Origin of the sequence: Marinobacter sp. X15-166B (assembly GCF_001752365.1) — a bacterium.
In the GTDB taxonomy this organism is placed as follows: Bacteria; Pseudomonadota; Gammaproteobacteria; order Pseudomonadales; family Oleiphilaceae; genus Marinobacter.
In genome coordinates this window covers 2792098-2847495 of the sequence record NZ_MEIY01000001.1, presented here as the reverse complement: position 1 = coordinate 2847495, position 55398 = coordinate 2792098, and the positions used below count along the sequence as shown (strand labels likewise).

General features: G+C 58.2%; 56 protein-coding genes and 3 pseudogenes. 33 read left to right on the top strand and 26 right to left on the bottom strand.

Going from position 1 to position 55398, the window contains the following annotated elements:
- Positions 1 to 176 (bottom strand): annotated as a pseudogene (locus BG841_RS17455) (transposase); the annotation flags it as partial.
- An 82-nt stretch (positions 177 to 258) separates the two neighbouring features.
- Between BG841_RS17455 and BG841_RS17735 the strand changes: the two are divergent.
- From BG841_RS17735 to BG841_RS13360, 7 genes are all read left to right on the top strand, one after another.
- Positions 259 to 402 carry an RDD family protein gene (locus tag BG841_RS17735; protein ID WP_141737159.1) on the top strand — a complete coding sequence of 48 codons (144 nt, stop codon included), beginning with the start codon at positions 259 to 261 and terminating at the stop codon, positions 400 to 402.
- Positions 403 to 507: 105 nt separating this feature from the next.
- Positions 508 to 714 (top strand): GDCCVxC domain-containing (seleno)protein, encoded by a 207-nt coding sequence (locus BG841_RS17450; protein ID WP_074454353.1) that lies wholly within the window; start codon positions 508 to 510, stop codon positions 712 to 714.
- Positions 641 to 934 (top strand): mercury resistance system transport protein MerF, encoded by a 294-nt coding sequence (gene merF / locus BG841_RS17730; RefSeq protein WP_416202618.1) that lies wholly within the window; start codon positions 641 to 643, stop codon positions 932 to 934. The genes BG841_RS17450 and merF overlap by 74 nt, the downstream gene beginning before the upstream one ends.
- 102 nt (positions 935 to 1036) lie before the next feature.
- Positions 1037 to 1177, top strand: a complete 141-nt coding sequence (locus tag BG841_RS17095; RefSeq protein ID WP_158007615.1) for a hypothetical protein — start codon at positions 1037 to 1039, stop codon at positions 1175 to 1177.
- Positions 1174 to 1662 carry a hypothetical protein gene (locus BG841_RS13370; protein ID WP_070058105.1) on the top strand — a complete coding sequence of 163 codons (489 nt, stop codon included), beginning with the start codon at positions 1174 to 1176 and terminating at the stop codon, positions 1660 to 1662. Before BG841_RS17095 ends, BG841_RS13370 begins: the two co-directional genes overlap by 4 nt.
- 174 nt (positions 1663 to 1836) lie before the next feature.
- Entirely contained in the window at positions 1837 to 2424 is a 588-nt protein-coding gene (locus tag BG841_RS13365; protein WP_070058104.1) for an SMI1/KNR4 family protein, read from the top strand.
- Between the two features lie 135 nt (positions 2425 to 2559).
- Positions 2560 to 4026: an MFS transporter gene (locus BG841_RS13360; RefSeq protein ID WP_070058103.1), complete on the top strand. Its 1467-nt coding sequence runs from the start codon at positions 2560 to 2562 to the stop codon at positions 4024 to 4026.
- A gap of 1 nt (position 4027) precedes the next feature.
- Here the strand turns inward: BG841_RS13360 and BG841_RS13355 are convergent, their stop codons facing one another.
- Both BG841_RS13355 and BG841_RS13350 read right to left on the bottom strand, forming a co-directional pair.
- The gene (locus tag BG841_RS13355; RefSeq protein ID WP_070058102.1) at positions 4028 to 5614 is read right to left on the bottom strand and encodes a cation:proton antiporter family protein; all 1587 of its coding nucleotides are present in this window, start codon (positions 5612 to 5614) and stop codon (positions 4028 to 4030) included.
- A 109-nt stretch (positions 5615 to 5723) separates the two neighbouring features.
- Positions 5724 to 7271 carry an SLC13 family permease gene (locus BG841_RS13350; protein ID WP_083260265.1) on the bottom strand — a complete coding sequence of 516 codons (1548 nt, stop codon included), beginning with the start codon at positions 7269 to 7271 and terminating at the stop codon, positions 5724 to 5726.
- Between the two features lie 285 nt (positions 7272 to 7556).
- On the opposite strand from BG841_RS13350, the gene BG841_RS13345 reads away from it, so the two are divergent.
- The 8 genes from BG841_RS13345 (at position 7557) to BG841_RS13310 (ending at position 13908) form a co-directional block, all read left to right on the top strand.
- Positions 7557 to 8249, top strand: a complete 693-nt coding sequence (locus BG841_RS13345; RefSeq protein WP_070058101.1) for a DUF899 family protein — start codon at positions 7557 to 7559, stop codon at positions 8247 to 8249.
- 70 nt (positions 8250 to 8319) lie between these two features.
- On the top strand, positions 8320 to 8568 hold the full coding sequence (locus tag BG841_RS13340) for a DUF3297 family protein (RefSeq protein WP_070058100.1): 249 nt from the start codon (positions 8320 to 8322) through the stop codon (positions 8566 to 8568).
- A gap of 307 nt (positions 8569 to 8875) precedes the next feature.
- Positions 8876 to 9679, top strand: coding sequence for a methyltransferase domain-containing protein (locus BG841_RS13335; protein WP_070058099.1), 804 nt, complete (start codon positions 8876 to 8878; stop codon positions 9677 to 9679).
- 203 nt (positions 9680 to 9882) lie between these two features.
- Positions 9883 to 10656, top strand: a complete 774-nt coding sequence (locus BG841_RS13330; protein WP_070058098.1) for a sulfite exporter TauE/SafE family protein — start codon at positions 9883 to 9885, stop codon at positions 10654 to 10656.
- 89 nt (positions 10657 to 10745) lie between these two features.
- Positions 10746 to 11306 carry a GNAT family N-acetyltransferase gene (locus tag BG841_RS13325; RefSeq protein WP_070058097.1) on the top strand — a complete coding sequence of 187 codons (561 nt, stop codon included), beginning with the start codon at positions 10746 to 10748 and terminating at the stop codon, positions 11304 to 11306.
- A 233-nt stretch (positions 11307 to 11539) separates the two neighbouring features.
- Entirely contained in the window at positions 11540 to 12763 is a 1224-nt protein-coding gene (gene sstT / locus BG841_RS13320; protein WP_070058837.1) for a serine/threonine transporter SstT, read from the top strand.
- Between the two features lie 244 nt (positions 12764 to 13007).
- Positions 13008 to 13532 carry a 2,4'-dihydroxyacetophenone dioxygenase family protein gene (locus BG841_RS13315; RefSeq protein WP_070058096.1) on the top strand — a complete coding sequence of 175 codons (525 nt, stop codon included), beginning with the start codon at positions 13008 to 13010 and terminating at the stop codon, positions 13530 to 13532.
- A gap of 43 nt (positions 13533 to 13575) precedes the next feature.
- A complete protein-coding gene (locus tag BG841_RS13310) occupies positions 13576 to 13908 on the top strand; it encodes a YnfA family protein (protein WP_070058095.1) in 333 nt (110 codons plus the stop codon).
- A gap of 78 nt (positions 13909 to 13986) precedes the next feature.
- On the opposite strand, the gene wrbA is transcribed toward BG841_RS13310, so the two are convergent.
- From wrbA to BG841_RS13295, 3 genes are read right to left on the bottom strand one after another with little or no spacing between them, the layout of a single operon-like run.
- Positions 13987 to 14586: an NAD(P)H:quinone oxidoreductase gene (gene wrbA / locus BG841_RS13305; RefSeq protein WP_070058094.1), complete on the bottom strand. Its 600-nt coding sequence runs from the start codon at positions 14584 to 14586 to the stop codon at positions 13987 to 13989.
- Positions 14587 to 14636: 50 nt separating this feature from the next.
- Positions 14637 to 15335, bottom strand: a complete 699-nt coding sequence (locus BG841_RS13300; RefSeq protein WP_070058093.1) for a pirin family protein — start codon at positions 15333 to 15335, stop codon at positions 14637 to 14639.
- Positions 15336 to 15359: 24 nt separating this feature from the next.
- The gene (locus BG841_RS13295; RefSeq protein ID WP_070058092.1) at positions 15360 to 16364 is read right to left on the bottom strand and encodes a glutathione S-transferase family protein; all 1005 of its coding nucleotides are present in this window, start codon (positions 16362 to 16364) and stop codon (positions 15360 to 15362) included.
- Between the two features lie 174 nt (positions 16365 to 16538).
- On the opposite strand from BG841_RS13295, the gene BG841_RS13290 reads away from it, so the two are divergent.
- The 8 genes and pseudogenes from BG841_RS13290 (at position 16539) to BG841_RS13250 (ending at position 23862) form a co-directional block, all read left to right on the top strand.
- The gene (locus BG841_RS13290; protein ID WP_070058091.1) at positions 16539 to 17474 is read left to right on the top strand and encodes a LysR family transcriptional regulator; all 936 of its coding nucleotides are present in this window, start codon (positions 16539 to 16541) and stop codon (positions 17472 to 17474) included.
- 113 nt (positions 17475 to 17587) lie between these two features.
- Positions 17588 to 18790: a M24 family metallopeptidase gene (locus BG841_RS13285; protein ID WP_070058090.1), complete on the top strand. Its 1203-nt coding sequence runs from the start codon at positions 17588 to 17590 to the stop codon at positions 18788 to 18790.
- A gap of 44 nt (positions 18791 to 18834) precedes the next feature.
- Complete coding sequence (locus tag BG841_RS13280) at positions 18835 to 19140, top strand: monooxygenase (RefSeq protein WP_070058089.1); 306 nt, start codon at positions 18835 to 18837, stop codon at positions 19138 to 19140.
- A 211-nt stretch (positions 19141 to 19351) separates the two neighbouring features.
- A complete protein-coding gene (locus tag BG841_RS13275) occupies positions 19352 to 19741 on the top strand; it encodes a hypothetical protein (protein WP_070058088.1) in 390 nt (129 codons plus the stop codon).
- 276 nt (positions 19742 to 20017) lie between these two features.
- Positions 20018 to 20104, top strand: a pseudogene (locus BG841_RS17725) (PEP-CTERM sorting domain-containing protein); the annotation flags it as partial.
- Between the two features lie 382 nt (positions 20105 to 20486).
- Positions 20487 to 21371: a LysR family transcriptional regulator gene (locus BG841_RS13265; protein WP_070058086.1), complete on the top strand. Its 885-nt coding sequence runs from the start codon at positions 20487 to 20489 to the stop codon at positions 21369 to 21371.
- A gap of 435 nt (positions 21372 to 21806) precedes the next feature.
- Positions 21807 to 22787: a DUF1852 domain-containing protein gene (locus tag BG841_RS13255; RefSeq protein ID WP_070058084.1), complete on the top strand. Its 981-nt coding sequence runs from the start codon at positions 21807 to 21809 to the stop codon at positions 22785 to 22787.
- A gap of 31 nt (positions 22788 to 22818) precedes the next feature.
- Complete coding sequence (locus BG841_RS13250; RefSeq protein ID WP_070058083.1) at positions 22819 to 23862, top strand: methionine synthase; 1044 nt, start codon at positions 22819 to 22821, stop codon at positions 23860 to 23862.
- Between the two features lie 46 nt (positions 23863 to 23908).
- Here the strand turns inward: BG841_RS13250 and BG841_RS13245 are convergent, their stop codons facing one another.
- From BG841_RS13245 to htpG, 3 genes and pseudogenes are all read right to left on the bottom strand, one after another.
- Positions 23909 to 24892, bottom strand: coding sequence for a tRNA dihydrouridine synthase (locus tag BG841_RS13245; protein ID WP_070058082.1), 984 nt, complete (start codon positions 24890 to 24892; stop codon positions 23909 to 23911).
- 54 nt (positions 24893 to 24946) lie between these two features.
- Positions 24947 to 25168: a DUF2835 domain-containing protein gene (locus BG841_RS13240; protein WP_070058081.1), complete on the bottom strand. Its 222-nt coding sequence runs from the start codon at positions 25166 to 25168 to the stop codon at positions 24947 to 24949.
- Between the two features lie 15 nt (positions 25169 to 25183).
- Positions 25184 to 27075, bottom strand: a pseudogene (htpG, locus tag BG841_RS13235) (molecular chaperone HtpG).
- A gap of 217 nt (positions 27076 to 27292) precedes the next feature.
- On the opposite strand from htpG, the gene BG841_RS13230 reads away from it, so the two are divergent.
- Complete coding sequence (locus BG841_RS13230; RefSeq protein WP_070058079.1) at positions 27293 to 28576, top strand: M48 family metalloprotease; 1284 nt, start codon at positions 27293 to 27295, stop codon at positions 28574 to 28576.
- Here the strand turns inward: BG841_RS13230 and BG841_RS13225 are convergent.
- Positions 28573 to 29514, bottom strand: a complete 942-nt coding sequence (locus tag BG841_RS13225; RefSeq protein ID WP_198929192.1) for an alpha/beta fold hydrolase — start codon at positions 29512 to 29514, stop codon at positions 28573 to 28575. The genes BG841_RS13230 and BG841_RS13225 overlap by 4 nt on opposite strands.
- A 145-nt stretch (positions 29515 to 29659) precedes the next feature.
- Here BG841_RS13225 and BG841_RS13220 point away from each other — a divergent pair, with 145 nt between their 5' ends.
- The 3 genes from BG841_RS13220 to BG841_RS13210 all read left to right on the top strand — a co-directional run bounded on the left by BG841_RS13220 (position 29660) and on the right by BG841_RS13210 (position 32345).
- Positions 29660 to 30205 carry a hypothetical protein gene (locus tag BG841_RS13220; protein ID WP_070058078.1) on the top strand — a complete coding sequence of 182 codons (546 nt, stop codon included), beginning with the start codon at positions 29660 to 29662 and terminating at the stop codon, positions 30203 to 30205.
- The gene (locus BG841_RS13215; protein WP_070058077.1) at positions 30205 to 31407 is read left to right on the top strand and encodes an iron-containing alcohol dehydrogenase; all 1203 of its coding nucleotides are present in this window, start codon (positions 30205 to 30207) and stop codon (positions 31405 to 31407) included. Before BG841_RS13220 ends, BG841_RS13215 begins: the two co-directional genes overlap by 1 nt.
- Before the next feature lie 143 nt (positions 31408 to 31550).
- Complete coding sequence (locus tag BG841_RS13210) at positions 31551 to 32345, top strand: substrate-binding periplasmic protein (RefSeq protein WP_074454351.1); 795 nt, start codon at positions 31551 to 31553, stop codon at positions 32343 to 32345.
- Positions 32346 to 32358: 13 nt separating this feature from the next.
- Here the strand turns inward: BG841_RS13210 and BG841_RS13205 are convergent, their stop codons facing one another.
- On the bottom strand, positions 32359 to 34845 hold the full coding sequence (locus BG841_RS13205; protein WP_070058075.1) for an ABC transporter permease: 2487 nt from the start codon (positions 34843 to 34845) through the stop codon (positions 32359 to 32361).
- Complete coding sequence (locus BG841_RS13200) at positions 34845 to 35519, bottom strand: ABC transporter ATP-binding protein (protein WP_070058835.1); 675 nt, start codon at positions 35517 to 35519, stop codon at positions 34845 to 34847. The genes BG841_RS13205 and BG841_RS13200 overlap by 1 nt, the downstream gene beginning before the upstream one ends.
- Before the next feature lie 90 nt (positions 35520 to 35609).
- On the opposite strand from BG841_RS13200, the gene BG841_RS13195 reads away from it, so the two are divergent.
- Positions 35610 to 36251, top strand: a complete 642-nt coding sequence (locus tag BG841_RS13195; protein WP_070058074.1) for an arylesterase — start codon at positions 35610 to 35612, stop codon at positions 36249 to 36251.
- Positions 36252 to 36265: 14 nt separating this feature from the next.
- Here the strand turns inward: BG841_RS13195 and BG841_RS13190 are convergent, their stop codons facing one another.
- From BG841_RS13190 to BG841_RS13145, 10 genes are all read right to left on the bottom strand, one after another.
- Positions 36266 to 36850, bottom strand: coding sequence for an undecaprenyl-diphosphatase (locus tag BG841_RS13190; protein ID WP_070058073.1), 585 nt, complete (start codon positions 36848 to 36850; stop codon positions 36266 to 36268).
- A gap of 206 nt (positions 36851 to 37056) precedes the next feature.
- Positions 37057 to 37566, bottom strand: coding sequence for a RidA family protein (locus tag BG841_RS13185; RefSeq protein WP_070058072.1), 510 nt, complete (start codon positions 37564 to 37566; stop codon positions 37057 to 37059).
- Between the two features lie 53 nt (positions 37567 to 37619).
- Positions 37620 to 38021, bottom strand: coding sequence for a c-type cytochrome (locus tag BG841_RS13180; protein WP_070058071.1), 402 nt, complete (start codon positions 38019 to 38021; stop codon positions 37620 to 37622).
- A 12-nt stretch (positions 38022 to 38033) separates the two neighbouring features.
- A complete protein-coding gene (locus tag BG841_RS13175; RefSeq protein ID WP_198929191.1) occupies positions 38034 to 39641 on the bottom strand; it encodes a flavin monoamine oxidase family protein in 1608 nt (535 codons plus the stop codon).
- Positions 39642 to 39832: 191 nt separating this feature from the next.
- A complete protein-coding gene (gene zapE / locus BG841_RS13170; protein WP_070058069.1) occupies positions 39833 to 40963 on the bottom strand; it encodes a cell division protein ZapE in 1131 nt (376 codons plus the stop codon).
- Between the two features lie 49 nt (positions 40964 to 41012).
- Entirely contained in the window at positions 41013 to 41354 is a 342-nt protein-coding gene (locus BG841_RS13165) for a DMT family transporter (protein WP_198929190.1), read from the bottom strand.
- Between the two features lie 47 nt (positions 41355 to 41401).
- Complete coding sequence (locus BG841_RS13160; protein WP_070058068.1) at positions 41402 to 42946, bottom strand: esterase/lipase family protein; 1545 nt, start codon at positions 42944 to 42946, stop codon at positions 41402 to 41404.
- A 113-nt stretch (positions 42947 to 43059) separates the two neighbouring features.
- Positions 43060 to 44769 carry a sulfate adenylyltransferase gene (locus BG841_RS13155; protein ID WP_198929189.1) on the bottom strand — a complete coding sequence of 570 codons (1710 nt, stop codon included), beginning with the start codon at positions 44767 to 44769 and terminating at the stop codon, positions 43060 to 43062.
- Positions 44770 to 44866: 97 nt separating this feature from the next.
- Complete coding sequence (locus tag BG841_RS13150) at positions 44867 to 46447, bottom strand: methyl-accepting chemotaxis protein (RefSeq protein WP_158007614.1); 1581 nt, start codon at positions 46445 to 46447, stop codon at positions 44867 to 44869.
- 281 nt (positions 46448 to 46728) lie between these two features.
- Positions 46729 to 47661 carry a LysR family transcriptional regulator gene (locus BG841_RS13145; RefSeq protein ID WP_083260263.1) on the bottom strand — a complete coding sequence of 311 codons (933 nt, stop codon included), beginning with the start codon at positions 47659 to 47661 and terminating at the stop codon, positions 46729 to 46731.
- A gap of 221 nt (positions 47662 to 47882) precedes the next feature.
- Between BG841_RS13145 and BG841_RS17090 the strand changes: the two genes are divergently transcribed.
- The 4 genes from BG841_RS17090 (at position 47883) to BG841_RS13130 (ending at position 51288) form a co-directional block, all read left to right on the top strand.
- Positions 47883 to 48047: a hypothetical protein gene (locus BG841_RS17090; RefSeq protein ID WP_158007613.1), complete on the top strand. Its 165-nt coding sequence runs from the start codon at positions 47883 to 47885 to the stop codon at positions 48045 to 48047.
- 617 nt (positions 48048 to 48664) lie between these two features.
- Positions 48665 to 48943: a DUF4212 domain-containing protein gene (locus tag BG841_RS13140; protein ID WP_228141662.1), complete on the top strand. Its 279-nt coding sequence runs from the start codon at positions 48665 to 48667 to the stop codon at positions 48941 to 48943.
- 2 nt (positions 48944 to 48945) lie between these two features.
- The gene (locus tag BG841_RS13135) at positions 48946 to 50688 is read left to right on the top strand and encodes a sodium:solute symporter family protein (RefSeq protein WP_070058065.1); all 1743 of its coding nucleotides are present in this window, start codon (positions 48946 to 48948) and stop codon (positions 50686 to 50688) included.
- A gap of 93 nt (positions 50689 to 50781) precedes the next feature.
- Entirely contained in the window at positions 50782 to 51288 is a 507-nt protein-coding gene (locus tag BG841_RS13130; RefSeq protein WP_141737097.1) for a hypothetical protein, read from the top strand.
- A gap of 78 nt (positions 51289 to 51366) precedes the next feature.
- On the opposite strand, the gene BG841_RS13125 is transcribed toward BG841_RS13130, so the two are convergent.
- Both BG841_RS13125 and BG841_RS13120 read right to left on the bottom strand, forming a co-directional pair.
- A complete protein-coding gene (locus tag BG841_RS13125) occupies positions 51367 to 51846 on the bottom strand; it encodes a redoxin family protein (protein ID WP_070058063.1) in 480 nt (159 codons plus the stop codon).
- Positions 51847 to 51894: 48 nt separating this feature from the next.
- Positions 51895 to 52656, bottom strand: coding sequence for a hypothetical protein (locus BG841_RS13120; protein ID WP_228141661.1), 762 nt, complete (start codon positions 52654 to 52656; stop codon positions 51895 to 51897).
- A gap of 91 nt (positions 52657 to 52747) precedes the next feature.
- On the opposite strand from BG841_RS13120, the gene BG841_RS13115 reads away from it, so the two are divergent.
- Positions 52748 to 53320 carry a MarR family winged helix-turn-helix transcriptional regulator gene (locus tag BG841_RS13115; protein ID WP_070058061.1) on the top strand — a complete coding sequence of 191 codons (573 nt, stop codon included), beginning with the start codon at positions 52748 to 52750 and terminating at the stop codon, positions 53318 to 53320.
- A gap of 29 nt (positions 53321 to 53349) precedes the next feature.
- Here the strand turns inward: BG841_RS13115 and BG841_RS13110 are convergent, their stop codons facing one another.
- Positions 53350 to 54564 carry a serine hydrolase domain-containing protein gene (locus tag BG841_RS13110; protein ID WP_070058060.1) on the bottom strand — a complete coding sequence of 405 codons (1215 nt, stop codon included), beginning with the start codon at positions 54562 to 54564 and terminating at the stop codon, positions 53350 to 53352.
- Between the two features lie 43 nt (positions 54565 to 54607).
- Positions 54608 to 55255 carry a DsbA family oxidoreductase gene (locus BG841_RS13105; protein WP_070058059.1) on the bottom strand — a complete coding sequence of 216 codons (648 nt, stop codon included), beginning with the start codon at positions 55253 to 55255 and terminating at the stop codon, positions 54608 to 54610.
- Between the last annotated feature and the right edge of the window lie 143 nt (positions 55256 to 55398).

Below are 55398 nucleotides of genomic sequence, written 5' to 3'. Positions count from 1 at the left end.
CCCTTCGGGGTGACACCGTCACGCTCCTCGGCCAGTTGGTTAACCCAGCGCCGGATAGCGCTTTCACCAATTCCCAGGGACACGCTCGCCTGGGGAATCGTGTAACCTTGATCCAGCACCAGGCTGGCTGCTTCCTGTTTGAACTCAGGAGAAAAAGAACGTCGCTTTCTGGTCATCAGACACCTCGTTTATTGTGGCGATATTACCACCTACGTTGGTGTCCGGAATCATTGAACCACTACAAGGTACTTCGCCTATATCCTATCGGCCCTTCCTCTCTGCCTGGGGTTTATTTGGGTCGGTGTGGATAAGCGCAAACAAGGCTGGCATGACAAACTTGCCGGTACGGTCGTTGTCCGTAGTATCGGCAAGGAGCCTGTCAAATTTGATGCCGCTGTTTAACAGGGCAGTTAAACCTGTTCACTGCGGTCGCCGGACGCGCACGAATTCGTGCCGTCTATAGCAGCATCAAGTTGTCAGCAGCGTCACTTCTGAGGGAGGTGAATTATGAAACCCAAACTCACATCAGAGATAAGCTGCCCTGTCTGCGGGCACAAGGAAACAGAGACCATGCCGGAGGACGCGTGCCAGTATTATTACGAGTGCAAAAAGTGCCGGGGGCTGCTCAAACCTAAACAGGGTGATTGCTGTGTGTTCTGTTCATACGGCGATACGCCCTGTCCTCCGGTCCAGCTGGATCAATCCTGCGGTTAATATTTTGAACAGGAGCAGGCGTCTAATAAAGGTTGGTGCCATTGGCGGTGTGGTGACAGCGCTCTGCTGTTTCACGCCTGTGCTCATCTGGTTGTTTGCACTCCTTGGTATTTCTGCACTGGTGGGTTATCTGGATTACGTTCTTTTCCCATTGCTCGCTGTCTTTCTGATCCTTCTTGCAATTGGGCTTAGACGGCGCAGGCGGGATAGATCGATATAATCAGTATAGTGGGAGTCTGCCAAACAAAGGCGGTGGGGCTGTAGAAACCCCAAACGGGACCGGATTTGGTAACATCGAGCCAACAGACAAGGAACCGTCGGCATGCCGCGTTTCAAACATGACCACTACGACCAGGGCGCGATGGCCGTGATCAAATGGCAGCAACAGTTTCAGCCTGGCACTTTTGAGTACGCGGTTCACTACCCGCTTGAACCCAACAAGCCGGACCGGCAGTCGTTATGAAGAGACGCGAAATCAAAGAAGCCCATGAGCGCAGCGTGATCAGGTCCTTCAAGCGATACCTGAAACAGCAAGATCGAATGTTGGTCGTGTTGGGCTACCCCGACCCGCCAGACGCCAGGGTGGAGATTGATCAGCAGCCCATCTGGATCGAAATTACCGACGCGTTTATCAATGGCGACTTTGCCCGGAGCCTGACCTCCCACGCGGCGGATGACCTACCTCCCGTTCCCACCGAACCGGACGGCCTTTTCGTTGAGGAAGTGAAGACGGTCGTCATGAAGAAATACGAAAAGGACTCGATCAGCGATATATTTCACCGCCGGGGCCCGGGGATACTGTTAGTCGGGCTCTATTCGCCCTTTGTCGGCAACCGCGAACGGGATCTGATCATTCAGGAGCTGTCCCACTTGAAAAACACCAATGATGGTCGTTTTTCTGAAATTTTCGTTTACGATCAGGCCCAACACTTTTATCCCGTTCCTTGAGGCAGGCATAACCGTTATTATGTTTGCGCCAAGGGCAACCTGACCGCTTATCCCATAGCCAACCTTTCTACCAACAGGACGGGGTCTCTGCAGGGGGTGCAGGCGCGCCAGGCACATAAGGACAACAAGATGCAAAACCTGATAGCTTGGATACAAACAAACGCACCTGCTTGTATGCAGCATTTAAACAAGCCTGCTTCGCCCGCCGACATTCATGCGGTAGAGCAAGAAACAGGGCTCTCCTTGCCGGAAGACTATAAGCACTTTCTCAAACACCACAACGGCGAAGACGGCACCAGCTGGCTGGCAATTCTGGGCGATGGCAATCAGTTGTTGCCTTGTGACGGGATCATTTCCCAGTACAAACTCGACCAGGACATTGCCCGTGAGTTCTACGATCCGGACATGGAAACCATCGAGTTCTGGAAAGACCGGACGGCCAGCGGGGTGATTTTTGTGGATGGCCCGGTGAAGCCGTTGATGCGCCACCCCAAATGGCTGCCCTTTACGTGCATGAATGGCGACGTTTACCGGTATTTTGACTACGACCCGGCCCCCGGTGGGACGCCGGGCCAGATTATCGAGGTTGATCCTGAAAACTGCTCTTACACCCGTCTTGCGGCGACCTTCAGCGAGCTGGTCGACAGCTACCTGGCCGAACTCCAAAGCGGAGTCTACAGCGTCAGCGGGGATGGCTTCATCGAGCGGACAACGGAGAAAGATCTCAGCCCCGGTATGCCCGAATGGCTCAAAAATGCCTGACACGGCGCAGTTCCCCGTCACTGGAAAGCCCTGGTATGGTGAGCCCGACGCAGCCCCCTGCGCGGTATTGCGATGGCCACGGCTTTTTTCCTGTTAACACGGACAACTGACAACATTGGTCTGTAAGGTTTTTGAATGTCTCAAATAACAATGCCGCTGGATACGGTCACCGATACCAGCAGTGACCCGGTCCGCTGGCGGATTCTTGCGGTGGTTCTCATGGCGATTTTAATGTCGCTGACGAGTGTCAGTGTCATTAACGTCACCTTGCCGTCGATCCAGGATGCGCTGCACGCCAGTGTCTCCGATATTCAGTGGGTGCTGTCAGGTTACACCCTCACCTTCGGCGTGGTGTTGGTCAGTGCCGGTCGTGCGGGCGACCTGGTGGGGCGCGGCGGCTTGTTTGTGCTGGGGGTGGTGGTGTTCACCCTCTCGTCCATTGCTGCGGGCCTGGCGCCGGATGCGGATTGGCTCAATGCAGCGCGTTTCGTTCAGGGGGTTGGCTCGGGCTTTTTGAACCCCCAGGGCATAGGCATGATCCAACAGTACTTTCGAGGCCCGGAACGCGCTCGCGCCTTTGGCATGTTTGGCACCACGGTGGGTGTGTCGTTCGCCATTGGCCCGGTGCTTGGCGGGCTGCTGATTCAGCTGGGTGGTCCGGAGTTTGGCTGGCGACTGACCTTTCTGATCAACGTGCCGGTGGGTGTGGTAACCATCCTGCTGGCGTGGCTGTGGTTTCCCCGCCCATTGATACACAAACCCAAACTTGAGGCGCATCAAGGCTGGAGCTCTCTGGACCCTGTGGGGGCGCTGCTGCTCGGTCTGGGCGTGTTGGCCCTGCTCTATCCCTTTGTGGAATCCCACCCCTCGAGGCTTATCTGGCTGTTGTTGCCGGCCGGGTTGTTGCTGTTTTATCTGTGGGCACGTTGGGAACGCTGGTACGCCCGACGCGGCTATAGCCCCATGGTGGATTTGAATGTATTCGCCACCGCCAGCTACCGCAACGGCAGCATCATTATGATGCTGTACTTTTTGGGCATGACCAGTGTCTGGGTGCTGGTGCCCTATTACGTCCAACAAGGTGGGGGCTTTTCAGCGTTTGAAGCGGGGCTGATCGGTATTCCGGCGGCCTTGCTCTCGGCCTATTCGGCCAATTGGGCAGGCAGGAACGTCACCCAATATGGGCGTAAAATTGTCATCGGCGGCTTGGGCTTGTGTATTTTCGGGGTGCTCGCCAGTGTCGCGGTGGTGCTGCTGCACGAGTATACCGGGCTAAGTATCTGGTGGCTGCTGGTGTCGGTGGCGTTTTTTGGCCTCGGCCAGGGCTCGGTGATCAGCCCCAATCAAACCCTGACCCTCGCAGAAGTGCCAGTGGCCTACGCGGGCAGCTCTGGCGCCATCATGCAAACCGGTCAACGGATCGGTTCCTCCGTGGGCATTGCGGTCGTCACCGCCATAGTGTTCGCGGTGCTTCCCTTCAGCTCCTGGCCCGTTGCCATGAGCCTCGGTTTCCTGGCCATTGCGCTGATCATCGGGCTGGCGCTAGCCATGGCTTGCAAAGACTTGCGCGACCGGCGCGCCTCGGCCCCGCCCGGTTCGTGAGTCAGCTTACCGCACTGGGCTCGGGTGCCGTCTGCCGCGCCGGGGCTTTGCGTTCAGCAATGTGGCTGGCCAGGGCCACACCGGTTTCGCTCTTGCTCAGATAGGCCTCGTTCGCGCCGGCTTTGCGGATCTGCCGGGCTTCGTCGTCGTACAGGGTTTGTGCCACTATGTAGCCGGTAAAGCCGACGCGCCGCAACATGCGCGCGGCGATCAGTTTGCCTTCGATGTCGGGCATGGCAAGGATCACCGAGTGTACCTGGGGCATGTGCAGGTTGCTCCAAAACGTAGAGTCTTCGGCGTCGGCAAATTCCACGCTGCGCCCCGCCGCCTGGTGCAGAATGATTTTATTGGGATCAAAATCCAGCCCGACCACCGCGGATTCCTGTTCCACCAGCCAGTCGTAGGCCGCCGTGCCGGTGCGCCCCATGCCCATGATGAGTACTTTCGCGTCTCCCAGCGCCAGTGGCTGTTCATCCGGGTGGTGCTGATTGGTTTCAAAGGGTTCCAGCCGGCTGGCAAAGCGCTCATACAGGCGGTGCGCAAGACGGTTTAATGGCGCAGAAATCACAAACGACAAGGCCACGGTGAGCGCCAGCGGCACCAGCCACTGGGGCAGCGCGATGCTGGCCACGATCAGGCCGAATTCGCTGTAGTTGGTGAGTGCGAGCGAGGTCAGAAAACTGCTGCGCGCCCGCAGATGGAAAAAGATCATCAAAAAGAAAAACAACAGGCCCTTCAACGGCAGCGCCAGGCTCGCAACCAGGGCAAACATCAGCGCCTGATGATCCGGCAGACCGCCCAGACCGATTTGCAGGAAGAACCCGACCAGAAACACCTCCTTGATGCTCCACAAGGAAGCCGCCAGCTCCTGACTGCGCGGGTGATTGGCCAGCACCGCACCAAACAGCAGCGCCCCCAGCTCTGAACTCAACCCGACCGCCTGAAAGCCCAGCCCACCGAGCACCAGGGCCAGCAGCATGCCCAGCAGCACCAGCAATTCGTCGTGGCCACTGGCGTCCAGCAGGCGGAACAACAACGGCCGTAGCAGCGGTAAACCAAAGACAATCAGCGCCCACTGGGACGGCGTCTTGCCGGCGGCCAGACTCATTACCACCAGGGCGATCAGGTCCTGCATCACCAGAATGCCAATGGCCACCCGGCCGTGGAAGGCGCGCAGCTCCCGCTTACTTTCCAATACCTTGGCGGCCAGAATGGTGGACGAAAACGACAGCGCCACCGCCAGCATGAACGCCAGGTACCAGCTGATGTCCAGCAACAGATAGAGACCCGGCGCAAACACCAGACAGGTAATGGCAAAATGCAGCAGACTACCGCCGATGACTTCGGGGCTCAGAATGGATCTGAACTTGAGCTTGAGCCCAACGGTGAACAGCATCATCAACACACCGAGGTGTGCGATGTGGCCTAGCACAGCGGTCGGTTCTGCGGAAATATTGCTGCCGGGATGCGCGGTGAGCGCACTGAGGATAAAACCGGCCGCCAGATACCCTACCAGGGATGGCAGATGTACCACCTTGACCAGCAGGCCAAGACCAAACGCAAAGGATATCCATATAGCTTCAGGCATGGTTCGTTTTACAGGGGCTCAGGTGATGAAAGACAGCGCAAGGCTAACCCGTTTTTGCGCCGCAATGAAGTGACTTTGCACTGACCGGTCACCGCTTGCGCACCGCCGGCTAGAAGTCGACCCCAAACACCAGCTTGGCCAACAGGGTAAACAACCCAAAGGAGACCGCGATGGCCAGCAGGTTCAGCATAAAGCCGGCGCGAACCATGTCCCGCAATTGCATCTGCTCGTAGGCGAAGACAATGGCATTGGGCGGAGTGGCCACGGGCATCATGAAGGCCATGGACGCCCCTAACGCCACCGGGACGCAGAGGATCACGGGGTTCAGGCCCAGGCCTACAGCCACCGCCGCCAATACCGGCAAGAAGGTGGCCGTGGAGGCGGTGTTGGAGGTGATTTCGGTCAGGTAGACGATCGCCACGGTAACCAGCAGGATCAGCACCAGGGTGCTCACCTCCACCCCGGCGACGGCGTTGCCGATCCATTCCGCCAGACCGGTGCTTTTAAACCCGCCCGCCAGCGCCAGGCCGCCGCCGAACAGCAGCAGCACCCCCCAGGGCACGTTGCGGGCCGCCTCCCAATCCAGGGCGAACTCACCTTCGGCCCGGGAAATGGGTACTGCGAACAAGATCAGGGCGGCGAGCAGCGCGATGATGGTGTCGTTCAGTGGCAACCCGGTCCAGGTCACCAGCAGCGCGCGGAAGATCCACCCCAGCGCGGCCCCCAGAAACACCAGGGCCACCAGTTTTTCACCCCGGGACATTCGCCCCAGAGCCGCCAGTTCACGGTCGACCACCGCGCCGGGGTCCTGAATGGCGATCCGGTGCGACGGGAACAGCACCCGCGTCAGCAGCAGCCAGCTGACCGGCAGCATGACGGCCACCACGGGTACGCCCAGCAGCATCCAGTTAAAGAACGTGATCTCGATCTGGTAGGTGTTTTGCAGAAAGCTGGCAAGCAGCGCGTTGGGCGGGGTGCCGATCAGGGTGCCCACACCGCCGATCGACGCGCTGTAGGCGATGGACAGCATCAACGCGACACCGAAATTACGCACTGTGGCCTCGTCATCCGTTTGCTCGGCAACGAAGTCGACCACCGACAGGGCCACGGCGAACATCATGATGGTGGTGGCGGTGTTGGAGATCCACATCGACAAAAAGGCGGTCGCCAGCATAAAGCCCAAAATGATCCGCGACGGTGACGTGCCGATCCGGCTGACGATCTGCAGGGCGATGCGCCGGTGCAGGCCCACGTGTTGCATGGCCGCCGCCAGCAAAAAGCCTCCGAGAAACAAAAAAATCAGCGGGTGACCGTAGTTGGCCGCCACCGGCTGGATCTGGTCGATCCCCAGCAGGGGCATCATCACGATCGGCAACAGCGCCGTGGCGGGGATGGGTATCGCCTCGGTCAGCCACCAGATTACCATCCAGCTGGCCATGGCCACCAAATGCCAGGCGATGAGCGGCATGCCCTCGGGGGCGGCCGTCAGCAGGACCAAAACCGCCACCACCGGTCCTCCCAGCAGTCCCAGCAACCGCAGTCCGCTGATTGGTCTTTCGGTCGGTTCGGGCCGGTCTTTGTAGTCCGGGTCGCGCCGGTCGCCCGGGGTCAGGTAGTCGTCGTCACGGGCGGGGGTGCCCTTGGTGTCCTTCGCCATGGGTGCTGCATCCTTCTGACAATGTCAGGACTATTTCCGGGCGATCACTGGGTCGGAGTCTGATCAGCCGCATCGGTAAAAAAAGTATGGCAGCCCGAACGGCCGTTTGCCCGTCCCGCGCCACAGCGATGCAACCAACATCCGACAGATCGTTGATGACGCACACCCCACCCGATGTTCCGGCTGCCACTCCGGCGGAAACAGAGTAGGCTGACTCTATAGGGTGTTCGGTTAATCCGCCGCCACCCGGGATCAGTCACAAACCAGCTGCAACGAGGTGACGACATGAGTGAACTACGCTACCCGAACGAAAGCAGCGCCTACCGGGAGGCGCGCGACGCACTGCTCAAGGAGGAACAGGCCCTGGTCGACCAGGTAAAGGCGCTCGCTGAAAAACGCCGCCAACTCCCGCTCGGCGGAGAGTTGAAGACGGATTACGTGTTCCAGTGGGCCACCGACGGCAAGGTGGGGCAACGGGTGACCTTCTCCGACCTGTTTGGTGACAAGCACACCTTATTGCTCTACTCGTTCATGTACGGCCCCAACTGGGATAACCCCTGCCCTTCCTGCACGTCGCTGGTGGACGGATTTGACCGTACCTGGTATCAGGTCACCGAAAGCGGCGCGGCCTTCGTGGCCATCGCCAAAGCCCCGGCCGAATCGATCAACGCCTGGGCAAAGCGGCGGGGCTGGTCGCAAATTGCGCTGGTGTCCGGGTTCGAGTCGCCCTATCAAGCCGATTACCGGTGCCAGGGGGACTCTGACGACCTGCAGTGGCCGGTGATGCACGTGTTCAAGAAACAGGACGGCAAGATTTTTCATTTTTGGGGCACCGAACTGCCGGGAAATCACGTCGACACGGTCTGGCCGTTCTGGAATCTCATGGACTTTACGCCTGAGGGGCGGCCGGATATCCCCACGCCGCCGCAACAGTTCAGATCCGAATTTCTGGAAAAAAACTTTCTGAACAAGGAGTGAAACAGCGGTTGTTGAGCGCTCCGGCTACATTGCCTACAATGACGCACTTTTTTCAACTCAGGTCATTAACATGAACGATACCAAAGCGCTGCCCCCGCTACCCGATCGCCTGTCGGGTAACCCCCGCAGCCCCCACCATGTGGCGGAAGTGTTCGAACACAACATTGGCATCCGGCTGAACGGCAAAGAGCGTAACGACGTCGAGGAATACTGCATCAGTGAAGGCTGGGTGAAAGTGGCCCACCCCAAGGCGCGGGACCGTCGCGGGCTGCCAATGATGGTTACCCTGAAAGGAACCGTCGAAGCCTACTATATGTAAGCTGTAAACCGTCCGAACGGGTGCCCGGACCAGCACCGGCACCCATTTACGCGCTGTCCTTTCCTCCGGGCGTGCGATCGACGCCCTCCACTGGCGCGCCCTGCCCCGTCCCGTCCCGTCTCCCCCTTAACGACCCACCATGCCATTCTCCGCTCCCCACGAAGAGCAGAGGACGCTATGCTGAATACGCAGTGGATCCGACTCCTCCGCATCGAATTAATGCAGTAGTGACAACGAAGGACTCGGAAACTCGGGTATACGTTTGGCGACGTCTGCATCGGGCGTATGCGCCAAAGGAGGATCAATCATGGCTATCAAGGCTTCAGATAACGAGGTAGCAGCGGCCAGAGCCTACCAGCAACTCCACGTCCCCGCGCTCTTTCAGCAGTTTGCGCCCGTCATGGCGGCGGCAGCCGGTATTCAGCCCGGCCAGCGGGTGTTGGACGTCGCCTGCGGTACCGGGGTGTTAGCCCGGGAGGTGGCGACCCAGGTGGGCGATGACGGCGTCGTGGCGGGCCTGGATGCTGCGCCCGGCATGCTGGCGGTGGCCCGGCAGTTGGCCCCGTCCATTGACTGGCACCAGGGCCTGGCGGAATCTTTGCCCTACGAAGACCATGCCTTTGACGCGGTGGTGTGCCAGTTTGGCTTGATGTTCTTTCAGGACAGATTGGCCGCAATCGCTGAAATGCTGCGGGTGGCGGCACCCGGCGGACGGCTGGCGGTGGGCGTTTGGGACTCGCTGGAGCATTCGCAGGCCTACCCCGATGCCGTGGCGCTGCTGGAGCGTCAGGCCGGGCAAGCGGCCGCAGATGCGTTGCGGGCACCCTTCGTGATGGGCGATCAACACCAACTAGCCAAACTGTTTCAGGACGCGGGGGCCGTCTCGGTGGACATTACCACCCACCACGGTACCGCCCGTTTCCCGAGTATAAGAGCCATGGTGGAAGCGGATCTCCGTGGTTGGTTGCCGGTTATGGGTGTAAACCTTACCGAGCAACAAATTGCGATCATTCTCACGGAAGCAGAGACGGTTCTGAACCGGTTTGTAACCGCCGGGGGGACGGTGGCGTTTGACGCCCCGGCGCACATCGTGACCGCACGCGCCCCATAGCCTACGCCCACAATCTGCCGCCCGGCTGGCGCGCCACTGGTGTTGGGGTCGGTCTGTCCGCTGCACCACGGGCAGAAACTGACGAGTAACCGGCGGTTAACGCCGTGACGCTGGGCTATGATAGCGCCTGAGTTGGCTGTCAGACGGCCGACGTGGCGGCACTGGGCCACCACACATCAAACTTGGCGGGGCGGTGGGTTGTTATGCTGTATGAGTGGCTGTTTCTTTTTGGTGCCGGTCTTCTGGGTGGCGTGATCAATTCCGTTGCGGGTGGCGGCAGCTTCATCACCTTTCCGGCGTTGCTGGTTGTGGGCGTGCCGCCCATCAGTGCCAATGCGACCAACACCTTTGCCTCCTGCGCCGGGTATCTCAGTGGCGCCTATGCGTTTCGCGACGATCTGCAGGCGCACAAACAGGAATTGCCGCAACTGCTCCTGATCAGCCTGATCGGGGGAATTCTGGGCGCCTGGTTGTTGCTGCAGACACCCGAAGCGTTGTTCCGTGAGGCCATTCCCTGGTTGCTGTTGTTCGCCACCGTGCTCTTTATCTTTGGTGGTCAAATCAACAGCACCTTAAAGAAACTGACCTCGACCCACCGGCATGCGTCCGTTGCGGGCCACCTGCTTCTGGCCCTGGTGCTGCTGGGCGTCTGTGCCTATGGGGGGTTTTTCAATGCGGGACTCGGGATCATTGCCCTCAGTTACCTGGCGCTGGCCGGGCATACCAACATCAACGCCATGAACGGTCTGAAACTGCTGATCTCTTCGGCGGTGTCGTTGATCGCCATTGCACTGTTTATCTACGACGGGGTGATTGCCTGGCATGAGGGCCTGATTGTTCTGGTGGGCACCCTGGTCGGGGGGTATGTCGCGGCCCATGTGTCCAAGCGGCTGTCCCAGCGACACGTCCGCTGGTTTGTGATTCTGGCCAGTTGCGGCATTACGGTTTATTTTTTCATGGTCACCTATGGGCATTAACCCGGCGGCCACACCGTCAGGCTTCACCCGGACGCACCGCAACCGCGCGGCGCGCCGGACTCTCCTATGAACCAAAGGAGCCCCACGTCATGCAAACGTGTCAGCTAACGACCCGACGTTTATGTCTGCGGCAGTGGCAAGCGGCTGACTTGCCTGTATTCGCTGAGTTGAACGCAGACCCCGCCGTAATGGAATACTTTCCCCGCCCGCTGCAATCAATCGAAAGCGATGCCATGGCCAATAAATGCCAACAGCTGATCGCAGACCGTGGCTGGGGTTTTTGGGCCGTCAGCTTGCGGGAACAGAGCCGTTTCATCGGGTTCGCGGGTCTGCATCAGCCCAGCGCCGATCTGCCCTTTGCGCCCTGCGTGGAAGTGGGCTGGCGGCTCCACCGCTCCTTCTGGGGCCAGGGCTACGCCACGGAAGCGGCTACCGAGGCCTTGCGGTTCGCCTTTGAGGAGCTGGCCCTGGACGAAGTGGTCGCGTTCAGCGCGGTCGCCAATCAGCGCTCCCGCGCGGTCATGGCGCGCCTGGGCATGACCGATACCCGGGCCAACTTCAGGCACCCGGACATAGACCCGGGCCACCCGCTTTGTGAGCACGTGCTTTATAAAATCACCCGCTCACAGTGGCAGGCAGCGCATTCCTAGCGCAGCGATTGCCGCGGGCGTGATTTCATTCGAAAACGGCGTTGGCCGGTAGATTTTCAGTTAATCAACGAGTTAAAAGGCCGGCGTCCGGACATTCAGAAAACTTGATCAAATTAACCACAACCGACACATTTACACCTCTTAACTATGCGTTATCATAGCGCGCCAGATACGTCCCCATGCACCGGGCGGACCCTGATTCGTTTTTGTTACAGCTCCAACGTGAGGTTTTCATGCTTTCTGGATTGCACTCTGTTTTTCGACCTTTTATGCGGCTGGGGCTGGTTACTCAGATTGCACTCGGCATTGTGGGCGGGGTGGTGCTGGCCATCGTCTCGACCGAAGCCGCCGCCTCGGTGGCCCTGCTCGGTCAGCTGTTCGTGTCGGCCCTGAAAGCCGTGGCGCCGGTGCTGGTGTTTGTGCTGGTGGCGGCCGCCATTGCCCGCCACCAGCAGGGACAGCCCACCCACATTCGCGGGGTGCTGGTGCTCTACGTGGTGGGCACGCTGGTGGCCGCCATGGTGGCCGTGGTGGCCAGTTTCCTGATTCCCACCGAACTGTCGCTGGACCTGTCTGGCGTGAGTGGCAACCCGCCTGCGGGGATTGCGGAAATTTTACGCAACCTGGTCCTGAGCGCGGTCACCAACCCGGTCACGGCCCTGATGGAGGCCAACTTCATTGCCATTCTGGTGTGGGCCGTGGGCCTCGGTTTCATGCTGCGTAACGCCAAGGAAACCACCCGCCAGGCGCTGGACGACGTGTCAGACGCCGTCTCCGGCATCGTCCGTGGTGTCATTCGTCTCGCGCCGCTGGGGATTTTCGGGCTTGTCGCCAACACCCTGGCGGAGTCGGGGATCGGCGCACTGCTGGGTTATGGTCAGCTGCTGGGTGTAATCGTCGGGTGTATGCTGTTCGTGGCGCTGGTCACCAACCCGCTCATTGTCTTCTGGCAGATTCGCCGCAACCCTTACCCACTGGTGTTCGATTGTCTGCGCGGCAGTGCCATCACCGCTTTCTTCACCCGCAGTTCGGCGGCCAACATCCCCGTCAATATGGCCCTGTGCGAGCGGCTGGAGCTGGACACCGACACCTACGCCATCTCCATCCCGCTGGGCGCCACCATCAACATGGCCGGCGCCGCAATCACCATCTCGGTGATCACCCTGGCGACCGCCCATACCCTGGGCATTCCGGTTGATTTCCCGACGGCCTTGCTGCTGTGCGTGGTATCCGCGCTGGCGGCCTGTGGGGTGTCCGGGGTTGCCGGTGGCTCGTTGCTGTTGATTCCCATGGCCACGAGCCTGTTCGGGGTACCCATGGAAGTGGCCATGCAGGTGGTCGCCATCGGCTTCGTCATCAGTGTGGTGCAGGATTCCACCGAAACGGCTCTCAACTCGTCGACCGACGTGCTCTTTACCGCCGCGGCCTGTCACCGGGCGATCCCCAAGCAGGGTTGAGTACGGGCAGTCTATGGCCACACTCAGCAACCTGCAACGCCAAGCGGTGGCCGGCTATCTGCGTTGGTGCCTGCACCACGACACTTATGAATTTGAACGGCCGTCCATAAAACGAGCCCTGACGGAATATTGGGAACACCCCGGGCGATCCGCTGAAATTGACGGTGCAGCGGTTTTACCTTAGTTTGTTTCTCCCACATCCACACCGTGGCCCTGATTCTGACCTCAAGGCTCTGGAGAAGATATGCCTGCCAATAATGACGATAACAAGCGAATGCCCTATCAGTACCCCCGCCCTGAAGACGCCCCGCTCGACATCATCGTGCCCCAGGCCATCCCCGACGATGAGCGGGTTTGGGTGCCGCAGTCGGAAGGGGTCGATTTCCGCCCGCTGTGCCTGCATGTCTCCCAGGGGTATTGGGTCAGCTTGCTGCGGGTGCGCAAATCAGGCGTGTTGAGCCGCCACCGTCATTCCAGCCCGGTGCACGGCATGGTCCTCAAAGGCCGGTGGCGTTATCTGGAGCATGAATGGGTAGCCACGGAGGGCAGCTATGTGTACGAACCTCCCGGCGAAACCCACACCCTGGTGGTTGACGATGACGTGGACGAGATGATCACCCTGTTTCAGGTAAACGGGGTCATGAATTACGTTGACCCCTGGGGCAACCTCACCGGCTTTGACGATGTGTTCACCAAAATCGACATGTGCCGCAAGCATTATGAGGCCTGCGGTCTGGGTCGGGAGTACGTCGACCAGTTCATTCGTTAATACCCTGATAGGCGAGTGCGCCGGGGTGCGGAGGTAAGATTCGTTGCCGGAACTGAAGACTGTCGGCCTGTTTGTGGTCACTGCGTTGGCGGAAATTCTGGGCTGCTACCTGCCCTACCTGTGGCTGCGGGAGGGCAAATCGGCCTGGCTGTTGCTGCCGGGCGCGCTGAGTCTGCTGGCCTTTGTCTGGCTGTTATCTTTGCATCCCACTGCCGCCGGGCGTGTGTATGCCGCCTACGGAGGGGTCTATATCTTCATGGCCATTCTGTGGCTATGGACCGTGGACGGCATTCGGCCCACCACCTGGGACATGGTGGGTTCCGGGGTCGCGCTGACGGGCATGGCCATCATCATGTTTGCCCCCAGAGGCCCCTGAACCTTGCCCGTATGATCATCGCCCTCACAGGCAGCGCCCTGAAGGACCGCGTCTCTATTCAGGGCGCTGAGCGCGCGGTCAGCCGTTCAGCTTAGCGGCGATTTGGGCAACCCGCTTACCCTGATGGATAGCGATTTTCAGCTCCCGCTCATCGGGCTGGCGCGAGCCATCTCCACCGGCGATGGTCGATGCGCCATAGGGCGTACCGCCACTCACCGCAGAAATATCGGCAAGCTCGGGCGTGGTATAACCGAGGGGAACGATGATCATGCCGTGGTGCGCCAGCGTGGTCCAGGTGGAGGTAATGGTCATTTCCTGACCACCGCCGGTACCGGTTGAGGTGAACACACTGGCCACCTTACCGGCCAGCGCACCTTGGGCCCAGAGACCACCGGTCTGGTCGAAAAAGGTACGCACCTGCCCGGCCATGTTGCCGAACCGCGTGGGCGTGCCCACGATGATGGCGTCGTAGTCTGCCAGCTCTGCGGGCGAAGCCACCTGGGCATCCTGATCGACCTTGCCACCGGCTGCCTTGAATGCCTCGGCGTCCATGGTTTCGGGGATGCGTTTCACCGTCACCTCCACTGTGGAAACGCCACGGGCCCCTTCGGCGACGGCGTGCGCCATGGTTTCCATGTGACCGTACATGGAATAATAAAGCACCAGAACCTTGGTCATGTCTTGCAATCCTCTTTCTGTAGGGTTAATTGGGTGGCGGCGCGTCTTGCTCAGGCCACATCCACCAGCACGACTTCACTGCTTTCCTGCGCGCGCACCTGCAGCTGCGTTTCATCCCGAACCGCCACGCCGTCGCCGGTCGAAGCCAGCACTCCATTCACCTCGATCTGGCCGCTCGCCGGCACCAGGTACACCTTGCGGCCGGGAGCTATGGCGTAGGCGGCGCTCTGCCCCGCTTCCAGGGTGGCGGCAACCAGCCGAGCATCCGCGCGGATCGACAAGGCCTCGTCATCACCCGGCATGCCACTGGCGAGGGTGATGAATGACCCGCTGCGCTCGCCTTTGGGAAACGGCTGGGTACTCCAGCTCGGGGGCAGACCGGTTTCATTGGGTATGATCCAGATCTGGAAGAGCTGGGTGGGCACGTCCTCTTCGTTCATTTCACTGTGGGCGATTCCCGTGCCGGCACTCATGACCTGGACATCACCGGCCTCGGTGCGCCCCCGGTTGCCGAGGCTATCCTCGTGGGTGATGGCCCCTTTGCGCACGTAGGTGATGATTTCCATGTCGCGGTGCGGATGACGCGGAAAACCCGAACGCGGCGCTATGGTGTCGTCGTTCCAGACTCTGAGATCGCCCCAGTGCATACGCCTGGGGTCGTAATACTCGGCGAACGAAAAATGGTGGCGGGTGTCCAGCCAGCCGTATCGGGCGCCGCCCAGTTCGCGGTGCGGTCGAAGTTCGATCATCACTGGTGCTCCTGTGTTATCCGCTTAATTTTCCTCCGGATCCGCCTGTTGCTGAACACCCGCCCGCCCATGGGGCGCATCCAGATCCAGCACCGGGCCAGCCGGCACCACCCCGGTCGGGTTGATGGTGGCGTGACTGCGGTAATAATGTTCTTTGATGTGTTTCATGTTGACCGTCTCGGCCACCCCGGGCCACTGGTACAGTTCGCGCACATAGCCGGCCAGCTGCGGGTAATCGGCGATCTGTTTCAAGTTGCACTTGAAGTGCCCGTGGTACACCGCATCAAAGCGGATCAGCGTCGTGAACAGCCGCCAGTCGGCTTCGGTGATCTGCTCGCCCACCAGGTAACGCCGGGTCGACAACCGCTGATCCAGTTCATCCAGGGCTTCAAACAGCGGGCGGACCGCTTCCTCGTAAGCGTCTTGCGTGGTGGCAAAACCGGCCTTGTAGACCCCGTTGTTGACCCGCTCGTAAACGTAGGCGTTGATGCGGTCAATCTCCTCACGCAGCGCCTCCGGGTAATAGTCGCCGGAAGCGGCGCCGATGCCGTCGAACGCGGTGTTCAGCATGCGGATGATCTCCGACGATTCGTTGCTGACCAGACGGTTTTGCTGCTTGTCCCAGAGCACCGGAATGGTCACCCGCCCGGTGTACTCCGGGCCGGCGGCGGTGTAAATCTGATGCATGTATTGCGCCCCGAAAACGGGGTCGGCCACGACGCCTTCGTCCGGCTCAAAAGTCCAGCCATGCTCACGCATGAGCGGGTTGACCACCGACACGGAAATCATGGTTTCCAGCCCTTTGAGCTTGCGCAGGATCAAGGTTCGGTGGGCCCAGGGGCAGGCCAGCGATACGTACAGATGATACCGTCCGGGCTCCGCTTTGAAGCCGCCCTCACCGCTGGGGCCGGCGCTGCCGTCGGCGGTAATCCAGTTGCGGAACTGGGATTCGCTGCGCTCAAAGCGACCTTTGTTGGCGTCGGTGTCGTACCAGCGGTCAACCCACTGTCCATCAACAAGCAGGCCCATAAGCGTGCCTCCGTTGGTGTGTGAATGTGTGGCACCCCGAATCTGTGTTGCCCGTGGCTCAGGGTGCTTTAAACGCGTAATATCAATTACGCTGTTTGTTGTATTTACTGTATTTGAATAAGTTAATACTTAATAGCGGAATGTTTTGACCTATATGATCAGGAAAACTGAACTATGGTTTCGCTCATCTCCCTGGACGCTTTACAAACCCTCGATGCGATCGACCGCCGTCAGAGTTTTGCCGCTGCCGCCGACGAGCTGCACCGTGTGCCCTCGGCGGTATCCTACACCGTGAGCAAGCTGGAAGAGGATCTGGGCGTGGCACTGTTTGACCGCAGCCGGCGCAAAGCGGAACTGACCGCGGCCGGACGGCTGGTGCTGGAACAGGGCCGACACATTCTCAAAGCCTCGGAAGAATTGACCGCCCTGGCCCGGCAGGCGGCGGACGGCTGGGAGGCCGAGCTGCGTATTTGTGTGGACAGTGTGCTGAACTGTGAGCCGGTTTACGACCTGATTGCCGCATTCCAGCGGCTGCAGCCCCGAACCGAGATCCGCCTGAGTGAAGAAGTGCTCGCCGGAAGTTGGGATGCGCTCAGTGACGATCGCTGTGATCTGGTGATTGGCGCCGAGGGCGCCCCCCCGACGCCGGGATTTGCGCTGCATGCACTGGGCCAAGTGGATTTCGCTTTCGCCGTGGCGGCCGGTCATCCGCTGACCCGTCTGCCCACGCCACTGCCGGCCACGGCGATACAGGATTACCCCACCGTGGTCGTGGCCGACAGTTCGCAACGCCTGCCGGCGCGCTCCTCCGGGCTGCTGGATGGCCGCAGCCGCATCATCGTGCCCACCATCGCCCATAAAATAGCAGTGCAGTGCAAAGGGCTGGGCGTCGGTTACCTGCCCCGCCACCGGATTTCCCGGGAGCTGGCCGACGGGCGACTGGAGCTGTTGACCCTGAATGCGCCACGACCACCGGTGGACATAGCCGCAGCCTGGACACGCAACAATAAAGGCAAAGGCCTCAAGTGGTTTGTTGACCGCCTGCGCCGCATGCGGTTCGACCCGGTACGCGGTTTACTGCCCCCTCCTCAGGACACCCACCCGGAGTAGGCTGTTGGCGACTTTTTACGAGCCAGTGCTTTACGGACCGATCGGCAATGGGCCATAGTGGTTCTGTGCACCGCTCCGGCCTCACCCGCGCTGACACATAGGGCCCGCAACTCATGGATTACCGTACTTACCGCGACACCCTGCAGCGCCGGTTCCCCGAACCGGCGCTGGCGTTCACCCCCGCTGACTACCAGACCCGGCTCACCACCGTGCGCGAACACATGGTCGCCGCCGGGCTGGATCTGCTGCTGCTCACCGATGCCGGCGAGTTGTGTTACCTGACCGGATACACCTCCTTCGAGGTCTCGGTGCAATGCATTCTGCTGGTCACCCCCGAACGCACCCAGCTGTTCGTACCGGCCATTGAGGTCGGCCCCGCCGTATGCCTGAGTCGGGTGGACGAGGTAACCGGATACCCCTGGCAGGCGCCCGAAGCTGTGGCCAGCGATCTGGCCGCCCAGGTGCGCCGCACCGCCGGCACCCCCGCACCGCGGATCGGCTTCAACCCCTGGACCGGATCCTTGCGGCCGGGGCTGCTGTCAGCCCTGATGCACAAACTGGACAACGCCCGGTTTGCTGATTTTGGCGGGCTGATGGACCGTGTCCGTATGGTGAAATCCCCCGCCGAACTGGCGTATCTGGACGAAAGCGCGACCATCACCTGCGCCGGACTGGACGCTGCGGGCGCGGTGCTGCGGGCGGGGGTGATCGACCATGAGATTGCCCAGGCCGGGGCCGGAGCCATGCTGGGCGCGGGCAGCGAGTTCATGAGCATGCAACCGATTGTCACCACCGGTGCCCGCAGCGGCATCATTCACACCAATCATAGCGGGTTTGCCGTGGCCCCCGGCGACGCTGTGTTCACCGAATTCGGCGCGGCGCGGCGCCGCTATACGGCGCCCATGATGCGCACCGCAGTGCTCGGCCGGGCGTCGGCGGAAATGCGCGAATTCCACCTGGTGTGTCTGGACGTGCTCGAAGCAGTGATGACGGCCGCCCGGGCCGGCGCCAGTTTTGCCTCGGCCGCCCTTGCCGGCGAGGCCGCCATGGCACCGATCGCCGATCGTGCCTTTTTCTCCGGGGTATTCGGCTACCCGGTGGGCCTGGCGTTTCCACCGTCCTGGGTCGCGGGGGCGAAGTATATAGCCACCGACAACCCGGCCCCGCTGGAAGAAAACATGGTGTTTCATCTGCCCATCTGTTTGCGCAAACCGGGCGAGTTTGGCATCGGCTTCAGCGAAACCGTGCGCATCACCGCAACCGGCGCCAAACCCATCACCACCAATACGTTCGCCTTGGAGGAAATACCGGCGTAGCCACTCACCGGGCCGTTTAACCACCCAACATCAGGAGAGCCGCCATGCGTAAGCTGTTACAGGTCGATTTTGAGTTCCCCGGTCCCTTTGGGGACGAAATGACCGAGGCCCTGACCGATCTGGCCGAATCCATCAACGATGAGCCCGGCATCATCTGGAAAATCTGGACGGAAAACGAACAGGCCCGGTTGGCCGGCGGTATCTATCTGTTTGAAGACGAAACCTCCGCCAGTGCTTACCTGAAAATGCACTCGGCCCGGCTGAGCGCCATGGGGATCACCAACATCCGCGGCCGGATTTTTGATCTGAACACGCCCTTGTCCACGATCAACAGGGCGCCCCTTGCCTGAATAAAACGTTCGGTAAAGTTCGTTCAAACCGCTGAACCCTGGCTCACGTGTGTCGATATTTTTTACATATAGCGCAATCGCACGCAACGACCTTCTTACTATCTACTTGAAAATATTCAATTAAAATAAATTCGCACGACTTTTGCTGTCTTGTCGCTTGGGGAACGAACACGTCTGTTTGCGCCCGATCAAACACCTTAGGGATAAGACTATGAAAATTATAAATTACACCGCAGGTGCGGTATTGATTGTCGCGGCCACTTCGGCCAACGCAACGCTGATTGGGGCCAGTAATGGCGGTCTATGGGACTATGATGTTTCCACCGACACGTCGACTTTTATCGGCAACACGGGGGTCATGTTCGATATTGCTCTGAATCCGATCACCGACAGGCTGTACGGGGTGAGTAGCGGCGGTACCTTGTTTGAAATTGACAAGTCCGACGCATCAACCACCCCCATCGGCAGCACGGGCGCGACTATCAATGGCCTGACTTTCAGCAGCGATGGCACCCTTTACGGCAGTGGCGGCAACAGTTTGTACACCCTGAATCTGGGTGACGGTTCGGCCACTTCGATTGGCTCAGGCGGCTACGCATAATCCGGCGACATTGCCTTTGATGATATGGGCAACCTTTTCCTGTCTTCGACTACAGGACCCGGTGACAGTCTGTGGTCGATCAACCCCAATACCGGGGGCGGGGTGTCGCTAGGCCCGACCGGATTCAGCAACGTCTTTGGTTTGGACTATTTTAACGGGGTATTGTACGGCTTCACGCTGGCGGGACAAACCATTTCACTGAACACCTCCACCGGTGCAGGAATGCTCCTTTTCAACAACCAGATTAATGCCTTTGGCGCCGATGGTGCAGGCGGCGTGGCACGGGTGCCCGAACCCGCTTCACTGCTGCTGCTCGGGCTCGGGCTGGCCGGCTTGGGCGTGTCCAGAAAAAGAAAAGCCTGACCGCTGAAACCCGCTGTCGTTCACAGCCCCGAATCCTATCGGGGCTGTGAACGATGACAAGGCAAGCGCACTGTCCTGCATGCCGACACGTATATGCGAGCCACACCCCGGCGACTCTTCACCCTACCCTTTGGACCGAGCGGCCACCTCGCCCCCGCTTAGACCGGCAAGGGTTGGTCCCCGTTTGCAGACCCTGCCGGGGAACCCGAAAACCCGCAGCGCGGGCGACCGGCGAATGGATGTTAACCGACCTCCCTGAGCAGCCGGACGGACAGGCACGCAGCTGTGCCCCGGTAACTTTTTGCCAACAAACTTATGCTATATTCGCCACAAACCATGAACTGTATTCATGATACCAAGTATTGAAGACCGGAGTTATGCGATGGTGGAGCGGTTTCACCTTGAAGTGCTGGCGGCAGTAAAAGAGCAAGGAACCTTAACCCGAGCGGCGGAATCGTTGAATTTAACCCAGTCGGCATTGAGTCACAGCATCAGAAAGCTGGAGGGCCAGATAAGAACCCCCGTTTGGCAAAGAGAAGGCAGGAACCTGCGCCTGACCCAGGCTGGTGAGCAAATTTTAATACTGGCCAATCGGGTGTTGCCGCAGTTTAAACACACAGAGCATTTATTGCGTCAGATCGCGACCGGCGAAATGGGCTCACTTCGCATCGGCATGGAGTGCCACCCGTGCTATCAATGGCTGTTAAAAGTGATTGCACCTTATCTCGAAAAGTGGCCAAACGTCGACATTGACGTGAAACAGGAATTTCAGTTCAGTGGTCTGGCTGCACTGCATAATTACGAGATTGATCTGCTCGTCACACCTGACCCTGTGTTCCAACCTGAGGTGACGTTTATACCGGTGTTTGACTACGAGCACAGACTCGTTGTTTCGACCTCCCACCGCCTGGCCATGCACGGCTCGATCATGCCTGAACAGTTGAGTGAGGAGGTATTAATCAGCTACCCGGTAGACACTGACCGGCTGGATATTTACACGCAGTTTTTAAATCCCGCCCAATGCACGGTCAAAAAGCACAAGACCATAGAAACGACGGAAATAATGTTGCAAATGGTGGCCGCCGGCAGAGGCGTGTGTGCCCTGCCAGGTTGGTTGGCGGACGAATTCGCCCAGACAATGGCCATTAAAAGCCTCCGGTTTGGCCAACATGGGATTAGAAAACAGATCTTTCTGGGCGTACGACAGGATGAAGAACAGATTGTTTACCTGAATGATTTCATTGCTCAGGCTCAGACGGTCAGATAATGACTTGGCGTTGCTGCCTGTCCCCGGTGACACTCTGCCTCAACCATGATCTGATCACCTGATGCCCACCCGTCAGCATTAACCACCCGACACGGTCGGCGTCGCCCATGCCGATGACACCCGGCATCGGCCCGTCAGTGGGCAAGCCTCTCTGCCCCCACGGCCGCCGGAATCCGGCTGCCTCTGCACACGCGTCAACACCGCCGATGGGGACATGCCCTTGGCCCGGCAGAACCTTGCGCCACACCCACCCATGAGCAACACTCATAAATAGGTGCAGTAAAATCACTTAAACTCATGCATCAGCCCGGGTATAAATACACCCAGCTCGTAACCCGAGACAGAATTGCGGTTGCTTCTTTGAAAGCCCCAACCAGAACAGCATGGAATTAATTACTTCAGGTTTTATCGCCGGAAATTGGATACCAGAGCACCATGAGTAACGACGTTACATTTTCCATAAACAGCATCAGTTTCGATGAACATTATCAACCCTCAGACAATACCCGTATTACTACGAACTTTGCCAATTTGGCCAGAGGGGAAGCCCGCGAAGAGAATTTGCGCAACGCCTTAACGATGATAAACAATCGTTTTAATGCCTTGGCGCATTGGGATAACCCTAACGGGGATCGTTATTCCGTCGAACTTGAAATCATTTCCGTTGATATGCACATATCTGGTGATACCAATGGCCAAGCGTTCCCCGCGATTGAAATATTGCAAACGAACATCCTTGATCGCAAAACCAACAAGCGCATTGAAGGCATCGTAGGCAATAATTTTTCCTCTTATGTGCGCGATTACGATTTTAGCGTGTTGTTGTTGAATCACAACAAGGGGCAACCCGCGTTCAGCGTTCCGGACAACTTTGGCGATTTGCATGGAAAACTCTTCAAGTGCTTCGTCAACTCAGATGCTTACCAGGAGAATTTTAGCAAGCCACCGGTTATATGCCTCAGTGTATCGGATAACAAGGTTTATCATCGGACTGAGAATCAACACCCTGTGTTGGGGGTTGAGTACCGGCCCAATGACGCATCCTTGACTGAACAGTATTTCAAAAAAATGGGGCTGGAGGTTCGCTATTTTATGCCACCCGACAGCGTCGCGCCTCTGGCGTTTTTCTTCTGTGGTGATTTGCTGAATGATTACAGCAATCTTGAACTTATAAGCACCATCAGCACGATGGAAACGTTTCAAAAGATTTACCGCGCTGAGATTTATAATGCCAACGCGGCCGCCGGACGCTGCTATCAACCAAATTTGCAGAATCGGGATTATTCAACAACGCGAATTATTTATGACCGGGAAGAACGCAGCAAGTTAGCTATCAAACAGGGGCAATTTGCTGAGGAATACCTCATGAAACCCTACCAGACTACCCTTGAACGGTGGTCTGCCAATTACGCTTGATAATTTAAGAGAGTATAAAACAGTATTTACTATGAAAAAATTATTACCTACTTCAACGGCGGGCAGTTTACCCAAACCGTCCTGGCTGGCCGAGCCGGAGACGCTTTGGTCACCCTGGAAATTGCAGGACGAAGCATTGATCGAGGGCCAGCAGGACGCTTTACGTGTTTCCTTGCAAGAGCAGCAGCTTGCAGGGATTGATATCGTCAGTGATGGCGAGCAGTCCCGCCAGCACTTTGTGACCACCTTTATCGAGCACCTGAGCGGTGTCGATTTTGAAAAGCGGAAGACCGTCAAAATTCGTGATCGCTATGACGCGAGTGTACCGACAGTAGTAGGCGCAGTCAGCCGCCAACAGCCGGTTTTTGTCGAAGCTGCCAGGTTTTTACGTCAGCAAACCCGGCAACCCATTAAATGGGCCCTGCCAGGCCCCATGACCATGGTCGACACCCTGTACGATGGCCATTATAAAAGCCGTGAAAAACTGGCGTGGGAGTTTGCCACCATCCTCAATCAAGAAGCCAAAGAACTCGAAGCGGCGGGTGTGGATATAATCCAGTTTGATGAGCCGGCCTTTAATGTGTTTTTTGAAGAGGTCAACGACTGGGGCATCGCTGCGTTAGAGCGCGCCATCGAAGGCCTGAAGTGCGAAACCGCAGTACATATCTGTTATGGTTATGGCATCAAAGCCAACACGGATTGGAAAAAGACCCTGGGTTCCGAGTGGCGGCAATACGAAGAGGTCTTCCCCCGGCTGCAAAAGTCTAACATCGACCTTATCTCCTTAGAGTGTCAAAACTCCCATGTGCCCATGGAGCTGCTTGAACTCATACGCGGTAAAAAGGTGATGGTAGGGGCCATCGATGTGGCCACCAACAGCATTGAGACACCAGAGGAAGTAGCGAATACGCTGCGTCAAGCACTGAAGTTTGTGGATGCGGACAAGCTCTACCCGTGCACCAACTGTGGCATGGCCCCCTTATCCCGTGGCGTAGCCAGGGGCAAGCTGACGGCCTTGAGCGCAGGCGCAGAAATAATCCGCAGGGAACTCTCGGCGGAGGGCCTGGCTTATTAAGTCCGTGACCGTTCGGTTTCAGCTCATAGCCGGGCTGCTTGCTGGTTCAAGCCGCTGAGGTGGGTGTGGGCTGGGTTGCGGCACCCAATGAGGCATCCAGGCACGCATAGAACGGCGCCACCTCGTTGAATTTACGGGCCGCTGGCCACAGTTGTTCGGCTTCGCTGTAGCCTTTGCGCAGGTAGTTCAACCACTGTTTCAGGCGACCGGTGACGTAACGGTCCTCCAGCCGGCCTTGCAACTCCTCACCATACCCCTTGATCAGCGGCACCACCTGCGCCCAAGGCAAGTCAGCAAGGGAGTCGCCTTGCTGGCTGGCCTTGATCTGGCGGGCCAGTCCCGGGCGGGCAATCAGGCCGCGGCCGATCATGATGTCATCACAGCCGCTGACTTCGCGGCACCGCCAATAATCGTCAACGGTCCAGATTTCGCCGTTGGCGATCACCCGGGTCTGCACGGCTTCACGCACCCGGGCAATCTCTTCCCAATAGGCCGGTGGCTTGTAGCCGTCAACCTTGCTGCGGGCGTGAATGACAATTTCGGCGGCCCCGGCGGCCTCCAGTGCCTGGCCACAGGCAATGCCCATGGAGCGATCGTCATAGCCCAGGCGCATTTTGGCGGTCACCGGGATGTGCGCGGGCACTGCAGCGCGGACCGCGGCGGTAATGCGGTGCATGACCTCCGGCTCGCGCATCAGCACTGAGCCGCCTTTGTGACGGTTCACGGTTTTGGCCGGACAACCGAAATTGATGTCCACTTGCGGCGCGCCCAGCTCGACCGCTCTGGCGCCGTGCACGCCCATCTGCTCCGGATCCGAACCCAGTAACTGGATAGCGACGGGCGCCCCGGAACGGGTGGTACAGCCGTTTTTGAGTTCGGGGGCGTATTTGTGAAACACCCGGTCGGGCTGCATGGTGTGGGTTACCCGGATAAATTCGGTGACGCTGCGGTCGATACCGCCCACGGCGGTGAGAATTTCACGGATAGGGGCATCTGCCAGGCCTTCCATGGGGGCAAGTATGATTCGCATGAGGGCTCCGGCAGTGTCAAATCAGAAAAGGGGGGGGGATGGCATTTTACCCCATCACCCCAAACGTTCAACATTGGCAAATTTACCCTCCGCATCAAAATTAATGCGAAAGCTGCCGTGCACGCCGTTGCTGAGATAAAAGCGGGACAGAATCCGGGCCGGGAAACGCACCGTGCGTCCGTCCCGGGCCCGGGTGTGAATATCCCTTGCCACGCCCCGATAGAGTTTGATCCATTCGTCAGGGCTGATAGCAAGATCCACAATAATGCTTTGCATGCTGCGGGCTGGCGCTTAGTTAGCCAGCTCCAGCAGCAGACGGTTGAGGCGCGATACGTACGCGCCCGGGTCTTGCAATTGCTCCCCGCTGGCGAGGGTGGCCTGATCAAACAGGACCGCCGACAGTTCCGCAAAGCGCGCTTCGCCCTGTTCGGCTTCCAGACGCTCTACCAGAGGGTGCTCCACGTTGATTTCAAAGATCGGCTTGCTGTCAGGCACGGCCTGCCCGGCGGCTTCCATGATCTTCTTCATCTGGGCACCCATGTCGAAATCACCCACCACCAGACACGCCGGAGAATCGGTCAGACGGTTGGTCACCCGCACTTCCTGAACCCGGTCTTCCAGAGCGGACTTGATACGCTCCAGCAGGTCTTTGTGCTCTTCGGTGGCTTTTTCCTGCTGCTTCTTGTCTTCTTCGGTTTCGATTTCACCGAGATCCAGCTCGCCACGGGCCACGTCCTGGAACTGTTTGCCATCGTATTCGTTCAGATACCCCATCATCCATTCGTCGATGCGGTCTGACAGGATCAGTACTTCAATGCCCTTCTTGCGGAACACTTCCAGATGCGGGCTGCTCTTGGCGGCCATGAAGCTGTCGGCGGTGATGTAGTAAATTTTCTGTTGGCCTTCTTGCATGCGGCCGATGTAGTCGTCCAGCGAGACATTCTCGGTGGGCTCGCCGGTATGGGTCGACGCAAAGCGCAACAGCGCGGCGACTTTTTCCCGGTTACCGAAATCTTCCGCCGGGCCTTCTTTCAGCACCGGGCCAAACTCATCCCAGAATTTCTGATACTGCTCGGGCTCTTTCTTGGCCAGCTTGGACAGCATATCCAGCACCCGCTTGGTGAGTGCGGAGCGGATGCTTTCCACGGTGCTGTCGTTCTGCAAAATTTCACGGGACACGTTCAGCGACAAGTCGTTCGAATCGATGACCCCCTTGGTGAAGCGCAGGTACAACGGCAGAAACTGCTCGGCGTCGTCCATGATAAACACCCGCTGCACGTAGAGCTTCAGGCCCCGGGGCGCTTCCCGATTGTACAGATCAAACGGAGCCCGCGCCGGCATGTACAGCAGACTGGTGTAATCGAGCTTGCCTTCCACCTTGTTGTGAGACCAGGTCAAGGGGTCTTCAAAATCGTGGGCAATGTGCTTGTAAAACTCTTTGTATTCTTCGTCTTTTACTTCGTTGCGCGGCAGGGTCCACAACGCGGTCGCGTCGTTGACGGTTTCCTCCTTGCCCTTCTCCTCTTCATCTTCCGATTCGGAAAGCATGACCACAGGGAATGAAATGTGATCGGAATACTTCTTCACCAGACTGCGGAGACGGAAGCCGTCGGCGAACTCGCTCTCGTCCTTTTTCAGGTGCAGCACAATGCGGGTACCGCGGTCTTCGAGGGTCACCGGTTCAATCGAGAACTCACCATCGCCTTGAGATTCCCAATGCACACCTGCTTCATGGGGCGCGCCGGCACGTCGGGTGAACACTTCCACCCGGTCGGCAACAATGAACGCGGAGTAAAAGCCCACCCCGAACTGGCCGATCAGACGGCTGTCTTTTTTCTCATCACCGGACAACTGTTTAAGGAACTCGGCGGTGCCCGATTTGGCAATGGTACCCAGATTCTGAATCACGTCGTCGCGGCTCATGCCGACACCGTTATCAGTGATGGTGACGGTGTTGGCTTCTTTATCGAAATCGACACGGATTTTCAGGTCGGACTGGCCCTCGTACAGACTGTCGTCTTTAAGGGCTTCAAAACGCAGCTTGTCCGATGCATCCGAGGCGTTGGAAATCAGCTCGCGCAGAAAAATCTCTTTGTTGGAGTAGAGCGAGTGGATCATCAGATGAAGCAGTTGCTTCACTTCCGTCTGGAAACCAAGGGTTTCTTTTTTGTCTCAACCGTCATGTGTCACTTTCTCCTGACTGCGATGGGTGCGAAGGATGGGTATACCGGCCAATACAGGCCACTCGGGTTCATGGACAAGGAGATGGGGGCGGGCACCACTTTTTTTCAAGGGGCGGAAGCGTTCTATAATCGGTTTATGCGGTAAGTTCGCCGGCGTACGCCGACCCGGCAGCGACCACCCTGCACAGGTGGATCAATCGACAGATCAAGGGAGTCAATGGTGATCACAACCTATTTTCGACGCAGCATCGCGCTGCTTGCAATCGTCGCCCTGCTGGCCGGTTGCTCCGCCAACCCGGTGACCGGCAAGCGGGAGCTGTCGCTGATTTCTGAACGTCAGGAACGGGCCATAGGTGCAGAACAGTACATTCCCACGCAACAAACCCAGGGGGGGCAATTTTACCTCGACCCGGACCTCACCGTGTACGTTCGCGACGTGGGTCACAAGCTGGCGGCAGTCAGTGACCGTCCTGATCTGCCCTACGAGTTTGTGGTACTGAACAGCAGCGTGCCCAACGCCTGGGCGCTGCCGTCCGGCAAAATTGCCATCAACCGGGGCTTGCTGGTGTTGCTGGAAGACGAAGCCCAGCTGGCCTCCGTACTCGGTCACGAAATTGTCCACGCCGCGGCCCGCCACAGCGCCCAGCGCATGCAAAGCGGCATGCTGCTGAGCGCGGGGATGGCGGGTCTGGGCGTGGCCCTGGGGGATAACGAGATGGCCGGTCTGGTGATGGGTGGCGCGGCCCTTGGGGGGCAACTGGCGCTGGCCCAGCATAGCCAGAGCGACGAACTGGAATCCGACCATTACGGCATAAAGTACATGGTAAAAGCCGGCTACAACCCCCAGGCGGCGGTGGAGTTGCAACAACTGTTTCTGCAACTGTCGGAAGGACGCTCCGGTGATTTTCTCGGCAGCCTGTTTGCCACCCACCCGCCGTCGCAGAAACGGGTGAATGAAAACGCCCGCCTGGCCCGCCAACTGGGCGCGGAAGGTTTTCGGGGCAAGGAGGTTTACCAGCAGAAAATTGCGTACCTCAAACGGGTTACGCCGGCCTACGAGGCGTATGACGAAGCCAGAAAGCTCGCTCAAAAGGACAAGCTTGACGCGGCTCTGGGCAAAGTCAACGAAGCCATCAACGCGGTACCGGACGAGGCCATGTTCTACGCTCTGCGCGGGCAGATTCATTCGGCGATGAAAGCCCCCGGCAAAGCTGGCAGAGATTACGATAAGGCCGTCGCCCTGTATCCGGAGATGTTCAGTTACCGCCTGCACCGCGGGCTCCACGAACTGGCGCAAAACAATCTGGCCAAGGCCGAGAAGGATCTGAGCCAGGCGAACCGCACCGTGCCCACGTCCATTGCCTACCTGCGTCTGGGCGACATTGCCGTGAAACAACGGAATAAAAATCAGGCCATCGCCTATTACAATCAGGCCGCCCAGGCGGAAGGCCCGGTGGCCCAGGAGGCCAGACGCAAGCTCGCCGCGTTGACCAGCGGTTAATCGCGGACCGGGCCCAGGCCAAAACTGCCGAGCACCCGCCCGGCAGTTTCTTCCGGTCGCTCCAGCATGAAACAGTGGCCGCCGGGCACCTCTTCAGAGGTGAAGCGCGGATTTATGCGGGTAATACGTTGCGCCGACTGCCCCACAAAGGGGTAGGTTTTGTCACCATAGATGATATGGGTAGGCGACTGCACGCGCCTCAACGACGGCCACAACCGCCGCGGGAAGGTGGCGAACACTTCGGCCTCCCGTTCAGGCTGGCACTTCAGCGCCAATTCACCGGAGTCTTCATCCCGTGTCAGTCCATGGTGCAGGTAGCTGTCCAGACTGCGCTCGTCCCAGCCGCGAAAAATACCCCGGTTGTGGAAATTTCTGCGCGCTTTCGCCATATCGTTCCAGCTGGAACGCCGGTTGCGGGCACGCCTGGCCATAGTGTTGCGCTGGTACAGGCCAAACGCCGACGTCAGGGCCATCAGGCGGATCATATTCGGGGTGAACATCACCGGATCCAGCAGCACCGCGCGGCTAAACAGCGCCGGCGACTGCCCCATGATCAAAGCGGTCAGCACGCCGCCAAAACTGTGCCCCAGTCCATAAACCGCGACCTGTTGTCCGGCCCCGTCCACGTAGTCCGGTAAATAATGGGCCAGCACCTCCACACACTGGTGGGCGTTCCTGTTCCAACCGGCAAAGCGGCCGCCATGATCGCTGTCGCCATGCCCCTGGACGTCACTGATGAACAGGTCGACGTGCTCCAGCAAGGGCGCCAGCATGTGTTCGTAGACCAACCCGGAATAACCATTGCCGTGAATAAAATGCACCAGCGGACGCCCGGAAGGCGGGCTCCGGTAGCCTCGCAGGGTAAAACCTGCCGGTACGGTGTACGCCCAAGGCTCCAGCAGGTGCCTGATCGGACTGGGGGGCTGGCTCGCGGTCAAGGCGGCATTCTCCGTTGGTTGCTCGTTAAAATACGCTATCGTCCACGATTTCGCCCTCACACTCAATGGCGGGACATCAACCGCATTGACTTTTAGAGCAATAACTCTAAAAATCAGACTCACACCCCCTGAATGGACCGGAACCATGCGAGTAAAACGGCTTCAGCCCATGGCTGCACGCGCTCGACGGCGGTACGTGGAAGCGATGTTTCAGGTACTGGGCAGGGCCTTACAGGCCGTCAGCGAGGTTGATGCCAATGTTCAGGGCGAAGCCCGTGTCCTGCCGGCGGGTTTTATGTTCGAGATGAAGGTCATGCCCCGGGGATCAGCCCTGGTGGTTGAGCATACCGGTGAGGGCCGTTTCCGTTACCACGGTTCCAGCGCCCCGAAACCTGTCAACTTGTCGATTCAGTTCAAGCACCTGGCACACGCTTTTCTGGTGCTGTCGTTCCAGGAGAAAACCTCGGTCGCCTTTGCCCATGACCGCATGCTGGTCGATGGTGATATCAGCCACGCAGTGCGGATGACCCGAATCCTGAACCGGCTCGAAGCCTTTATTCTGCCACGGGTGATCGCCAGTCGCGCGGTCAAACAGTACCCCGCCAATCTGCATTTGCCGGAAAAACTGCTCAGTGGCGCGAAAATTTACCTGAACGTTGCCAACCAGTTTGTTCACGCAGTGAGAGCCTGATGCCCAGTTACTATGAGTTCTTCTGTCCGGTTAAGGTCATTGCCGGTAAAGCAGCCCTGGAGCACATTCCCTATGAGCTGAGCGGTCTGGGGGCCAGCCGGCCGCTGCTGATTACCGATCAGGGCGTGCGCGCGGCCGGCCTGCTGGATCCGGTGATGGCGGCCTGTGACGAGGGCGGACTGCGCATCGTCACCATTTACGATAAGGTTCCGCCGGATTCGTCCACCACCGTGGTGCGGGACATTGCCGCCATTTACCGGGCCGAACACTGTGATTCCATCATCGCCGTGGGGGGTGGCTCATCCATCGATACCGCCAAGGCTGTGAACATTCTGGTGTCCGAGGGGGGGGAAGATATTGCCGCCTACAGCGGCGCCGGCATCCTCAAACGGGCGCTGAAACCGTTTTTCGCCGTGCCGACAACGGCGGGCACCGGTTCGGAAGTCACCTCCATCGCGGTGATCACCGATACCGAAAAGTCGGTCAAGTTACCGTTTACCTCGCCGTTTTTGCTGCCCAATGCGGCCATCATCGACCCCCGGATGACCCTCACTCTGCCCCCGCAGATTACGGCGGCCACTGCCATGGACGCGATGACCCATGCCATCGAAGCCTTCACCGGCATGGCCAAAAACCCGCTCAGTGACGCTTACGCCACGGCCGCCATCCAGAAGATCAGCGGTGCGCTGCTGACGGTAATGGCCGAGCCCAAAAACGCAACCGCCCGACTGGAACTGGCCCAGGCTTCCACCATGGCGGGGATCGCCTTTTCCAACTCCATGGTCGGTCTGGTGCACGCCCTGGGGCATGCCACTGGCGCCCTGTGCCACCTGCCCCACGGCCTGTGCATGAGCCTCTACCTGCCCTACGCTCTGGAATACAATCTGGAATCCATCCGCGAGCCTCTGGGCGAGTTGTTGCTGTATCTGGAGGGGGCGGACACCTACGCAGCCACGCCGCCCATTCGCCGGGCGGAAGCCGCCATCAGTGCCATTCGCCGCCTGCGGGACGAGTTGTACCAACGGTGCCGGTTGCCCCGCACCCTGGAGGAAACAGGCAAGGTGACGCGATCGCAACTGAATACCATCGCCCGACGGGCGCTGGATGACGGGGCCATCATCTTCAATCCGAAAGAGGTCACGTACGAGGATGCCATCGCCGTACTGGAGCGGGCATGGCACCAACCGCACCCCGTGGCGTAACCGACCGGTGTGCAGGTACAATGGTCATGTTGCATTGCAACAGAATCAAATACCGGTATATTCAGCGCAGTAGCATGGAAGCCTGAGACGATAACAAGCTCGATCTCGCTGTATATAACGTAATATTTTCAGGCTTGGGTGATATGCCAACAACAATACTTCGACTGCTACTTCTGATTACCCTGCCCATCGCCGCAGTACGGGCGGATCAACCTCCTCCGGTGGACAACGGCACTCAACCCGAGGTGCAGCGCGAGGAGCAGCGAGTATTCCGCCTCAACGTATCCCCCAATGGCTATCCCCCCTACCTGATTGTTCGCGACGATCACATTTCCGGTATTTTCTGGGACGTGATGTCGGCGGCAACCCGCAATATGAACGTGCAGCTGGAGGCCGTTCAGGTCCCCCGCAAACGGGTGGATCAAATGCTACTGCGTGGCTATATGGAAGGGTCTTTGCGCGCACCGGACTGGACACGAGAGCCGCACCGGTTTGTGTGGTCAGACGTTGTGGTTTATGCACAAGAAGTGTTTTTTTATCTGAAGGACACAGAGTTCCACTTCGATACCCTGAACGATCTCCGCGGCAAAACCATTCTGACTCATCTCGGCTATAAATACCCCACCCTTCAAGGCTTGTTTCAGGCCGGTGAGGCCTTCCGGTTTGACGTGTCTCAGGACGAAAACCAGTTGCGCTATCTCTTGCACTCCGGGCGCTTCAACGCGGCGATCCTCGAGCGCCGCGTGGGCCGGTGGATTATCCGCAACAACGCCACCTTGCAAGACCAATTTCTGGTCTCGGACAACTCCGTCAGCAATGTGGGGCTGCGATTGATGGCGCGTCCCGATATGGCTGACTTTGTCGCCCGGTTCAACGCTGAACTGGAGCGCATCAAAGCGTCGGGGGAACTCGACCGGATCATCAGCCGCTATCAGTAACGGATGCCCGCTGCTACTCCAGCCGACGCAACAGCAACATTGGTGACACCCGCAGCACCGGCTTGAGCTGCCAGCGCCCGAACAGGGCCAGTATTAACGCACTGACCAACGGAATGGGCAGAATGACGCCCCAGTGCATCCGGAAAGGGGCCTCAAACACCCGGTACTGCAGCCCCCACACCGCTGCTTCCGACCCGGCAACCCCGAGCAATCCCGCAAAAAACCCCAACAACGCGAACTCCGCCATGGTACTGCGCACCAGCAAAGTCTGCCGTGCTCCAAGTGTCCGCAATAACGCCCCTTCCCGCTGGCGATCCTGCAGGGTGGCGCTGACCACGGCGGCCATGACCACCAGCGCCGCCGCCAGAATCAGCCAGAGTATGGCCTCAATCGCCTGAGTGACCTGTGCGACGATGCTCTGGATGCGCGCAATAATGTGATCCACCTCCAGCACCGATACGGTAGGGAAGGCCCGGGAAAACCCGTTCAGTTCCTGCTTGGCCGTTTCCGGCAAATAAAAACTGGTCATCCAGGTGGCCGGCATGGTGTCCAGTGCACCCTGCGGGGGAAATATCATGTAAAAATTGGGGCGCATATTATCCCATTGCACCGAACGGATACTGGTGACCGGCTCGGTGATGGTTTCGGAGCCGATGGTAAAACCCAATTGATCACCCAGGCTGATCCCCAGTCGCTGGGCCAGTTCGGCCTCGACCGACACCCCGCGGGTTTCTCCGGGCTCAAACCAGCGGCCGGCAAGCAGCTGGTTATCGGCGGGCATGCGATCCGTCCAGGTCAGATTGAGTTCCCGGTTCAAGGCTTCTACACGCTCATCCTTGCTGACGACTTGACGCACCGGTTGGCCGTTGAGTTCGGTCAACCGTCCCCGCACCATGGGATACACGGCATTGATGCCGTGGCCCCGCTCACCCCAGAAGTCTTTGACCTCAGCGACCGCTTGCGGAGAAATATTGATGAGAAAGTGGTTGGGGGCGTCCTCCGGCAACTGCGCCTGCCAATCGCTGAGCAGGGAGGTTCGGATCAACAACAGGGTGCACGCCAGCATCACCGTCAGAGCGAATACCGATATTTGCGACAAACTGGCCCGGCGGTGCCGGTAGAGCGCGACCAGTGCCAGCCGCCAGGACGAACCGCCCCCGATCACCCCCTTCAGCGCCAACACCATCAACCAGCCGAGCACCGCCAGAGTTGCCAGCAACAACGCCAGGCCAGCCAGCAGGGCCACCACCAGCGTGACATCGCGGGCGTATAGCCACAGCAGAACCACCATGGCACCCACCGCAATGGCGATATCCGGAATGACCGCCAGGCGGGATTCTCCCGGCTCACTGCGCAAGACCCGCATGGCAGGCACCGTTTGCAAGCGACGAATCGGCGGCCAGGCAAACGCAAACATCGCAATCAGGGCGGTCACCAGCGCCGGCAACAACGCCCGGGGTTCCACCTGGAGCGCAAACTCACTTTCCAGCACACTCGCCAGCAGCCCGGCAAGGGCCGCATACAGGGGCAAGGCCACGAGTATGCCCGCCAGCGCGCCCGCCACGCCCCAGCTGAGCAGCCGCCACACATACAACCGGCCGGCCGCCTTGCCCGTTAACCCCAATGTTTTCAGCAAGGCAACCGAATCCCGCTGCGACAGCGCGTACTGCCGGCTGGCCACCGCAACCGCGACCGCCGCCAGCAGAACCGCAATGCTGCCCCCGAGCAACAGAAACCGCTCGGCTTTTTCCAGGGAAGCCGACAGGGTTTCCCCGTCGTGAATACTGACCCAGTCCTGGCTTGGCAGCAGTTTCGGCTGCAGCCAGCGGCCAAAGCGCGTCAGAACCCCTTCGTCACCCGCAAACAAGGCCACATGGGCAACCCGGCTGCCTTGCTGAACCACGCCGGTGGCCGCCACATCGTCCGCATGCATCATCACCCGGGGGGCCAGGCCCGACAGGCTGAAGCCACCATCCGGCTCGCGAATCAGCAATCCCGACACCCGGAGTTCCAACTCTCCGACCTCCACCGGATCGCCAACACTCACCTTCAACAATTGCAGCAGGCGGGGCCCGACCCAAACCGTTCCGGGCTCTGGTCCCCGGGCACGCATTTCCCGGGCGCTGTCCGGTGTGGTCTGAATTTCGATCTGACCACGCAGCGGGTAACCTGCACTGACCGCTTTGACCGACACCAGCTGAAAATTGCCGTCGCCAAACATCATGGTGGGAAAGCGGACCATTTTGGCCGTGGCCAGCCCGCGCAGCTCGGCTTCCGCCAGCCATTCAGCCGGCACCGGCTGGCCATTTTCGGAAATCAATTGACGGTCGGCGGCCAGAAACGAGCTGGCCGAAAGCGTCAGGGTGCGTTGCAACTGATCGGCAAACAGCGTGATGGTGGCAACGGTTGCGACCGCGATGATCAGGGCCGTCAATACCACCCGCACATCCCGCTCCCGCCAGTCCCGCCGCAGCGACGCACGAAACGGTGATTTAGCCATTACGCCGGCACCCCCGGCTCACTCAGCACCCCGGCGTCGATATTGAGCCGGCGCTGGCACCGGGCGGCCAACTGCTCATCGTGGGTGACCATGACCAGGGTGGCCCCCTGCTCCCGATTGAGGTCCATCAGCAGGTCAGATATTGCCGCGCCCGTGTGCTTGTCCAGGTTGCCGGTGGGTTCATCGGCGAACAACACCGTGGGCTCTGACGCAAACGCACGGGCAATGGCCACCCGTTGCTGCTCGCCGCCGGACAGTTGCCGGGGCGTGTGGCGCAGGCGCTCGCCGAGCCCCACCCGATTCAGCAGCTCGGTTGCCCGCTGCAAGGGCGCCTTATGCCCCGCCAGCTCCAACGGCAGCATCACGTTTTCCAGGGCGGACAAGGACGGCAGCAATTGGAACGACTGAAACACAAAACCCACTCGCTGGGCTCTTAACTGCGCCCGCTGGTCCTCGCTCATGGCGCTGATGACAGCGCCGTCCAGTTCAATGGTCCCCTCCGTTGGGGTGTCCAGACCGGCCATCATGCCCAGCAAGGTGGTTTTCCCCGAACCGGATGGCCCGACAATGGCTACGGACTCACCGCGATTGATTTCGCCATTCACGCCCTGCAGTATGGTCAGGGTATCGTGGCCCAGATCCACGCGATGGGACACATTGTGCAAACGCAGCATAATGTGTGAGTGTTCCCCATCAGTTTGCTTGTCAACAGTCACGCTTGCTCCAGTAGGCTAGATAACCGGTTTTCGAATATGGATTGTAGAATGATAAAGCATACGGCCATTCAGTGGATGAGATCCGTCTTTTTTGTCACCCTCGCCTGGTTTGTTATGGCTGCTCCTGCCAGCAGCAACACCCTGCTGATCCTCGGCGACAGTCTGAGCGCCGCCTACGGCGTCCCCACGGAGCAGGCGTGGGTGGCGCTGCTTGAAGACAGATTGAGTGAGCAAGGGTTCCCCCACTGGTCTGTCGTCAACGCCAGCATCAGCGGTGAAACCACCGACGGCGGATTGCGGCGGCTGCCGGCCCTGCTGGAACGCCACTCGCCGAGCGTGGTGGTGATCGAACTCGGTGGCAATGACGGCTTGCGGGGGCTGCCTCCTGCCGTCATCGAACAAAACCTGTCCCAACTGATCGAGCTTACCGAACAGGCCAAGGCCCGCCCGCTGCTGGTGGGTATGCAGATTCCGCCGAATTACGGTCCGCGGTACACCAACCTGTTTGCCGAGATTTTTCCCAAACTGGCGTCGAATTACGACACCGCGCTGGTACCCTTTTTTCTGGAGGGTATCTACAACCGGGACGGCTGGATGCAGGCCGACGGCATCCACCCCACCGCCCAGGCCCAACCCGCCCTGCTGAATAATATCTGGCCCGCGTTACAACCGCTGCTGGAGACCCACTGACGGATCGCGGCCGGTTAACGCTGGCCGAGCGTTCTATTGAGATATTTCACTTTCATAAACTGGCTGAAAATCCAGTTCAACCCCTCTGTTTTTGAAGACAAAAAACATACCGACGAAGCCGCAAACACACCCACCAGCGCCGCGCTCAGGACATCCATCGGGAAGTGAACCCCGGCGTACACCCGGGCAACCCCACCCAAACACGCGAATGCCCCCAGCACCACCCCAAGGCCGCGAGTCCGCGGACTGAACAGAAATGTAAACGCGATCGCGAACAAGAAGGTGGCGTGGTCCGAAGGCAAGGAAGTGTCAGGGGCATGCTGAAGCAATGGGGTCCCCAAATTTTCCATGAACGGCCGCGGGTGAAAATAAACCATGCCGATGAAGTAACTCACCAACAATGCCAGCAGCACGGAAAATCCCGCATTCATGCTGACTTTGCGTTTCTCGGCGGCTGCTCCGAACCAGACCGCCATCAGCACCAGGATGAACGCATACGGCATGGCCTCCGCCAAAACAATGGCGATCGCATCGGCCAGGCCGTGGGTGCCCGCAAACTGGTTGATTGCCAAAAACACTGACACGTTAAAACTGTCCATAACACCTGCCCAAAATCACACCAAAAAAACTGCCCTCCCGGGCGAAACTCATGCCGTCGGGTCTGGGATTTACCGGGAAATACAATTACAAGGAGGGGGATCTTGCAGAACGGACCGGACTGCCCGGTGCGTGATACAACCCCACACAGCCTGCCGTACCGCTGACATCCTGCCCGGGGCGCTCACGCGGGTGCGCTTACCGACGGTTACGGGCGAACCGCCGAGACTTCAATTTCAATCAACCAGCCAGGGAACGCCAGAGCGGCCACTTCAACCGCGGAGCGTACCGGCAGATTGGGCTGTTCTTCGGTGCCAAAGAACTGAGTGTAGCCGTCCATGAAGCCGGAGAAATCCACCTTTCCATCCTGCGCCACCAGAAACACCTGCATGCGGTAGACATCCCCCATGGAGAGGCCGAGCGATTCCAGGTTTTTCTCAATGGCCTGCAGTACCGAGACGGTTTGCTCTTCCATGGTGCCATAAGCTTCCAGTGAACCCGCCTCCGCGTCCTCATTGATTACCGCAGGAACCTGGCCACTCAAGTGCACCACAGTTTTGTTGGCCGGAATTTCAACCGCCAGTGAGATGGGAAAATCCGAATCCGGCAAGGCATGACGGACGATGCCCTGCTCACCGCCATGGTGATCCGCATGGGCACCAACGCTTACGCCGCCCACCAGGGCCGCCACCGCAACAGCTGTTTTGAGTTTACTCATTTATCACTCCTTCGGAGGGCCCCCGAGCCAGGCCGGGGGCGGTTTGGGTCGGGTTAGCGGTTGGTCATCATCTTGACGTCTTCCAGCGTCGCCTTCTGCTGGTAATCGTTGCCAAAATTGGTACGCACGTAGTTCACCACTTCCATGATCTGCTCGTCCGACAGATAGCGTTTGAAGCTGGGCATACCACCCAGGCCGTTGGTGAGCACGTAAATGGGGTACCCCGGTGCTGCCAGCTTGGGGTTGTTGGCCAGTGCAGGGTAATAGCCCGCACCGGAATCAGCACCCTTACCGCCTTCCATGTGACAACCCTGGCAGATACTGTTGTACAGATCTTCTCCGGAGGTCTGCTCAAAGGTGCTGCTTTCAGAGACCGTGGGGGTGCCGGCCACGAGCGGCATCGACACCAGTGAGCTGACGCCCAGCGCAAGAGCGAGCCTGGTTAATGTTTTCATAATGGACTCCTATCAGGCGTTTTGTTTGCTCGAATCGAGCGCGTGTTGGTGCAGACGCTTGATGGCGTCCAGCGATGACAAGATCGCGCCTTCCATCCAGGCGGGGATATACGAGGCATGCTCACCCGCCAGCACAATTCGCCCGTCAATTTCACACAGGTTGTTGTAGTGAGCCTCACGGGTTTCCGGCGTCCACATGCCATAGCAGCCGTTGACCCAGGGTACCCGGTGCCACGCCACGGATATGCCGTTGTCGAACTCGTCCATGTACTGCGGGTGTATCTTGGAGCCGTATTCCAGTGCTTTCTTGACCCGCATGTCCGGCGTCATGGAGGTGAACTCATAGGAGTTCTCATCCCACAGATAACCACCCAGCAAGACCCCCTTGCCTGAGGAGTGGTAGTCGGTGCTCGGATAGCTGATCAGCTCGATGGGCATGTCAGTGTAGGAAACACCGCCGTAGATATGCTCATCTTCTTCCCAGAAGCGGCGCTTGAACTGCAAGCCGACCTTGACGCTGCTGTCGTAAGGCACCGCGCGGATGGCGCTGGTCATTTTATTGCTGAACGTGGACGGAATCTGTCCCAGGATCGACAGCGGAATGGTGCACACACACCAGTCGGCAGTTTCGGTCATGGTTTCGCCGGGATTCTGGCTGTCGACGTAATTGACGGTCACCCCGTTGTCGTCCTGATCGATCTTGGTTACTTTACTGTTGTAACGGATCAGGCTGCCCACCTCTTTCTCAAAGGCCTTGGCAATCATGTCCATACCACCCACCGGCTGGAACAGCGTGCTCTGGTACTCGAACGCCTGGCCGTAATGCAGGTGTTTCCAGAGCGAGGAGTTGAGCAGTTCCTGACGGTCGATTGGCTGGGAGTACTGCTCGACTGGCATCAGACCACCGCCAGGCTGGACGTCAAAGCCCCGCATGAGGCTGGACTCGACGCCTTTGACGTATTCGTTGTCCCCGTTGAGCGCACCCCATTCACGCATCACCAGCAACAGACGCTCGGTATCCTGTTTGGTCATGGCCTGATCCAGACCTTTCTGGTCAACGCACTTGGACAGCAATTCGGCAATGTGGCCCTGGAAATCCGCCTGCACCTCGCGGTAGCGCTTGGGCTTGCCGTCGAAGGCTTTGGTGCTGTGGAAATAAGCGTTGTGGTTGACCTGGTTGAACACTTCCAGCTTCACGTCAAACTGCTTGCAGTAATGCAACACTGCGTGGTGATGGTAGGGAATGCGCCAGGGACCGGGGTTCAGGTACTGACCTTCGTCAAACTTACATTCCTGGGTATGGCCGCCCAACTCGGTGTATTTGTCGCCACCGCGGAGGGTCCAGCAGCGCCCACCGGCTTTCGGGTTGAATTCGAGAATTTTGACCTTGTACCCTGCCTTGCGGAGTTCGTAGGCGGCGGTCATGCCCGCCAGTCCACCGCCCAGGATCAATACGGATGACCCTTTGGGGGCACCGCTCAATTCGTAGTTATTGCTGTCAAAGCTGGATTCGGCCGCAAAGCCAAGCGAGGTCATGGCCTGGTACATAGCCACCGCACCGGCGGTCTTGCCAATCCACGAAAGCAGCGCCCGTCTGCTTATACCCTGAGTCGGTTCCATAGGTCTTTATCTCCCGGAAATTGCACGATCACCGACTTCGGCCGCCTAAAGCGCCAATGATCGTACAGTCAGATAGTTAGTGTCACCGCTGTGAAGCTTCAGCGGGGTCTGTTGTGTGCGTCGTGAGAGTTATGGGTAACATAAGTCCATGGTGTATAAGGGTAGTAAACGGCACCATCGGAGGCAAACAATTAATTGTGCTTTGGGGGGTTGTTTTTTGCGAAGCGATCTAGTTGCATCTCCTGCAACCGGCTCAGGGTGCGGCGGAAGGGGAAGGCCAGCGCGCCCTCTTCATAGAGTTCGTTGAGTGGCACCGCGGCGTCCAGGTAAACGGGTACCCCCCGGTCGTAGCATTCGTCTACCAAGGCAATGAAGCGGCGGACACCGTCATCCAATCGGGAAAGCCTGGGCAGCTGCCGGTCGCCTGCGGCCACCTGGAACACGCCGTCTTCCGTACCCCGGGCAATGGGGCTTTGTGGTCCGGCGTCGGTCAACCGGGGCACCGCACTCAGCAGCACGTGACTGAACTGGTCGCAGAGTTCGATAAAATCCGCAGCCGCCAGCGGTTGTTCGCACAAGTCGTCGTAGCGGCACCAGAGCACACGCTCACTGCGGCGGGTCACCCGGATTGCCCGATGACCAAGGATCAGCGGCGCGCCAGTCTCCTCCTCGCCGAGCTGTTCCAGCAGCCCGGTAAAAACCGAGTGCAATGCTTCCGGCTGATTGACCCAATAGCGCTGGAACTTTTGCCCGGGATGCTGACGGTGGTCCTGGCCACCGTCCACACTCAGCACCTCCATGTACTCCTTGATCGCTCCGATGGTTGGCAACAGGCGTTCGCGGTTAAAGCCCTGGGCGTACAATTCGTCGGGGTGCTGGTTGGAGGTGGTGACCAGCACCAGACCATGCTCGAACAGCGGTTGCAACACACCACTGAGCAGCACCACATCGCCGATGTCATTGATGTACAACTCGTCAAAGCAGAGCACGCGCACCTCCGCCGCCAGCTCCCGGGCCAAAACATCCAGCGGGTTCTGCTGGCCGCTGAGCTGAAACAGGCGCCGGTGCAGCCAGCGCATGAAGTGATGAAAGTGCATCCGCCTGGCGGGCACGGTCAAACTCTGATGAAAGCGGTCCATCAACCAGGTTTTGCCCCGCCCGACCGGCCCCCACAGGTAGACGCCCGCTATCCGGGGTTCACCCGCGTCCAGTTGCTGGTAACAGCGGTCCAGATATTCGGCAGCGGTTCGCTGGGCTGCATCTGGTTTGAATCCGGTTGCAAGCGCGTGCTGATACGCGGCATAGGGAGATAGATCAGTCATTACATCCTCTGGTGAAACGGTGGGTTGCGGTGCGTGTTCCGGCCGGGATCTACGCGCTGACCACCTGTAAGCCCACGACCGAGATCACCAGACTGCTGAGGAAAAACATCCGCCAGAAGGTGACCGGCTCGTGGAACAACACCACGCCTGCGACCACTGTGCCAATGGCACCGATGGCGCCCCACACCGCATAGGCGGTGCCGACCGGAATGGGCTTGTCGCCACCCATGGCCAGAAACAGGAAATACATGCTGATCGCCACGCACACCGCAAATGACGCCAGCCAAAAAAACAGTTGCTTGCCCGAGGCCTGCTGGGCCTTACCCAAACTGACGGCAAAACCGGTTTCAAACAGCCCACCGATTATCAGTAACAGCCAGTTTATAGTCATACAGTCAGTGCTCTCCTCCAGAATGATTCGGGGCGACGGACTCGCCCTCATTGCCACGGGTCTACAATCAGTTCCAGCGCCCCCCGGAATCCCGGACAGGCGCCCTCGGCGGTGCCAATCGGCAGTTTGATACGCCGTTGCCCGTGGGCCTCGGCGATCTCCGCTTTATGGGGGGCATTGCCGATGCCGTCCTGCAGCGACAGCCCATAACGGATGGTCTGGGCACGGATCGCCAGGGTGATCTGCTCCTGATACATGAACCCCTCGATGTGCTCGTTGAACCAGAATTTACGGTTGATTTCGAAGAGCGGGGCACGCACCCCCACATCGATGGTAAACACCAGAGCCTGATCCGCCGCATGACGCGCTTTTTCGGTCAGATAACCGGTGAACAGGTACACAGGTTTCTGATCGTTGATCAGTTCGTTAAAGCTGCGCAACAGCGCCGATGCCTGCTCATAGCGGCGCTCGTGCAGCACGTAATTGGGTGCCGCCCGCACCCGGGTGACGGTGTCGAAATAGTAGGACCCTCTCACCTGTGCGTTGTTGTCGAATTTTTCCTGCACCCCCGGAGGCAGATCCAGCCGCTGCACGTGCAGTCTGGCAGTCACCCGCTGTGAGCCAAACAGAAAGCGCCGCAGATTCTGGTAGCCCGATTCGGAATTTACCAGGCCGAAATATCCGGAGTGGCTGCGATGGGCCACCGACCGTGGGGACCCTTCGATGTAGGCATTGGCCATCATCACCAAACCGTCACTGGCCGGTCCGGTCACCTGTTTTGAAAGCTTGAAAAACGCGTCGTAATCCTTGTAGTTCGATCCAATAAAGCTGAAGCAGCAGTCGGGATCCAGGGCGCCGTCCAGGGTGTTCACCGCCCCCGATTTAGTGCTCAGTTTCAGATACTCCCGCATGCGATCACGGGCAAAATTGGCGATATGAAATTTATCGATCGGCCCCAGATCCGGCACGTTGATGCCCAGCACATCAATGCCATTGTGGGGCGTCCCATAGGTGAACAACTTGTTCACGTAATGGGGGCTGGCACTGCCATCGGCAAGCTCCAGGCCGGTGCCGTCGTAGCCGTCGGGCGCGCCGTGGCGGCAAATATTCTGCAGGTAACACCGGCCAATCAGTCCGCCCATGGAGTGCGCCACCAGATTGACTTTAAACGACTGTTTGCGGACCTCGTCATCGCCACAGGTGGCGTCGCGCACGCGCAAAATGAATCGCCGCAGATCGAGCGCAAACTGCTCCATGGTGACGCGTTCGCCGCTGCCGAGCAGATTGGAGGCGCGCTCGTAGTAACGGAACACCCAGATCGATTTGGCGGGCACCTCACCGGGCGCGTCGAGGTAATCACCCCGTTGAAATGCATCCGTATAGCCGTGATCTTTCATGAGCCGCAACAGCGGTGATTCAAAGATGAACGAAACCGGGTTGCGCTGATGATCCTGACGCAATACGGTCGACCCCCGGTTAAAGCCCATGTACGGGTCTGCGGTGGCCTCGTCGATCTCCGACATGGTAGCCGCAAAGCCCCGCACATAGATAATGGGATAATACGGGGGTTGCATGGCGGTGCTGGTGGTCATTGGATCCCTCCCGCCGGTCCTCTGCATTCAGTAACTGCCTGAGAGCAACCGGCTGCAATGGTCTGATGTGTGCCCTTCCCTGGGCTCCCGGTACAGGCGGGCGATCTGCTCAACTAGCGGTAGTGGTCGTAATCGGCAATGTTCCAGACGCGATACCGGGTTTCCTCCGCACTCAAACCCTGGGGTATCTCCTCAAGAATTTGCTTGGCGACCTCCAATTCCCGGGTGGCTTCTGCTTTGTCCTGATACATGTATTCATCGGATGCCAGAGCCGGAGCCGTCTCCGCTTTCAGTTCCAGATCCTTCACCACCATTTGCTGTTGGGCGTGCATATCGGCTCTCGCCTGGTCGACCCAGGTCGGCGAGGCGTTGCGGTTGATGTCTGCCGCCGACGCGTACTCCTCATAGGTTTGTTTGTAGATCAGATCGCCGTTGGTACGAACGTCCAGAATAACCGCTTCCAGATCTGCGTTGGTCAGCGTATCCGGATTCAATGGCACCTCCCGTTTGGGTCCACCCAGCCGGGTGTGGGTCAGGTAGAACGGGAACATGCTCTTGATCACCTTGCCAACCGGCAGTACCGCATTCCCCTGTTCGTCGCGGCCTTTCGGCTGCACGCCTTGCATGGCAATGAAGGCGGACTCGGGACGGACAATTTCCTTGGGTGGCAGGATGCCGTGACGCAACATCTCGCGAATACCGGTACCGCTGATTTTCACCTGCACACTTTCGTCGTGGGGGCAGGCCTGGGCCGAGGCGGTGGTGTTGCAACGTACGCAATAAAACACTTCATGGAACAGCCGTATGTCGATGCCCAGCTCTTCCGCCGGGAATTCATCGAAGATGGTGTGACTGGCGTACTTGTCGTAGTAATCACCAATTCCGGCATGGTCGCGGCCAATGATCGCATGCGTACAGCCGTAATTCTTCATCACCAGCGCGTGCAAGATGGTTTCTCTCGGCCCGGCGAAGATATAGGTTACCCGCAACGGCGCCAGAACCGTGCGTTCCTTCGGATAATACTGATTCAGGACACTGCGGTACACCAGCATGCGGTATTCATGGCGGGTGTATTCCCGCTTGGCCATCTCGACCAGCGGTTGAGCGAGCAACCCGTCCACCTCTTCCAGCAGGTTTCGGTGCATGTGTTCGTGCCCACGGTGCATGGGGTTGGCCCCGGTAATGAACCCGGCGACGGTCTTGAATTTCTTTTCTTCGTAAAACTGCTTCCAGGTATCCGCCGGGGTCAACCGGAGCTGCTCGAACGGGCCCCAGTCGACACGCTTCAGGAGTGTAATCTGTCCACCGAGGGCCTTGTCGCCCATCCGCCGGTAGATCGCGTCGACGCCGGGATGGTGACGGTCGGTGGTGCCGAACAGTTTCTCCGCCCGGTGCTCCCGGTCATAGGCAAAAATGTCGTTGATATGCAACAAGGCGACGGGTTCCCGGGCGTGGTCGACCAACGCCACTTCATCGCCCGCTTGCAGGGACGCCACCACCCGTTCATTGACCTCACCGATGGGCGCAAAACTGAGCGGCGTCGGCCAGATCAGGCCGTTGGCGAAACGCCCCTTCTCCAATACGGACAGGTAGTCTTCTTCGTTCATGAAACCGTCGTTGGGAGACAGAACACCGGTGGCTATCATTTCAATGGTGATAGCCGCTTCCAGATCAATCATGATCTTGGGCAGGGTTTCTGCCCTGTCCAGCGCCCGGTTGAGCTCATCCCCGGTGGCCACCCGATTCACCAGGGTGCCGCCGTGCGGTTGTTGTGGATACTGCGCCAAGGATTCAAGGGTGGTGGTATTGTTGTTGTCAGTCACAGCCTTCTCCATGTTTAGTTTTGGCTTACCCTAGCCTTTTTGCGGGCGTTATTAAAGGGTTGGAAAACCCTGGCGCAGCCCCCCCGGTTGCGGAGGGTTACTGAGCTGCGTCGTTCACGTCTTCGGTACACGAAAAATGCGCCACCTGCTGGCGCAGGTTTTGGGCGAGGTCCACCAGGGTTTTGCTGGTTTGTTGTGTGTTGTCCGCCTCCGTGGCGGTCTCCTGCGAAGCACGGGTAATGTTGTTGATGCTGCGACTGATCTCTTCGTTCGCCGCAGTCTGTTGTTCAGCGGCGGTAGCTATTTGCGCCGCCATATCGTTGATAAGGCCGACCGCCTGGGTAATGTCCAGCAAGGCGGCATCGGCGTCTTTGGCCGTGCTCACGGTTTGATCGGCTTGCGTCTGGCTCTGAGTCATGGCCTGGACGGCACTTTCGGCGCCGCATTGCAGCCGTTCAATCATGTCCTGAATTTCCCGGGTCGATTCGTTGGTGCGTGATGCCAGACTGCGCACTTCATCGGCAACGACCGCGAATCCGCGACCTTGCTCGCCTGCCCTGGCGGCTTCAATCGCGGCGTTCAGTGCCAGCAGATTGGTTTGTTCCGCAATGCCCCCGATCACATCGAGGACGCGCCCAATTTCCTGACTGTCGGCAGACACGGTGGCAATGGTCTCGGCGTTGCGACGAATGTCCTGCGCCAGCAGATCTATGTTGTCGATGGTGTGAGCGACGATGGTTTGCCCCCGGGAGGCCTGGGTTGAGGCCCGGTCGGCAGCCGATGCCGCATCGGCCGCCCCACGGGCAATTTCATGGGCGCTTGACGCCATTTCCGTCATGGCAGAGGCCACCGTCTCGGTCTGCCGCTGTTGCTCGCTGACCCGTTCGCTGGTGTTGATGCTGGTTTCCGCCAACCGGGATGACAGCTCGGTTTGTTCATCGGCGGCAGCCTTTATGCTCGATATGGTGCGTTCGAAACTGGCCAGCAATTCGTCAATAGCCCGTCCCACCGTGCCCAGCTCGTCATTCCCCTTCAATTCGCTGCGTAAATACAGACGGGAATGTTGCTCCACCTCCTGCGCCAGATAGGTGAGCCGCTGCAATGGGGTTATGACGCTGCGGGCAATCAGCGTACTTGCAAGCAGTCCGGTGGCAATGGCCAACAACACGGCAACGACAATGACCGTATTGGCGCTTGCCACCGCATCCGTTGAACGGCCGTAAATGGTGCTGCCCTGTTCGTTGATATAGTCCAACAGCGCACGGAAATGCCGGCGGGACGCCTGGGTGGGCGGTGTCACCTCCTGCCCGTAAAGCACCCACGCGGCCTGGCGTTCGGCGTCGTCGGAACGCTCCGTCAAAGTCGCCATCACCTGCAAACTGGTGTCCAGCGCAATTTTTGTCGACTGGTAAGCCGCCGCGACCAGGCCCGCTAACTCCTGCCTGACCTGCTGGTCGGGCCAGGCGCCAGCAATACGCTCAAGCTGGTCATAGTGACCGTATATGGCGCTGATTCGCTCGCGTAACGCCGCCATGTCTTTGCTGTAGTCGCCGCCCAGAATGATGGACCGGTTCAAGCGCGACACGTAGTTGGTGTCGGACACAATATCTGAAGCTTGTTTTTCAATCGCGACCGCAAACTCGCTGTAGTCCGTAAACGCGGTACTCACCAGACCCATCTGACCGACCGAAAAGCTTCCTAACGCAGCAATGATTATTGAAAATATAATTGTGATCGAAAATATCTTCGATTTTACCGTCAGATTTCGGATCGCCTTGAACATCTTGCCCCTGCCACAATAAGTTGGTTGTACAGCTCCAGACCCTTGCTATCGGCAGCGGACGTGTATTCTTTATATTCACATTTTTCTCGCAGGCCCGGCCGGGCAAAACGGATGCCCAGACACTGTGTGCAGGCAGATCATCTGCGTCGGCTCACAAGGGTGCAGCCAGGCTCCCGTCAAGATATCCTGGGTAACTCCGGTTCATTTCGAAACAACAGATCCTGCTCTTTTGAAAACAATTCCAGTAAAAACTTCCACACGGTGTTTACCGCATCAAATCGATGGAGGTCACGGTTGGTGGATATCCAGTACTGACGCACGAATTCCACGTCCGGAAGCACGCGCACTAAACTCTTGTCCGTTTTGGCCATGTAGTTGGGAAGAATGGACAATCCCAGCCCGTTTCTGGCAGCTTCCCGTTGGGCCAGGATGCTTGTGCTCTGGAACACAAAATTCAAGTTATTCGATATCTCATGATGGTATTTGAGTTCATCAGAGAACAACTCTTCATCTATATACCCAATCCAACGGTGATCCTCCAGCGCTTCATACCGATCTATCTCCCCACACTTTGTCAGGTATTTCCTGCTGGCATAAACACCAAGAATGTAGCTCGTCAGTAACTTCTTGATGACATGCTCACCATGGGGCTCCTCCAGGGTAATACTTATATCCGCCTTACGGCTGGTCACCGTGGTTGTTTTGGGCAGTGATATATAATCGACATCGAGGTTTTTATCGGCCAACCAGGCGGTGAGGCGGCGCGCAAGAAACGTGTCACCGATTTCTTCCGTGACCCCCACCCGTACTTTTTGCCTTAAATTAGTGTCCCCTGCCGTTTCTTCTAATCCAAGGGCTAACAGATGCTCAATTTCTTTGGCATAACGAAAAAACGTGATTCCCTGTTTGGTGAGTTTGAAACCTTTTTCATTTTGTGTGAAGAGCTTGAACCCCAGCGATCTTTCGATATTCAACAAGCGATTTGAAACAGTAACATGGGTCGTCCCCAGTATTGCAGCCGCCTTTGACAGGCGCTGATGGCGCGCCAAGGCGATGAAGTATTTAATATCATTCCAGTTAACCAACCGAAGCTTGTTTTTATTGGGCATCTTTCAGTCTTCACATAAGGTTTCGAGTGATAATAGATTCATACACCGGCGTAAGGAGGAGCAGGATAACCGCTGACTTTCGCCGAGTAATGTATGAATCGGCGGAATAAATTACAGCCACATCAGCAGGATACTGAACGCAGTCAGCAACCGCCACCGGTCGTTGTTTTTGCATTGCAGACCAGTCGGTCGATACCCTGAGACGGACCCCGGTAAGCTCCATGGCTCAACGTCCCGTCGAAACGCGACCTCAAGGGGGTGTGCCAACCTGGACCGCGGTTACGCTCTCACCGGCCAGTGCCACGGTTGTCAGCGTCAAGCGACTGCCGGGGGTGCTGAGTGGGCCCCATCTGGAATTGACCGGCATTCTGGCGCCCAGGGGATGACCTGCGTCGATCTTGAAATCGGGGCGTTTTTGCCACGCCCCAGCCCTGCAAATATTTTTGCATCAGGGTAAACATAATTAACATTTCTTATCCCTAGCAAACTAGGTAAGTTTTGCTGTGGTCAACATCCGGACAAGAGCAGCGCAAATTATTTATATGACCTTTAACAAGTTTTCACGGAAGAAATCGCCATACAAAACACCATTGCTTAGCGATTAAGCAAGATTGGATTTTTAATTAACAAAACCAAAAAAAACGATCCAAAAAGGTTGAAAACATGAAAAAGCTTATAATAAGAACTTTTTTTGCTTTGCCAATCACATCTGCTTACATTGCGCTTGGTAATAACACCCAACCTAGCTAAGACAATCTTTGTTCCCGCACTGACAGCAGGCGCCCCACCAACGCTGGTCGAAGGTAACGCCGACGTCATCGGGCAAAGACACAAGGGCCTGGTGGACATTGGAATTCCACCAATCGCAATATTGGGTAATGTTAAGCCGGGCACGTAGCTTCATGACTTACCCTTTCGCTTACCGGTCAGAATGGATGCCAGGGATTTTTCCTAAGGGACCGAAACTGCTTATCTCTTAACAAAAACAAAGCGGAGAGTTAACGTGGTGGACAAACAAAAGCAAAACGAACTGACGCAAAGAGACCATGAATATTGGGCGGCCAACCTGCGCCTGATTACAGGCATCCTGATCATTTGGGCGACGGTCTCATATGGTTTTGGCTTGTTATTGAGACCTTATTTAATGGGCATCAGCATTGGCGGCGCAGACCTGGGCTTCTGGTTCGCTCAACAAGGCGCAATTTTCACTTTCTTGAGCTTGATCTTTTTCTATGGATACAAGATGAACAAGCTTGATAAAGAATACGGCCTAGAGGATTAACCATGAGTCAATTTGCCATTAACCTGATATTCGTGGCCGGTTCATTTTTGATTTATACCAAAATTGCCATTTGGGCCCGCGCCAAGACTACCAGGGAGTTCTATATTGCTGGCGGTGAAGTGAAACCGGTATTCAACGGTATGGCGACCGCAGCAGACTGGTTATCTGCCGCCTCCTTTATATCGGTTGCCGGTCTTATTTCGGTGGGCTACGTCAACTCGGCCTTTATCATGGGATGGACCGGTGGCTATGTGTTGCTTGCGACGCTCCTCGCCCCTTACCTGCGTCGCTTTGGTAAATACACGGTACCGGATTTTGTCGGTTCACGATATGACAGTCGAGCAGCGCGCCTGGTGGCAGTGGTAATGTTGATTGTTATCTCACTGACTTACGTAATCGGCCAGATGACGGGTGCGGGTGTGGCCTTTGCTCGCTTCCTGGAAGTAAGCAGCACCATGGGGCTGGTCATTTCAGCTGTCATCGTATTTTTCTACGCGGTGTTGGGTGGCATGAAAGGCGTCACCTACACGCAGGTTGCTCAGTACATCGTTCTCATTCTCGCGTTCACCATTCCCGCGATTTATTTGTCACTGCAGATGACTGGCAACTTCTTCCCGCAGTCGGGCTTTGTGGGTAATCACGTAAACTCGGGTACGCCGCTGTTGCATAAACTGAACGAGGTGGTTCGTGAACTCGGGTTTCGGGACTACACCGCTGATGTGTCCAACAAGTGGAATATGTTCCTGTTTACCTTGACCTTAATGGTCGGTACCGCGGGCCTGCCCCACGTCATAATTCGCTTTTTCACCGTTCCTAAAGTAGCGGATGCGCGTTGGTCGGCCGGTTGGGCGTTGGTGTTTATCGCCCTTTTCTATACCACGGCCCCCCCCTTGGCCGCGATGGCGCGCTTGAACCTCGTCGAAACCATTTATCCGCAAGGTACTGAAGCCGAGTCGGTTGCTTATGAAAATCTTCCCGATTGGTTCAGGACCTGGGAGCAGACAGGCTTATTGAAATTTGAGGATAAAAACAACGATGGCCGCATCCAGTTTTACAATGACCAGAACGCAGAATTTAATGACACTGTAGCTGCTGAGCGCGGCTGGGAGGGTAACGAGCTTACGGTCAATAATGATATTCTGGTGCTGGCCTTGCCTGAAATTGCCAACATGCCTAAGTGGATCATCGGCCTGATTGCTGCCGGTGGTATCGCTTCGGCACTCTCGACGGCGTCGGGACTGCTGTTGGCAATCTCGTCGGCGGTGAGTCATGATTTAATCAAAAATACGTTGTTCCCAAATATTTCTGATAAAAAAGAGATGTTGGCAGCTCGGATTTCAATGGTCGGCGCCATTCTCATAGCAACCTGGCTGGGTATTAATCCGCCTGGTTTTGCTGCACAAACGGTCGCCCTGGCGTTTGGCATGGCAGCTTCGTCGATTTTCCCGGTCTTACTGATGGGCATTTTCTTCAAGCGCATTAACGCCACGGGTGCGGTAGCAGGCATGGTCGCCGGTGCAGGATTCACTCTTACCTACATCTTCAGCTACCTGGGATGGTTCTTTATACCGGGTACCAATACGTTCCCGAATTCACCAGAATTCTGGATCTTAGGCATCTCGCCACTATCAGTCGGTTGCATTGGAGCCTTTATTAACTTTACGGTTGCTATCGGGGTATCCTACGCAACGAGTGAGCCATCTGCAGAATTGCAGAGAATGGTTCAGCGAGTACGTTACCCGTAGGTGCCGGCAGTTCACCCGGCGCTACCAGTAGAGTTGTCTTAAAATGAGCGGGCCTCTTAAAAGAGGCCCGCTCCTGTTTAGAGAGTGAAAATAATGATTTGGCACCTGGTTGCAGTTTTTATTTCAGGCCTCGTTTTAGGTGCATTTGCGTTTCTGTTCAGAAAACTAAGCCGTAATCTTCTGCCTAAGTGGGTTATTCCTGTGGCTGCGGGCATAGGGATGCTAGGTTATTTAGCCTACTACAATTATACCTGGTTTGATTTCAGGGTTGGGCAACTCCCACAGAAAGCGACGGTGTTAACCACAGAGCGCACCAGCAATTTTTTTCAGCCATGGAGTTACGTAATCCCCGCAATCAATTATTTTGAATTTATAGATGGAGAATTTAAAACCTACCAACAGGACAGTGAGCGGCTGGTTCAATATATTCGTTATGAGTTTTATCATGATTATATAGACCGGTTAGACAACAAATTCTTTCTGTTAAACTGTACGCAAGCTGAACAGCTCGAACTGGATGATGCTGGACAGCCCATTCCTCCTTACAAGACTGAACCAGTTGATCGCGGCAGTGCTTTATTCAAAAAGCTTTGCCAATAACGCGGGCATGCTGCGAGTGCTCCATTGGTGCACGATCGCTAAATCGGGGGCAAAGCCAAACCACCGCCCGTGTGGCCTCTAGCCACTGCCCTCCATTAACAACTGTCCAATCATGTTGCCCACTTGCATATCCCCCACGGGGCCCAAATGGGTAAAGCGGATGGTGCCGGCTTTGTCGATCAGCACCAGTGACGGAGTGCCGCGCAGATTCAATTTCTGCATCATCACCGGAATGGGCCCGGTAGCGGCTGGCAAATCAATCGCAATCGGGAATGGCAGCCGATACTCATGGGCAAACACCTTGAGCGCGTCGGCCGTCATCACCTGATGGTGCTCAAACACCGTGTGCAGGCCGATCACCTGCACCTGATCACGGGGGTACAACTCATGGATGGCGACGGCCTGGGGCAAGCCGTGGGACACACACCCCGGACACAGCATCTGGAAGGCATGCAGCACCACTACCCGGCCCCGCAACCCCTGCAGCGATAGCTCCCCGGGGGTGTTCAACCAGCCCGCTACCGTTAATTCCGGTGCCATCACCCCATTGCGGATCATGCCTGCGCCCTCCTGTTGCGGGGGTGCCGCCAAGCGACACGGCGTTGTTCAATGGTTGACCCGGCCCGGTAAACTCAAATCGCCAGAGGCCACATCCATCACGTCCACCACGCACAACAGCGGGGCGTGCGCGCTTTCGTTCACTCTCAACCCGGCGGTGACGCCGTCGAACATGCCCTGGTTCACTGCCTCGATGTCAGCAAAGGCGACCCGGACCTCGACACTCTGCTCCGTGAAAATCGGCTGCCACCCCGGACTGTCCAGCAGAATCGGCAGCCCCGGCCAGGTGCTTGGCAAACGTGGCTGCTCGCCCTCGGCGATGTCCACCACCCCCAGTGCCCCCTCGCCACACGCTTCGTTCGGCTGTAACACCACCCAATGGCTGTGCCAGACATTACCGTCGTTGCCGGTGTCGCCATCGCCGTTTTCATCGAACAGCGGAGTATCGTCGAAATCCGGATGGGCGGTGACCGCCAGGGCCAGAATACCGGCCTCACGCTCGAACCCCACCTGGTAACTATCAAGGGTAGTCGGCCATACGTAAGAAAACACGTCGCTGCCCGCCAGCTGACCGGTGGCGGTGGGCTTGCTTTGCCCTGCCTGGGCGGATACTTCCATACGAAACACCGCGCTGTTGCCCTCGGTGCTGATGCGCGTATGCACAATGTCGAAACTGCTGATGGCCACCCCGCCGCTGGCGGACGCAAGCCCACCCTCGTGCCCCTCATCCGCTTGCGTCGTACCCATCAGTGTTGCCCCGGTGATCCCCAGGCTGAACAGTGTTGCAGTCATCGCTCGAACGGTGTTCATGGTGCGCCCTCCAGTTGGTATCGGCTCGACACTAACTGTTGCACGCCACCCACCCATTGTCAAGGCGGTATCGATTCGATACTATTTAGCGATGAACGCACGACAACTCCAGCAGTTACTGGAACGCCTCAGCAGTTTACTGCACAGTGAAAACCGCGCCCGCCTCAACCGGCTCGGGCTGCAGCCGGTGCAGTTTGAAGCGCTGCAGTATCTGTCGCTCTGCAACCGTTATTCCAATACCCCCAAGGCCGTCGCCGAGTATCTGGGGTTAACCAAAGGCACCGTGTCACAGTCCATCAAGGTTCTGGAAAACAGAGGGTTGGTGACCAAAAGCCAGGACACCGAGGACAAACGCATAACCCGCCTGCAGACAACAGCGATGGGGCGCGAACTGGTCGAGTCACTGACCCCCTCGCCCCTGTTGGCGGACTACTGCAACCACGCGCCCCCCGGGGAACCGGAGGCCCTGGTCACCCAGCTGACGTCCCTGCTGCGCCAGGTGCAAGCGCTTCATCAACACCGCATGTTCGGTCAATGCCACAGTTGTCGCCACAACCGGAAACTCGGCGAGGGCCGCTATCTTTGTCAATTAACCGGGGAGTCACTGTCCGCCCCGGAGGTCCAGCTTATCTGCCGCGAGCATGAACCGGTGGCGGACTCCTGAGGCGGCCGCCGCCGGAGCCGTCCGGTGTCTTATAATAAAGCGCCGTTGATAATGGCCCGCAATTCCTGGCGGAGCGGATAGGTCGACGACGGTATCAGCTGGGTCATGAAGATCATCACCAGTTCTTCCACCGGGTCGATGTAAAAGCTGGTACTCGCCAGCCCACCCCAGCCGTACTCGCCCACCGACCCGTTCACCTGGGATCTGGCCACGTCGGTCTTGACGGAAAAGCCCAGTCCGAAGCCACTCCCGGCGTAGGGAGTCTCGCTGAACGAGCCGATGGCCAGACCCGGCAGATCCTGATTGTCGGGGAGGTGGTTGCGCCGCATGAACTCCAGCGTCTTGCGACCGATGATTCGCCGCCCTTGAAAGCTTCCCCCCTGACACAATGCCTGCGCAAAATGGAAATAATCGTCGATGGTGGAAACCAGCCCGCCACCGCCGGACAGAAAACTGCCCGCGTGCCGGAAGGGCGAAGTCTCGGGGTCGTCCTGCAATGTGAACCGGTCGCCGCGCTGGTACTGGTAGCAGGCAGCGAAGCGGTCCAGCTGCTGGTCACTGACCCGAAAGCCGGTGTCGTGCATCTGCAAAGGTTCGAAAATGTGCTGGCGCAAGTAGTCATCAAAGGGCTGATCCGCCAGCAACTGCACCAGATACCCCAGCACATCGGTACTGACGGAATAGTTCCAGGCGCTACCCGGAGAAAATTCCAGAGGCAGATCCGCCAGCTGACTGACCAAGGTGTCCAGAGTCAGCGTGCGGCTGCCATCCAGTTGTAATTCCCGATAAGCGGCGTCTACGTTGGTGCGGTGCATGAAACCGTAGGTCAGACCGGACATGTGGGTGAGCAGGTCTCGAATGGTCATGGGGCGCGCGACCGGCGTGGTCACAAAGTCGGGATAGACACCGCTCTGGTAGACCCGCAGGTTTTGCCACGCCGGTATGTACTTGTGCACCGGATCATCCAGCAAAAACCGGCCTTGTTCGTACAACTGCATCATGGCAATGGACGTGACCGGTTTGGTCATGGAGTAGATGCGGAAAAGCGTATCCCGGCGTACCGGTTTGTTGCGCTCCACATCCATCAATCCCTGAGCATGGACATAGGCAATTTGCCCGCGCCGGGCCACCAGAGTCAGCGCACCGGGCAGTTTTCCCGGCTGGATGTAGCGTTTGTTCAAATGGGTCTCGATGTTGTGCAGCTGCTCTGCTGCGAGGCCGACGGCCGGCTTGGGTTCCGTCATGTAAGAAGCTCCTTGCGTTACGATGTGGGTGTCCGGACGTACCTCAGGCAGTTTGGGCGCCAATCTCCTGCAGGGTTGTTACCAGCGTCCCGGGCTCCTGGGCTCCGGAGATCAGGTATTGGTCGTTGATAATAAACGCCGGCACGGCGGTGATACCGGCCTTCCGGTAGGTGGCCTGGTCTTGCCGTACGGCCTCCGCGTACCGGTCCGTGGCCAGCATTGCCCTGGCCTCTGCCGCATCCAGCCCCAGCGTGACAGCGCAGTTGGCGAGCAGATCGTGATCGGCGACGTTTTCCGCGCGCCCAAAATAGGCCTCAAACAGCGCTTGCTTCATCTCCGTCTGCCGACCCTGCTCGCCGGCCCATTTGACCAGCCGGTGGGCATCGAAGGTATTGCAGGTAAGTCGTTCCTGGAGCTTGTCGAAGTTAAGGCCAAGCTCCCCCGCGATCGCCATCATCTGGTTCTGGTTAGCGCGCATCTCGGCCTCACTACGGCCATACTTGCGCGCCAGCGCCGGCAGTATCGGCTCCCCCGCACCGCGGTGATCCGGATTGAGTTCAAATGCATGCCATTGCACGCTGAATTCATAGGTCGCTGCCAACTGCGCCATGGCCCGCTCCAGACGGGCGTAGCCAATGGCGCACCAAGGGCATGCAATGTCGGAAACGATATCAATACGCATCTTTTTCATTGGGTATCCTTTCAATGCTCTGAGCGGTAACACGCTCCTGCCATAGTCATCCGGATTACCGGACTGACGGCTGCTAATCCCCTTCCAGAGGCGTCTGGCCGGGCCACTCCGTGTAATCCAGCGGGCAAGGCACACAGGGGATA

What these genes read in the sequence shown, in the direction of transcription:
- BG841_RS17450 (WP_074454353.1), top strand. Translation starts at nt 508, where the DNA reads ATGAAACCCAAACTCACATCAGAGATAAGCTGCCCTGTCTGCGGGCAC.
- BG841_RS17095 (WP_158007615.1), top strand. Translation starts at nt 1,037, where the DNA reads ATGCCGCGTTTCAAACATGACCACTACGACCAGGGCGCGATGGCCGTG.
- BG841_RS13370 (WP_070058105.1), top strand. Translation starts at nt 1,174, where the DNA reads ATGAAGAGACGCGAAATCAAAGAAGCCCATGAGCGCAGCGTGATCAGG.
- BG841_RS13365 (WP_070058104.1), top strand. Translation starts at nt 1,837, where the DNA reads ATGCAGCATTTAAACAAGCCTGCTTCGCCCGCCGACATTCATGCGGTA.
- BG841_RS13360 (WP_070058103.1), top strand. Translation starts at nt 2,560, where the DNA reads ATGTCTCAAATAACAATGCCGCTGGATACGGTCACCGATACCAGCAGT.
- BG841_RS13355 (WP_070058102.1), bottom strand. Translation starts at nt 5,614, where the DNA reads ATGCCTGAAGCTATATGGATATCCTTTGCGTTTGGTCTTGGCCTGCTG.
- BG841_RS13350 (WP_083260265.1), bottom strand. Translation starts at nt 7,271, where the DNA reads ATGGCGAAGGACACCAAGGGCACCCCCGCCCGTGACGACGACTACCTG.
- BG841_RS13345 (WP_070058101.1), top strand. Translation starts at nt 7,557, where the DNA reads ATGAGTGAACTACGCTACCCGAACGAAAGCAGCGCCTACCGGGAGGCG.
- BG841_RS13340 (WP_070058100.1), top strand. Translation starts at nt 8,320, where the DNA reads ATGAACGATACCAAAGCGCTGCCCCCGCTACCCGATCGCCTGTCGGGT.
- BG841_RS13335 (WP_070058099.1), top strand. Translation starts at nt 8,876, where the DNA reads ATGGCTATCAAGGCTTCAGATAACGAGGTAGCAGCGGCCAGAGCCTAC.
- BG841_RS13330 (WP_070058098.1), top strand. Translation starts at nt 9,883, where the DNA reads ATGCTGTATGAGTGGCTGTTTCTTTTTGGTGCCGGTCTTCTGGGTGGC.
- BG841_RS13325 (WP_070058097.1), top strand. Translation starts at nt 10,746, where the DNA reads ATGCAAACGTGTCAGCTAACGACCCGACGTTTATGTCTGCGGCAGTGG.
- sstT (WP_070058837.1), top strand. Translation starts at nt 11,540, where the DNA reads ATGCTTTCTGGATTGCACTCTGTTTTTCGACCTTTTATGCGGCTGGGG.
- BG841_RS13315 (WP_070058096.1), top strand. Translation starts at nt 13,008, where the DNA reads ATGCCTGCCAATAATGACGATAACAAGCGAATGCCCTATCAGTACCCC.
- wrbA (WP_070058094.1), bottom strand. Translation starts at nt 14,586, where the DNA reads ATGACCAAGGTTCTGGTGCTTTATTATTCCATGTACGGTCACATGGAA.
- BG841_RS13300 (WP_070058093.1), bottom strand. Translation starts at nt 15,335, where the DNA reads ATGATCGAACTTCGACCGCACCGCGAACTGGGCGGCGCCCGATACGGC.
- BG841_RS13295 (WP_070058092.1), bottom strand. Translation starts at nt 16,364, where the DNA reads ATGGGCCTGCTTGTTGATGGACAGTGGGTTGACCGCTGGTACGACACC.
- BG841_RS13290 (WP_070058091.1), top strand. Translation starts at nt 16,539, where the DNA reads ATGGTTTCGCTCATCTCCCTGGACGCTTTACAAACCCTCGATGCGATC.
- BG841_RS13285 (WP_070058090.1), top strand. Translation starts at nt 17,588, where the DNA reads ATGGATTACCGTACTTACCGCGACACCCTGCAGCGCCGGTTCCCCGAA.
- BG841_RS13280 (WP_070058089.1), top strand. Translation starts at nt 18,835, where the DNA reads ATGCGTAAGCTGTTACAGGTCGATTTTGAGTTCCCCGGTCCCTTTGGG.
- BG841_RS13275 (WP_070058088.1), top strand. Translation starts at nt 19,352, where the DNA reads ATGAAAATTATAAATTACACCGCAGGTGCGGTATTGATTGTCGCGGCC.
- BG841_RS13265 (WP_070058086.1), top strand. Translation starts at nt 20,487, where the DNA reads ATGGTGGAGCGGTTTCACCTTGAAGTGCTGGCGGCAGTAAAAGAGCAA.
- BG841_RS13255 (WP_070058084.1), top strand. Translation starts at nt 21,807, where the DNA reads ATGAGTAACGACGTTACATTTTCCATAAACAGCATCAGTTTCGATGAA.
- BG841_RS13250 (WP_070058083.1), top strand. Translation starts at nt 22,819, where the DNA reads ATGAAAAAATTATTACCTACTTCAACGGCGGGCAGTTTACCCAAACCG.
- BG841_RS13245 (WP_070058082.1), bottom strand. Translation starts at nt 24,892, where the DNA reads ATGCGAATCATACTTGCCCCCATGGAAGGCCTGGCAGATGCCCCTATC.
- BG841_RS13240 (WP_070058081.1), bottom strand. Translation starts at nt 25,168, where the DNA reads ATGCAAAGCATTATTGTGGATCTTGCTATCAGCCCTGACGAATGGATC.
- BG841_RS13230 (WP_070058079.1), top strand. Translation starts at nt 27,293, where the DNA reads ATGGTGATCACAACCTATTTTCGACGCAGCATCGCGCTGCTTGCAATC.
- BG841_RS13220 (WP_070058078.1), top strand. Translation starts at nt 29,660, where the DNA reads ATGCGAGTAAAACGGCTTCAGCCCATGGCTGCACGCGCTCGACGGCGG.
- BG841_RS13215 (WP_070058077.1), top strand. Translation starts at nt 30,205, where the DNA reads ATGCCCAGTTACTATGAGTTCTTCTGTCCGGTTAAGGTCATTGCCGGT.
- BG841_RS13210 (WP_074454351.1), top strand. Translation starts at nt 31,551, where the DNA reads ATGCCAACAACAATACTTCGACTGCTACTTCTGATTACCCTGCCCATC.
- BG841_RS13205 (WP_070058075.1), bottom strand. Translation starts at nt 34,845, where the DNA reads ATGGCTAAATCACCGTTTCGTGCGTCGCTGCGGCGGGACTGGCGGGAG.
- BG841_RS13200 (WP_070058835.1), bottom strand. Translation starts at nt 35,519, where the DNA reads ATGCTGCGTTTGCACAATGTGTCCCATCGCGTGGATCTGGGCCACGAT.
- BG841_RS13195 (WP_070058074.1), top strand. Translation starts at nt 35,610, where the DNA reads ATGATAAAGCATACGGCCATTCAGTGGATGAGATCCGTCTTTTTTGTC.
- BG841_RS13190 (WP_070058073.1), bottom strand. Translation starts at nt 36,850, where the DNA reads ATGGACAGTTTTAACGTGTCAGTGTTTTTGGCAATCAACCAGTTTGCG.
- BG841_RS13185 (WP_070058072.1), bottom strand. Translation starts at nt 37,566, where the DNA reads ATGAGTAAACTCAAAACAGCTGTTGCGGTGGCGGCCCTGGTGGGCGGC.
- BG841_RS13180 (WP_070058071.1), bottom strand. Translation starts at nt 38,021, where the DNA reads ATGAAAACATTAACCAGGCTCGCTCTTGCGCTGGGCGTCAGCTCACTG.
- BG841_RS13175 (WP_198929191.1), bottom strand. Translation starts at nt 39,641, where the DNA reads ATGGAACCGACTCAGGGTATAAGCAGACGGGCGCTGCTTTCGTGGATT.
- zapE (WP_070058069.1), bottom strand. Translation starts at nt 40,963, where the DNA reads ATGACTGATCTATCTCCCTATGCCGCGTATCAGCACGCGCTTGCAACC.
- BG841_RS13165 (WP_198929190.1), bottom strand. Translation starts at nt 41,354, where the DNA reads ATGACTATAAACTGGCTGTTACTGATAATCGGTGGGCTGTTTGAAACC.
- BG841_RS13160 (WP_070058068.1), bottom strand. Translation starts at nt 42,946, where the DNA reads ATGACCACCAGCACCGCCATGCAACCCCCGTATTATCCCATTATCTAT.
- BG841_RS13150 (WP_158007614.1), bottom strand. Translation starts at nt 46,447, where the DNA reads ATGGGTCTGGTGAGTACCGCGTTTACGGACTACAGCGAGTTTGCGGTC.
- BG841_RS13145 (WP_083260263.1), bottom strand. Translation starts at nt 47,661, where the DNA reads ATGCCCAATAAAAACAAGCTTCGGTTGGTTAACTGGAATGATATTAAA.
- BG841_RS17090 (WP_158007613.1), top strand. Translation starts at nt 47,883, where the DNA reads ATGGCTCAACGTCCCGTCGAAACGCGACCTCAAGGGGGTGTGCCAACC.
- BG841_RS13135 (WP_070058065.1), top strand. Translation starts at nt 48,946, where the DNA reads ATGAGTCAATTTGCCATTAACCTGATATTCGTGGCCGGTTCATTTTTG.
- BG841_RS13130 (WP_141737097.1), top strand. Translation starts at nt 50,782, where the DNA reads ATGATTTGGCACCTGGTTGCAGTTTTTATTTCAGGCCTCGTTTTAGGT.
- BG841_RS13125 (WP_070058063.1), bottom strand. Translation starts at nt 51,846, where the DNA reads ATGATCCGCAATGGGGTGATGGCACCGGAATTAACGGTAGCGGGCTGG.
- BG841_RS13120 (WP_228141661.1), bottom strand. Translation starts at nt 52,656, where the DNA reads ATGAACACCGTTCGAGCGATGACTGCAACACTGTTCAGCCTGGGGATC.
- BG841_RS13115 (WP_070058061.1), top strand. Translation starts at nt 52,748, where the DNA reads ATGAACGCACGACAACTCCAGCAGTTACTGGAACGCCTCAGCAGTTTA.
- BG841_RS13110 (WP_070058060.1), bottom strand. Translation starts at nt 54,564, where the DNA reads ATGACGGAACCCAAGCCGGCCGTCGGCCTCGCAGCAGAGCAGCTGCAC.
- BG841_RS13105 (WP_070058059.1), bottom strand. Translation starts at nt 55,255, where the DNA reads ATGAAAAAGATGCGTATTGATATCGTTTCCGACATTGCATGCCCTTGG.